General features: G+C 73.2%; 8 protein-coding genes (1 of these 8 running past the window's edge). All 8 read right to left on the reverse strand.

What is annotated here, in order from left to right:
- Positions 1-601, reverse strand: the 5' portion of a protein-coding gene (gene fabD / locus ACWC5O_RS23030; protein ID WP_450587774.1) for an ACP S-malonyltransferase. It extends 2,549 nt beyond the left edge of the window; 601 of the gene's 3,150 nt are visible here — the first part of the coding sequence; its start codon is at positions 599-601; its stop codon lies off the left edge, out of view.
- A gap of 50 nt (positions 602-651) precedes the next feature.
- Positions 652-18,462 carry an amino acid adenylation domain-containing protein gene (locus tag ACWC5O_RS23035; RefSeq protein ID WP_450587772.1) on the reverse strand — a complete coding sequence of 5,937 codons (17,811 nt, stop codon included), beginning with the start codon at positions 18,460-18,462 and terminating at the stop codon, positions 652-654.
- A gap of 89 nt (positions 18,463-18,551) precedes the next feature.
- Positions 18,552-21,176, reverse strand: coding sequence for a type I polyketide synthase (locus ACWC5O_RS23040; protein WP_450587770.1), 2,625 nt, complete (start codon positions 21,174-21,176; stop codon positions 18,552-18,554).
- A 20-nt stretch (positions 21,177-21,196) separates the two neighbouring features.
- A complete protein-coding gene (locus ACWC5O_RS23045) occupies positions 21,197-22,330 on the reverse strand; it encodes an OzmP (RefSeq protein ID WP_450587768.1) in 1,134 nt (377 codons plus the stop codon).
- 56 nt (positions 22,331-22,386) lie between these two features.
- The gene (locus ACWC5O_RS23050; RefSeq protein ID WP_450587766.1) at positions 22,387-25,851 is read right to left on the reverse strand and encodes an amino acid adenylation domain-containing protein; all 3,465 of its coding nucleotides are present in this window, start codon (positions 25,849-25,851) and stop codon (positions 22,387-22,389) included.
- The gene (locus ACWC5O_RS23055; RefSeq protein ID WP_450587963.1) at positions 25,848-40,481 is read right to left on the reverse strand and encodes an SDR family NAD(P)-dependent oxidoreductase; all 14,634 of its coding nucleotides are present in this window, start codon (positions 40,479-40,481) and stop codon (positions 25,848-25,850) included. Before ACWC5O_RS23055 ends, ACWC5O_RS23050 begins: the two co-directional genes overlap by 4 nt.
- Before the next feature lie 365 nt (positions 40,482-40,846).
- Positions 40,847-51,478, reverse strand: a complete 10,632-nt coding sequence (locus ACWC5O_RS23060) for an amino acid adenylation domain-containing protein (protein ID WP_450587764.1) — start codon at positions 51,476-51,478, stop codon at positions 40,847-40,849.
- Between the two features lie 15 nt (positions 51,479-51,493).
- On the reverse strand, positions 51,494-55,474 hold the full coding sequence (locus ACWC5O_RS23065; RefSeq protein ID WP_450781048.1) for an SDR family NAD(P)-dependent oxidoreductase: 3,981 nt from the start codon (positions 55,472-55,474) through the stop codon (positions 51,494-51,496).
- Positions 55,475-55,540 lie beyond the last annotated feature (66 nt).

Consider the following 55,540-nt stretch of genomic DNA (forward strand, 5'->3'; position numbering starts at 1 on the left):
CGAGCACCTCGTCCATCATGCTGGAGTGGTAGCCGTACTCGACCGGCACGCGCTGGTGCATCACGTCGGCGGCGCTCAGCGCGGACTCGGCCCGGGCCAGCGCCTCAGTCGTGCCGGCGACGACGAAGTGGCCCGGATAGTTGCGGGCGGCCACCTCGCAGGCGCGCAGTGCGGGCACTCGGTCCAGTACCTCGGACCCACTCAGCACGGCGAGCATCCCGCCGCGCGGCCCCGCCCGCAGCGCGTCGGCCTGGCGGACCAGCAGCCGCAGGCAGTCCCGCGAGGAGATGCTGCCCGAGACGACGGCCGCCGCGTACTCGCCCAGACTGCAGCCGAGCAGGTAGTCGGGCTCGATGCCCGCCGTCCGCAGGGTCTCCGCCAGGGCCAGCTCGATCATGACGATCGCCGGGTGGGTGATCCGGGTGTCGGTGAACAGGTCGTTCTTCCGCTTGGCCGGGTCGAACATGTGGGCCAGGACCGACTCACCCAGCGCCTCGGCGGCCTCGGCGTCCAGTCGGCGCAGCACCGTACGGAACACGGGGTTGTCGTCGAACAGCTCCTTGCCCATCTGGTAGTACTGCGAGCCCTGTCCGGAGAACATGAACACGACGGGGAGGGAACCGGTGGGAGCCTGCCCGGCCCTTGACGCCCTCATCGGTACGTGTCCCAGAACAGACCCCCCGCGGGGGCGGCGGAAGCCTGTGGGGCCGACGGCTCCGCGACGCCTCGGACGACCACCCGCCGGTTCAGCGCGGGCTGCGGCAGCGGGGACCGGCCGGGGTGGTACCCGACCGGGGCGGGAGCGAGCAGCAGGTGGACGTTGGTGCCGCCGTCGGCGAAGCAGTTGAGCGCGGCGAGCTGCGCCGAGTGGGGCCACGGACGGGCCTCGCGCGGGAGGTACAGCGGCGAGGCGGCCATGTCGAAGTGGTCCAGCGGCACCTGTCCGGAGCCGAACGGCACCTGCTCCTGGTGGTGCAGCATCATGACCACCTTGATGAACGCGGCGATGCCCTCGGCGGCCAGCGGGTGGCCGATGTTCGGCTTGATCGAGCCGACGGCGACCGGCTGCCGCGATCCGTTGCGGTAGACCGACTCCACGGCCTTGAGTTCGAGCAGGTCGGTGACGGTCGACCCGGACCCGTTGGCCTCGACCCAGCCGACGTCCTGCGGGCCGTGGCCGCTGCGTGCCAACGCCTCGGCCATGACGTCCTTCTGCGCCTGGAGGTTGGGCGTGGCCGGGCCCGCGGTCCGGCCGTCGTTGTTGATGGCGATGCCGCGCAGGACGGCGAGCACCTGGTCCCCGTCGGCCCGGGCCCGGTCCAGCGGCTTGAGGACGACGACGCCGATCCCCTCGCCCAGCACCAGGCCGGCCGCCCGGCCGTCGAACACGTGGAATTCGGCGCCCGGGTTGAGCAGTCCGCGCTGCCCGAAGACCTGGTGCGCCCGGTCGTCGGCGAGCAGGCTCACTCCGGCGACCACGGCGGCCTCCAGGTCGCCTGCCCGCAGGGCCTGCACGGCCATGTCCATCGCCACCAGTGCCGAGGAGCAGGCGGTGTCGACCACGACGCTGGGGCCGCGGAGGTCGAAGAACTGCGAGATGTTGGCGGAGAGGTAGTTCTGACCGGTGACCACCACCGGGTTCCTGGCCTGCTCCAGCGTCACGGTGTCCGGTGTGTGGGTGGCCCGGCCGCCGACGTAGACGCCGACCCGGCGGCCCTTCAGGTCGGCCGGACGGTAGCCGGCGTGGTGGACCGCGCGGTGGGTCTCCTCCAGCAGCAGCAGCGCCTGCGGATCCATGGCCGCGACGTCGGACTCGGAGAGCAGGAAGGCTTCCGGATCGAAGGACAGCACGCCGGGGAGCAGTCCGGCGTGGTAGCCGACCGGATGGCCGAAGCGGCCCTCCGGGATGGGGCGGAGCGCCGAGCGGCCCTGGCGCAGCAGCTCCCAGTACGCGTCGGCCGAATCGGCGTCCGGGAACCGGCAGGACAGGCCGACCACGGCGATGTCGCCACCGGCCGCGGGCGTGCCGGACGCGGCGGGCTCCACGGCCGGTGCGACGCGCTGCGCGGGGAGGCCGGCCGGCCCGGCGGTCGCGGCCGGAACGGGCACGGCGGAGGGTACCGGAGCCGTGGCGGGGGCCGCGGACGCAGCCGGTACGGCGTCGCCGAACGCGGTCAGCAATGCCTCCTGGTGCGCTTCCGCGAGGTACTGCGCGAAGCCGTCCGTCGTGGGGTGCTCCAGCAGGGCGGAGGGGTCGACCGTGACGTCGAGACGCTTGGCCACGGTCTGGACGAGCTGGGAGACCATGATCGAGTCGATGCCGAAGTCCTGCACCGGCACGTCACCGCTCAGCTTGCCGCGCTCGAAGCGCAGCTCTTCCGCGAGGCGATCGAGCAGCCAGGAGGAGGCCGCCGCGGCTGCTTGGCGTACCGCCGCCGACGCGTCGGCCGCGGCGGGTGCCGGCCCCGGCTCCGTGGCCGGTGCGGCAGGAGCCGTGGCCCCCTGCGGGACCGCGGTCCCCAGCCTCCGGTCCATCAGCCGCTCGGGACGCCACGCGGCGTCGGGCCGCGCGATCGCCGGCAGCACCACCCGGGCGCCGCTCGCCAGCGCCCGCTCCAGCAGGTCGAGGCCCTGCCGGTCGGTGAGCGTGGCCAGCCCCGAGGCCTGGTAGGCGGCGCTGCGCGCCTCCCCCATGCCGGTGTCCTTCCAGCTCGGCCACTGCACGCTGACCAGCGGCAATCCGTACGGACGGGCCTCGGCCACGGCGTCCAGGTAGGCGTTGGCCAGTGCATAGTCGCTCTGGCCGACGGCGAGCGCGGGGACGGTGGCGGCGACCGACGAGTACAGCACGAACAGACGCAGCGGCTCGTCGCGGAAGACCTCCACCAGCGTGTCGACACCGAACACCTTGGGGCCCATCACCCGGTCCATGCCGGTCTGCGGCTTGCGTACGAACGCGGGGTTCTCGAAGTCGGTGAAGCCGGCGCTGTGGACGACCCCGCCGACGGGGCCGAGCCGCAGCTTGACGTCCGCCAGCGTCTTGGCCAGCGCCTCCCGCTCGTCCAGCGGAACGGCGATCACCTCCAGCTCCACGCCCTGGTCGACGAGTTCTGCCAGCGGGCGGAGTTTGCGCCCGAGCGGGCCGCCCGCCGCGATGTGCGCGGCCCACTCGCCGCGCGGCGGCAGTTCCTCGCGGCCGGTGAGGACAAGCTTGCGCACTCCGTGCTCCGCGACGAAGTGCCTGGCCGTCAGCAGGCCGATGCCCCGCGTGCCGCCGGTGATCCACAGGACGTGCCCGGCCGGGAACCGCGGCGCGCGCGCCGGGCCCGCGGGCAGCTCCCGCAGCTCGGCCCGGTGCCGCACACCCCTGTACCAGGCGGTCTCGGCGGGCTCGTCGGCGCTCCTCAGCTCCTCGGTCACCGCGTGGACCACCTGCTCGTCCGAGGTGCTCCGCTCCAGCTCGACATGGCGGGAGCGCAGGTGGCGGTACTCGCTCTGGAGCATCCGGTACAGGCCGACGCGGGCCGCGCCGCCGAGACCGGCGGGGCCGCCGTCGGGGTCGGGCCGCGCGCCCCTGGAGACCAGCAGGACCGTCAGCTCGCGGCTGCCCCGGTCGACCAGGTGCTGGAGCCAGCGCAGCCAGGTGGGCAGAACGGAGTGCATGGGCGGCAGCGCCGGGTCGGCGCAGCCGGCCAGGTCGACCACCGCGTCGAACCGCTCCCAGCGGGCGCCGGGGTCGGCGAGTTCGCCGGTGAGGAGATCAGGGGTGAGCACCTCGGCGGCCGGCAGGGCCGCGGCGAGCCGGGCGGCCAGCGCCTCGGTGCCGGGCAGGGCCAGGACGGCGGTCCGGGCGGGCGGCGGGGTGCTGGTGGTGGACTCGGCGGGAGTCCACTGCCGGGTCAGCAGCAGGCCCTGCCGGGCGCGGTCGGTGTCCAGCGCGGCCAGCTCGGCGTCGGCGGCGGCCAGCCAGATCCGCTCGCCGTCGAAGGGGTAACCGGGCAGCGCGACCGGGCCGGGCCGGGTCCCGTGGTGCAGGACCGTCCAGTCCACCCGGTGGCCGGCGATCCAGGCGGCGGCGTACGCGGCGGGGTCGGCCGACAGCGTGTTCCCGGCGCCCGGGCGGCGCGGGTCGACGGTGCCGGTCCAGCTGTCGGCGGGCCTGCCGCCGGCCGCGAACTCCTCCAGCCGGTCGACCAGTTCGTCCAGGTCGTGGAAGAGCACCGCGAACCGGTGGGCCATCGCCTCGCGGCCCGTCTGGAGGGTCCAGGCGACCTGCTGAGGGGCCGGGCCGGTGCCGTCTGCGGCGGCGGTGCGCAGGTGGGCGACGAGCCGGCGGGCCTGGCGGGCCAGCCGGTCGGCGTCCCGGGCGGAGAGCACCGCCAGCTGCGGGCCGGCCGGGACCGCGGCGGCCGGGGTCTGCGGCTCGCCGACGTACTCCTGAAGGATGATGTGCGCATTGGTGCCGCCGGCCCCGAAGGAGCTGACGCCGGCGGTGCGGGGCCGTGGGGTGCCGTCCGGGTCGATCCGGCGCGGCCAGGGCGCCCTTTCACGCTGCACCTCGAAAGGCGTCGCGCCGAAGTCGATGTTCGGGTTGAGCCGGTCCGCGTGGAGCGAGGGGACCAACTCGCCATGGCGCAGCTGGAGCAGCACCTTGGTGATCGCCGCGATACCGGCCGCCGACTCGGCGTGCCCGATGTTGGACTTCACCGAGCCGATCGGCAGCCGCTCGGGCAGGTCCCCCTCGAAGGCCCGCAGCATGCCGTTGACCTCCACCGGGTCGCCGAGCGCGGTGCCGGTGCCGTGCGCCTCCAGGTAGTCCAGGTCGGCGGGGCGCAGCCCGGCGCGCTCCAGCGCGGTCCGCACCAGGTCGCCCTGTGCCTGCGGGTTGGGCACGCTGTATCCGGCGCCCGCGCCACCGTGGTTGACGGTGGAGGCCTTGACGACGGCCAGGATGCGGTCGCCGTCGGCCAGCGCCGCGTCCAGGCGCTTGAGCAGCACGGCACCGGAGCCCTCCGCGGGGACGTAGCCCGTGCCGCCCTCGCCGAAGCTGCGGCAACGACCGTCCTCGGCCAGGAACCCGCGCTGGGCGAGCTGGAGGAACTTCACCGGGTGGCTGGAGATGTTGACGCCGCCGGCGACGGCGACCTCGCAGTCCCCGTTACGGATGGCCAGGCAGGCCTGGTGGATGGTGACCAGCGAGGAGGAGCACATGGTGTCCAGGGCGACGCTGGGCCCGGAGAAGTCGAAGAAGTAGGAGACCCGGTTGGCCACGGAGGCGTAGGAGGAGGAGGTGGCGAAGCCCTCGCCGCGCAGTGCCTCCTGCACGCCGTACAGCTGGTAGTGGCCGTACATCATGCCGACGAAGACACCGGTGCGGGTGCCGCGCAGCTGCTCGCGGGTGTAGCCGGCGTCCTCCAGCAGGTGCCAGACGGTCTCCAGGAACACCCGCTCCTGCGGGTCGGTGTGCTCGGCCTCGATCTGCGACATGCGGAAGAACAGCGGGTCGAAGCGGTCGGCTCCGGGGACGAAGCCGCCCCACTTGCCGTAGGTCTTGCCGAAGACGGACTTGTCCGGGTCGTAGAAGACCCCGTGGTCCCAGCGGTCGCCCGGTATCTCCTCGACGTTGTCCCGGCCGGCGCGCAGGTTGCGCCAGAACTCGTCCACGTCGTCAGCCTGCGGGTAGCGGCCCGCGACACCGATGATCGCGATGTCGTCGGTGGCGGGCCGGACGGGTGCGCCGGCCGGGCCCTCGGGGGCGGGCTGTGCGGCGGGTTCCGGGACACGCGGGGCGAGTGACTCCGGCGCAGGGGCCGCGGGGATCTCGACGGCGGGCGCGGTGAATGCCTCCGGGTGCGCGGCGGCCAGATGGCCGGCCAGTTCACGGACCGTCACATACTCGAACAGCAGGGTCTTCGACAGCGGGCCGCAGTGCTCCTCCAGCCGTCGGATAAGGCTCATGGTGATCAGCGAGTCCACGCCGTAGCGGTCGAACGACTCCGTGACGACGATCTCCGTCTCCGGGAGCTTCAGCTCCTCCGCGAGCAGCCGGAGCAGCAGCCGCTCGGCCTGGCCCTGCGCGGCGGCGGGGGCCTTCGGTGCGGCGGCGGCTTCCGCCTTCGGGCGCAGGGCCTCGCCGTCCAGCGCGGCGAGCACTCGGGACGGCTCGCCCGGGGCCAGCAGCAGCCGCGGCGCAGCGGTCGCCAGGGCGCGCTCCAGTGCCTCCGTCCCCGCTGCGGTGAGCACCGGACGCATGCCGAGCACCCGCGTCATGTACGTCTCGGCGGCGGCGTCGATCCGCATGCCGCCGTCCGACCAGACCGGCCAGGCGGCGGCGAGGGTGCGGCCGCGCCGAGCGCCCTGGCGGCGCTGCTGTTCGCGCCGCTCGGCGAAGTGGTCGAGGAAGGCGTTGGCGAAGGCGTAGTCGGTCTGGCCGGCGTTTCCGAACACGGCCGCCGCGGAGGAGAAGGCCACGAAGTAGTCCAGAGGTTCGTCTCGCGTCGCTTCGTCCAGCAGCACCGTCCCGTGCACCTTCGCGGCCAGCACCGCCTCGGCGTCCGCCCGGTCCTTGCGCAGCAGCAGGCCGTCCCTGAGCACCCCGGCGGCGTGCAGGACGCCGCTCACCGAACCGTGCGCCCGGCGGGCCTCGGTGATCAGTGTGCGCACGCCGACGGCGTCGGCGACGTCGGTCTGCACGACGTGGGCCGCGATGGCCTCGATCCGGGCACGCACCTCGGGCCGGGGAGCGGTCCTGGCCGCGAGCACGATCCCCCCGCCGGACAGCCCGGCGGCGCGCCGGACGGCAGCGATGTGCTCGGCGAGCAGCAGGCCCAGGGCACCGGTGCCGCCGGTGATCACATGGGCTCCCGGGCCCGTGAACGCCGACCCGTCGGCGGCGGGCAGGCTCACCTGGCGCCAGGAGCGCTGGGTCCGGCCCGCCTCGTCGATCCGCAGCTCGGGCTCACCCTCGGCACCGAGTTCGGCCACCACCGCATCGACGAGCGAGTTGGCCGCGACGGCCAGTACACCGAAGTCGACCGCGGGGTGCTCCAGCCTCACCGAGCGGGCGAACGCGGCCATCGCCGGGTCGGCGGGCGACGCGGCCGGCTCCCGGTACGCCCAGAGGTAGCGCAGCGGGCCGCGCCGCTCCCGCTGCCAGGCTTGCAGGAAGGCCGTGGCCGTGTGGAAGCCGTGCTCCACCGCGCGGCCCGGCTCGGTGTGCTCGCCGGCCAGATGCACCACGTGCGCCTGCCCGGGCGGCAGGGCGCGCACCGTCGCCTCGGCGTCGAAGCCCGCATCCGGCTCGATCCGCCGGACGGTCACGCCCGCCGCGGTCAGGGCGTCACTCAGCGCGGTGCCCTGCGAGCCGGCGTCCAGCAGCACGACGGTCCGGGGGGGATCACGTCGGACCCGCGGGGCGGGCCGCCAGTACGGTTCGTAAGCGGAGACCGTGTCCGCCGCGGGCACCGCTCGGAGCGTGAAGGCGTCGATCGCGGCGATCACCTCGCCGGTCCGGTCCAGCAGCGCGACGTCGAAGCAGAGCGTGCCGGCCGGGGCCGGACGCGCCGACGGCGTGGCGTGGGCGTACACCTGCTCCGGCAGCTCGGCGTACAGCCGGACCGAGCCCAGCGAGAACGGCAGGTACGGCACGGGGTTCGCCGGGTCGCCGGCGCCGGGGGCAAGCCGGCCGGCCGTCTGGAGGGCCGCGTCCAGCAGCGAGGGGTGGAACACGTACTCGTCCGCGTCCGCGTGCCGCTGCGCCGGGAGCCGCAGCGTCGCCAGGACCTCGCGCTCGCCTTCGGCAAGTTCCTCGATCACCTGCAGGCTCGGACCGTAGTCGAAGCCCAGCCGGGAGAAGCCCTCGTAGCAGCTCGCACCGCTGTGGCGGCGTGTGCAGCGCGCGCGTGCGGCCGCAAGGTCGACGGGGGCGGGACGGTTCCCGGGCTCTCCGAACACCAGGGTTCCGCGGGCGTGTACCTGGGCACCGTCCCCGGCGCTGTGCACCTCGAAGGACGCCGCCGCGCGGTCACCGGTGACGCGCACGTCCAGCCGCTGCTCACCGGCGGCGGAGAGCCGCACCGGAGCGGCCCACACCAGGCCGTCGACCCCGCGCACCGGAGCGCCGCCGGCGGCCAGTTCACCGGCGAGCCGGGCCATCTCCAGGTGCGCCACTCCGGGCAGCACCGGCTCGCCGCCGACGACGTGGTCCCGCAGGAAGAACTCGTCGCCGGTGAGCGTCTTGGCGAAGGCCTGCTCGCCGAAGGTGGAGACATTGGCGTCCAGCAGGGTCGCGTGCAGTCGGGCCGGGGCCCGTTCGGCCTCCGGTGCCGGGGTGGCTCCCGGGGCGACCCAGTGCCTGGTCCTGGCGAACGGGTAGGCGGGCAGGTGCACCCGGCGGCGGGCCGCGCCGCGGTGCAGGGCCGGCCAGTCGACCTCGGCGCCCTCCACCCACTCGGCCGCGAGCGCGTTCAGGTCCCCGGTCCGGGTGGCCGGGCGCGCGGTGAGTCTCGGCGCGGCCTGCCCGGTGCGCACCGCCGAGGGACGGCCGGCCAGGTATGCGGCCAGCTCGGCCCGCAGGGCGGCTGTGTCCTCGGCGACCACGGCGAGCCGGTGCGCCATCGGCTCACGGCCCACCTGGAGGGTGTACGCGAGATCTCCGAGCGGGACGTCATGCTCCGTCAGGTGGTCTTCGAGCCGCTGGGCGGTGTGCCGCAGCGCCTCCGGGGTGCGGGCGGAGAGCACGAACAGCTGCTGAGCCGCACACTCCTCGCGGGTGTCCTGCACGTTCGGTTCCTCCAGCACGATGTGCGCGTTGGCCCCGCCGAAGCCGAAAGAGCTGACCCCGCCGCGCCTGGGCAGTTCGCCGCCGGCGGCAGCGCGGGGTCGCGGCCAGGGCCGGGGGGTGGCGGCGACCTCGAACGGGCCGCCGTCGAGTTCCAGATAGGGGTTCCGCTCCTGGAAGTGCAGGCTGGCGGGAACGGTGCCGTGCTGCAGCGCGAGCACGACCTTGAAGAGCCCGGCGATGCCCGCTGCGGCCTCCAAGTGGCCGATGTTGGTCTTGACCGACCCGATGGCGCAGCCGGGCGCGGCCTGGCTCCCGCGCTCGGCGCGCAGCCGGCGGAAGGCCGTACTCAATCCGGTGGTCTCGATCGGGTCGCCCAGCGCGGTGCCGGTGCCATGCGCCTCGATGTAGCCGACGGTCTCCGGCGGCACGTCGGCGGCGTGGTAGGCCTCGACCAGGAGGTCGGCCTGGGCGTCCGGGTTGGGGGCGGTGAGCGAGGTGGTCCGCCCGCCGTGGTTGACCGCGACCGCCTTGATCACCGCGTGTACGGCGTCGCCGTCGCGCTGTGCCGGGCCGTTCGGCTTGAGCAGCACCACTCCGGCACCCTCGCCCCGTACGTAGCCGTCGGCCCGGCTGTCGAAGGTCTTGCACCGGCCGTCGGGGCTGAGCATCTCGCCCGCGCTCAGCGCCTCGTACACGGTCGGCGAGAGGATCAGGCTGACCCCGCCCGCGATCGCCACGTCGCAGGTGCCGTCGCGGAGCGCGGCGCAGGCCTGGTGGACGGCGGTGAGCGAGCCGGAGCAGGCGGTGTCCACGGCGATGCTGGGGCCGCGCAGGTCCAGCAGGTAGGAGATCCTGTTCGGGATGACCGACAGTGCCGCGCCGGTGATGGTGTGGCCCTCGGTGCCGCGTCCGGCGGCCCGTTGGACCTCCAGGTAGTCGGAGTTGGTGGCCGCGACGAACACGCCGACGCGCTTTCCGGCCAGCTCGGACGGACGGTAGCCGGCGTCCTCGATGGCCGACCAGACCACTTCCAGCATCAGGCGCTGCTGGGGGTCCATCAGCTCCGCCTCGCGCGGGGAGATCCCGAAGAAGGCGGCGTCGAACCGGTCCACGTCGGGGGCGAAGCCGCCCCAGCGCGAGCGGGAGCGCGGCTGCTGCCGCCAGTCCCAGCGGTCGGCCGGGATCTCCACCACCAGGTCGTCGCCGTCGGCGAGATGGTCCCAGAACTCCTTGAGATCCCTCGAGCCGGGCAGCCGCCCGGCCATGCCGATGACCGCGATGTCGCCGTCGTGCCGCCGCCCGGCCGGTGCGTCGGCGGCGGGCGGCTCGGCGGCGGGCTTCCGGGCGGTGGTGCCGAACCGGACGGCCAGCTCTGCGGGGTGCTGTTCCCACAGGTGGTCGGCGAGCGCGGCAAGCGTGCCCCGGCGGTAGAACAGCGTGGGGTAGACCTCGATGCCGTACGCCTTCCGCAGCTCGGTGCTGAGCGCGGTGAGGCTCACCGAGTTCATGCCCAGCTCACCGAACGGGGTGTGCGGACCGGTCTCCTCGGGCCGCAGCCCCGCCAGCCGGGCGACCGTCCCGGCCAGCTCGGCCACCAGCGCCTCGACGCGGCCCGCCGGTTCGGCCGGGCTCTCGGGCGGTTCGTGGCCCGCGGCCCCGAAGCGAGCCCGCAGCTCGGCCAGGGGCAGCGCGGCGAGCGCGGTGCGGTCCACCTTCTCGTTGAGGGTGCGCGGGAAGCCGGTCACCCGGATCAGCGCGTCCGGGACCATGTGGTCCGGCAGCCAGGCCGCCAGCTCTGCCCTGGACGGGTCGGCGGCACCGTCGGCGCCTACGTAGCAGGCCAGCAGGGAGTGGCTGCCGCCCTGGTCGCGTGCCACCACGACGGCCTCGCGCACGCCGTCCAGGCGGCGCAGGGTCGCCTCGATCTCCTCCAGCTCCACCCGGAAGCCGCGTACCTTGACCTGGGAGTCGATCCGGCCCAGGTATTCGATCCGCCCGTCGGCGAGTCGGCGGACCAGATCCCCGGTGCGGTACATCCGCGCGGTGGCTTCGCCGGCGAACGGGTCGTGCAGAAAACGCTCGGCGGTCAGCTCGGGGCGGCCCAGGTAGCCCTCGGCGACGCCGTGGCCGCCGATGTACAGCTCACCGCCGACCCCGGTCGGAACAGGCCTGCGCGCGCTGTCGAGCACATGGAGCCGGGTGTTGGCGATCGGAGCGCCGATGGTGACCCGGTCGCCCGGGCGGAGCCGGCTCGCCGCCGACCAGATGGTGGTCTCGGTGGGGCCGTAGAGGTTCCACACCTCGCGGTTGCCGGCCACCAGTGCCTCGGCGACGTCGCCGGGCAGCGCCTCGCCGCCGCAGAGCACGGTGAGCCCGGGGTTTCCCTGCCACCCGGCGGCGAGCAGCATGCTCCAGGTCGCCGGGGTCGCCTGCATCACCGTGGCCGTGCTGCGCTCGACAGCCTCCCGCAGCCGGAGTCCGTCGCGAGCGGTCTCGGTCGGCAGCACCTCCACCGTGCCGCCGGTGATCAGCGGCAGGTAGAGCTCCAGGCCGGAGATGTCGAAGCAGACCGTGGTCAGGGCCAGCAGCGTGTCCGCCGGTCCGAATCCGGGCACCCGCGCCATCGACCACAGGAAGTTGGTGAGCGCGCGGTGCGGGACCTTGACGCCCTTGGGCCGGCCGGTCGAGCCGGAGGTGTAGATGACGTATGCGGTGTCCGACGGCCCGGCGGGCCCGGGCGAGGGCGCGGCGGGCGGCTGCTCCTGCCCGTCGACGAGCAGCCGGGGCACCTCGCCGTACTCGCTCCGGATGCCGGAGTGGGTGAGCATCAGGTGCAGTCCGGCGTCCTCGGCCATGTAGGTGAGGCGCTGTGCCGGGTACGAGGGGTCGAGCGGGACGTACGCGCCGCCGGCGGCCTGTACGGCGAGCAGTGCCACGGGCAGGTCGGCGTCGCGCGGAAGCAGGACACCGACGGTGCGGCCTCGGCCGACGCCGGCCGACGTGAGGCGGGCCGCGAGGACCTCCACCCGCTCCGCCAGCCGACGGTACGTCAGCTCGGTGTCCTGGTGGCGGACCGCCACTGCCTCCGGCCGTGCCTCGGCCTGGCGCCGGACCAGCTCCCAGACCAGAGTGTCGGCCGGGTAGTCCGCGGCGGCGGGCGGGGTGAGCTGTGCCCGCTCGTCCTCGGTCAGCAACGCCAGTTCGCCGACCGCGGTGCCGGGTGCGCTCACGGCGTCGGCGAGCAGCGTGACGAAGTGCTCCCCGAAGCGCTCCACCGTGGCGGCGTCGAAGAGGTCCGCGTCGTACTTGAGCGAGTAGCGGCAGCCCTCGGCTTCCTCGACCACTTCCAGGGTCAGGTCGAACTCGCCCTCCTGGTGGACGCCCTGGACCGGGCCGCGCACCACGCCCTCGTGCCGTGCGCCGCGCGTCCAGTTCTGGAAGTAGAAGGCCACGTTGAACGGCGCTCCGGAGGCGCCCGGGTCCGCCTTTCTCAGCTCCTCGGCGAGGGAGATCAGCGGGTAGGCACTGTGCTCCAGCGCGCCCAGCACCGTCCGGTGGACGCGGCGCAACAGGGCCCGGAAGTCCTCACGGCCGTCGATCCGCTCGGCCAGGACCACCATGTTCATGAAGTAGCCGAGCACGTCGTCGTAGCCGCCGGCCGGGCGGCCCGCGGTCGGCGTGCCGACGGCGATGTCGCTCTGGTCGCTGTAGCGGTGCAACAGCGCGAGGAAGCCCGCCAGTACGACGCCGAACAGCGAGGTCTGCTCCGCTGTGGCCACTGCCCGGGCCCGCTCGGCCACCGCCGACGGGATGTGCCCGTCGACGCTCGCGCCCCGGAAGCCGGGCACCGGCGGGCGCGGCCGGTCCAGCGGCAGGGGCACGGTGGTCTGCCGGCCGCGCAGCCGCTCCACCCAGTACGCGCGCAGGCGCCGGCCCTCCTCACCGGCGAGCAGTTCGCGTTGCCAGGCCGTGAAGTCGGCGTACGTACGGGCGGGGCGGTCGCCGGACGGCAGGCGGCCGTCGCGGACCGTGCGGTAGCCGCTTTCCAGCTCGGCCAGCAGCAGGGCGATGGACACCCCGTCGAAGACCATGTGGTGGAAGGTCAGCAGCAGCGCGTGGCGTCCGTCGCCGAGGGTGTACAGCGTGGCACGCAGCAGCGGGCCGTCGCCGAGGTCGAAGGGGCGCCGCAGGTCGGCGCGCATCCGCTCGCGCAGCTCGGCCTCGGTAACGGAGGTCAGGAAGACCTGCTGGAACGGCAGTTCCGGTTCGGCCGCGATCCGGGCGAACGGCCCGTCCTCGCCGGTACGGACGGTGGCTCGTAGCTCCTCGTGCCGGTCGAGCAGATCCTGGAGGACCACCCGCAGGGCGAGCACATCGAGGTCGCGGTCGAGCCACAGGGCGAGCGGCAGATTGTAGGCGTAGTTGCCGGGGGCGATCTGCTCGATCACCCACAGCGCCCGCTGGCCTGCGGAGAGTTGATGGGTACTCAGCTCCAGGCCGGTGCGGGGGCGCAGGACCGCCTCCGCCGCCGCGGCGGCCGCGGGCACGGCGGACGGTGCGGACGTCGCCGGTGCGGCGGACGTCGCCGGTGCGGCGGACGTCGGGGGTGCGGCGGGCGTCCGGGCGGCGTCTGCGAGCCAGCCCGATCCGAGGTGGCCGGCCAGCTCGCGCAGGGTCGGGTGCTCGAAGAAGGCGCCCAGCGGCACGCTGACACCGAAGGCCTCGTCCACCGCCGAGACGATCTTCATCCCGCTGAGCGAGTCGAAGCCGTAGTCGGCCAGAGGGCGGTCGGGGTCGATCCGTTCCTCCAGCTTGAGGATCCGCTCCACCAGCTCGCGCAGGCGCTCGCCGACCGCGTCGGCGCCGTCCGCCGGTACGGCCGCCGCCGTGTCCCCGGGAGCGGACGGGGTGGCCGGCGCCGCGCTCAGCACCACGCCGTCGCTCTCCGCCACCAGCACGGTCTGGCCCAGCTCGGCGCCGTCCGCGCCGAGCGCCCTGACCTCGGTGTAGCCCTCCTCGCGGAGCAGCCTGGTCCAGCCTTCGGGCGAGGCCAGCGGCGAGTCGGTCATGCGCAGCTCGCCGTCGTCGAACAGCCACCAGCCCTCCAGCACACCGCCGCCGATGGTGAGCAGCGGCCGGACGGAGGTCAGCTCGTTGAGTACCAGCCAGCCGCCGGGCCTGAGCAGCGCCTTGGCCTTGCGCAGGGTGGCCCGCAGGTTCCGGGTGGCGTGCACCACGTTGGTGGCCAGCACCAGGTCGGCCGAGCCGGGGGTGAAGCCTTGTTCGGCCAGCCCGCGCTCCAGGTTGAGCACCTCGAAACGGGCGAACGGGTAGCGTGCGGCGAATCGCTCGCGACCGTACTCCAGGAAACGCGACGAGATGTCGGTGAAGGTGTAGCCGACCCGGCCGGGGTGGTCGGCCAGTACGGGCAGCACCCGCTCACTGGTGGCACCGGTACCGGCGCCCAGCTCCACCACCTGGAGCGCCTCGCCGTCCGGCAGTTGCGGCAGCCGTAGTTCCAGGAAACAGCGGACGGTCTCCCGCACCAGCAGGTTGAAGGAGTCGGTGAGCGGGTTGCCCTTGTAGAAGTTCTGCACCAGCTTCATGGAGGAGCCGGGGAACATGATCTCGGTGGCGCCGACCTCACCGCGCAGGATCTGCGGGTAGGCCTGGAGGAACAGGCGGTTGAGCGTGACCGTCGGCTCGATGTCCGGGTACTCGGTCGCGAGCCGGTCGAACTCGGCCTCCCAGCCGTCCGCCGCCTCGGCCTGCACCACCTCGTCGACGGCGACGGTGGTGGTGACCCGGTCGTTGTCGCGGGTCAGGAACCCCGCGTCGGCCAGAATGTTGAGCAGCGCCTCGTGCAGGCGCTGGAACCTGTCCAGGATGCGAAGCGTGCCGCGCAGTTCCTCGACGGTGTGCCGCTCGCCCGAGCGCCGGAAGACGCCCATCCGCTGGTAGACACCGAGGAGCATGGGTGCGGACACCTTCTCCAGCTCCTCGTACCCGGCGAGCACCCGGAGGGCGGTGGGATCGGTGCGCGCTGCGGCGTCCAGACGGCCGGCCGCATCGGCCAGGGCGGCCGGGTGACCGCCGGGCAGTGCTTCGCCGTCGAGCGCCGGGTCGTGCCCCATGGCCTCCAGCGCACGGCGGCTGGCGCGGATCGGCATCGCCTGCGGCAGGGTGCTGCCCAGGATGCGCCGCACGGCGGCGAGGCCTTCAGAGGCGCTGAAGCCGCTGATGCCCAGGCCGGCGAAGATCTCCGCGAGACCGGGCTGGGCACCGGAGCCGACCTGACCCCAGTAGCCCTGGTTGATCACGGTGACCGGGAAGTCCAGCCGCTCGCGCAGGAACAGCGCGTAGGCGTCCTCGGTCGCCGAGGCACAGATGTAGGCGCCGTTCCCGGCGAAGCTGCCGAAGGAGCCGGCCGAGGAGAAGAAGGCCAGGAAGTCCAGCCGCTCCTCGGCGACGGCGGCGGCCAGTGCGGTCGCGCCCTGGATCTTCACCCGGGTCGCCGCGGTGAAGGCGGTCTCGTCGAGTTCGGCGAGCGGATGATTGTCGAAGACCATGGCCGCGTGCACGACACCGTGCAGCGCACCGAACCGGCCGTGTGCCTCGGCGACAGCCGCCGCCAGGTCCTCGGTTGAGCACGCGTCCCCGCGGACGTGGGCGACCTCCCCGCCGTACGCGCGGATCTCCGCGGCAGCGGCCTGCTGCTCGGGGCCCGGCTCGCTCCGGCTGAACCAGACCAGCCGGGCCCGGTGCCGCCGGGCCAGATCCAGGCTCAGCTCACGGGCGATCCCGCCCGTGCCGCCGATCAGCAGATAGACGCCGCCGTCCCGGAACACCTGACCGGCCTCCGGCAGTTCGACTCTGCCGAGCCTGCGCGTGTAGCGGACGCCACCGCGCAGGGCCACCATCCGGCCCGTGCCGTCGAGCGGCTCGGCCAGGATTGCGTCCACGAGACCGCGCAGGCCGGTCTCCCCCACGGCCTCGGCCGACGCGAAGTCGACGGCCACGGTGCGAAGTCCGGGGCGTTCCTTGGGCGCGACCTGGAGCAGCCCGTGCATGCCGGCGGAGAACGGGTTGCCGGCCGTGCTGCCGGCGACCGCGTGCACATCGCTGGTGACCACGACCACCCGGTCGGCGTCTTCGCTGCGCAGCAGCCGGAACAGGGACATCGAGCCGTACCGCACGTGGTCCGTGACCTCGCGGGCGCCGACGCCGTCGGCCACCTGTGCCCCGACCCCGCCGAGGTGGACCACCAGGTCGGCGCCGCCGATGCGGTCGAGCCAGACATCGTCGGGCTGCTCGTCCAGCCGGACCAGTTCCACCCGGGTGCCCGGGCGGCGGGCCGCGATGGCCTCGCCGAGCGGGAGCGATGCCTCGGTCACCAGGACGACGATCCGGTCCGCGTGCGGTGCGGTCCCGGCAGCCGGCGCCTGCGCCCGGACCCAGAGCGGACGGTAGAAGTCCGGCACGTCCGCCTCGGGGAGCGCCGGTGCGACGGCCTCGGGCATGCGTACCGCGGGGGCCGGCTCGGGAATCCAGCAGCGCAGGCGCGCGAACGGGTAGCCCGGCAGTTCGATCCGGCGGGCAGCCGAGGGGGTGATCCGCGACCAGTCGACCACGGCCCCGGCCAGCCAGCGCTCGGCCACCGCCGGCAGGTCACGGCGGGTCAGCGCCTGGTCCAGGGCCGCGGCCTCGTCGCCGGTGAGCCGCACCCTGGCGCGCGTGGCCCGGCCGGTGCCGACCCGGCCGTCGGTGCTCCCTCCCGCGTACGCCTCCAGCAGCCCGGCGGCCTCGGCCACCGAACCGGCGGCCAGGGCCAGGCGGAACTCGTATCCGGTACGGCCCGCCTGAAGGGTGTGGGCGACATCGGCGAGCCGCGGGCCACGGCCGTCGGCAGCCGCCTCGCGGGGCCGGGCGGCGGCCAGCTCCACGGCCACCGCCCCGATGGTGTCCGCCGCGGCGGCGGCGGACAGCTCGATGCCCGTCTCGGCGGCCAGCAGGGCCTGGTAGCGGGCACGCTCGGTCACGCCGAACCCGCAGTCGGCCAGTTCGGTGCCGAGGTCGAGGAACTCCGGCGCCACACCGACCGTTTCGGCGGCCAGCCGCAGGCACAGTCGCTGGGCGTCCGCGAGGCCGTCCGTACCCCCGTCGGCCTGCGGCTCGGTGCTCCGGCGCAGGAAGGCCGCCAGGTCCGCGGCGTAGGCCCGCAACCGGTCCTCGCTCTTGGCCGAGAGCACCAGGAGCTGCTCCTGCGCGGCCTCCACCGGATCCGGCGAACCGGTCGGCAGGTACTCCTCCATGACCAGGCAGGCGTTGGCGCCGCCGCCGCCGAAGGAGCTGATGACGGCGCGCAGGGGCAGCTGCCCGGTCGTGCCGTCCGCACCGGGCAGCTCCGGGCGCGTCCATGGCTGGAGGGTCTGCTGCACCTCGAAGGGCGTACCGGCGAAATCGATCTCCGGGTTGAGGCGCGCCGAGTGCAGCGAAGGGACCAGTTTCCCGTGCCGGAACTGGAGCAGCACCTTGGTCAGACCCGCGATGCCGGCCGCCGACTCCAGGTGGCCGATGTTGGACTTGACCGAGCCGACCGCGACCGTCGGCCGCTCCGCGCGGCGTGCCGGGTCCATCCGTCCGCCGAAGGCCTCGGTCAGTCCCGCGATCTCGATCGGATCGCCGAGCGGGGTACCCGTCCCGTGCGCCTCGACGTAGCCGATGGTCTCCGCCGCTGTCCCGGCGCGCTTGAGTGCGGCGCGGATCACCTCGGTCTGCGCGGCCGCGCTCGGCACGGTGTAACCGCCGGTCTTGCCGCCCGCGTTGATGCTCGAACCGCGGATCACCCCGAGGATCCGGTCGCCGTCGGCGATCGCGGCGGCCAGCGGCTTGAGCAGCACGGCGCCGACGCCCTCGCCGTCGACGAAGCCGTCCGCGTCGGCGCCGAAGGCCTTCAGCCGGTCGTCGTGCGAGATCATCCCGCGCTGCGCCAGGGTGCGCAGATGCATGGGGTGCAGGATGAGGTTGACTCCGCCCGCGATCGCGGTGGCGCACTCGCCGCTCCGCAGGCTCTCGCAGGCCAGGTGGATCGCGGTCAGCGAAGCCGAGCAGGCGGTGTCCACGGCGAGGCTGGGGCCGGTGAAGTCGAAGGTGTAGGAGACCCGGTTGGCGATCGACCAGTGGTTGGAGTGGGCGTCGGTCTGCACGCCCAGCGCGCTCGCCTCGCCCCCCATCCACTCGTAGTTGCTGTTCATCACACCGACGAACACCCCGACCGGGCCCTGGGCCGCCAGCCGGGCGGCCGGGTAGCCGGCGTCGTCCAGGACCGCGGCCGCCGTCTGGAGGAACAGCCGCTCCTGCGGGTCCATCCCCTCCGCGTCGGCGGGTGAGATCTGGAAGAACAGCGGGTCGAACTTGTCGACGTCGTCGATGAATCCGGCCCACTTGCTGTAGCCGCCGTGCGTGCCGGTCGGGTCGTAGTGCGCGTCCGCGTCCCAGCGGTCGGCGGGCACCTCCCGGATGCAGTGCCGGCCCGCGACCAGGTTGTCCCACAGCTCGCCGACGGTCCCGGCCATCGGGTAGCGGCCGGCGACGCCGACGATCGCCACGCCCTCGCTCGCCGGGGCCGGGGTGGAGGCCCGGGTCAGCAGGCTCAGCAGCAGCCTTCGCTTGTCGTCCACAGTTGCTCTCTTCTCGCAGTTCATCGGGGTCGGCCGCCGCGGGCCGGGTGTGTCACCGCCGGTGGGACGCCGGGTCAGGTCATGCCGCCCTACCTGGCCGCGGCACGCTGCGCCCGCCGGGAGGTGCGGCCGCCCAGGGGGTGGGCGTCCGCGTCCGTTCCCGGGGCGAAGCCCATCAGTTCGGCGAGGTTGTCCACGAAGGTCCGGATGGTCGGGAACTCGACGAAGGAGGTGGCCGGAACGGCGAAGTCGAGCTCCTCACCGAGCTTGGCGACCACTTCGATCAGCACCAGCGAGTCCAGGCCCAGGTCGAAAAGGTTGGTGTCGAGGACCGCGAGATGACGGCCGCCCAGCACCCTGCCGATCTCGTCGACCAGGTAGTCCGTGACCAGCTCGATGTTCTGCCGCGGGTCCTCGGGATCGAACCTGGCGATCAGCCGGTCGGCGGTCTGCGGAGCCCGGGCCCGGACGTGGCTGCCGGGCTCGACCCAGTGGCGGCGCCGCTCGAAGGGGCGAGTGGGCAGCGGGGCCCTCCGGGGCTCGCCACCCTCGTGCAGGGCCGCGAAGTCGAGCTTCGCGCCGAGCACCCACTGCTGTGCGGCGAGCGTGAGCAGATGGGCGAGGCCGGACGGTTCGCCGTCCCCGGGGACCAGCCGGACGGTGCTCCCGCCGGTGCCGGCGAGCAGCGCGTCCAGGTCCGGCAGGTCGCCGTCGCCGTCGCCGGTCCAGGCGGCGGCCAGCCGGCTCTCGTCCTCGGTCATCCACCGGCCGGTGTGCGGGGAGCGGACCGGCAGCCGCGGTACCGCCGCCCGTGCCGGTGCGGTGCCTTCGGCGAGGGCGAGCGCGTCCGTGAGCGGCAGGGCCTCGGACAGGGCCGCCGCCACGGCCAGACCGGTGCCGGCCGCCGCGAGTCCGGCAGGCTCCACACCCCAGGCGAGCAGCGTGGTGGCGAGCGCGTACTCGTGGACGAAGGCGGAGCGCCTGCTCCCCTCGGCGAGCAGTGCCTCCGTCTCACCGGCCTGGCCCAGGGCGGCGGCACAGGCGTCGACCGCGGCCCTGTACGCGGGCACCGCCCGGTACAGTTCGGCGCTGTCCGCCTCGTCGGCCCCGGCGCCGGTCAGGACCAGGACGGGGGCGTGCGGATCCCGGCCGGCCACCCCCTGTCGCAGCCGCTCCTCGTCGCCGAGGGCCAGCGCCATGGCGGCGTCCCGGGTGCTGCGGGCCACCAGCGCGAGCCGGTGGGAGTACGCGCGACGGCCGAGGCCGAGAGTCTGCGCCACCGTGCCGAGGTCGAGGTCGGGGTGCTGTTTGAGGTGGCGGGCCAGTGCGGTGGTGGCCCGCCGCAGGCCGCCCTCGGACCGGGCGGACAGGACCAGCAGCTCGCGGTCGCGCCCGTGCGGCGCGGCGGCCCTGGCCGGGGGCTCCTGGAGGACGACGTGGGCGTTGGTGCCGCCGATGCCGAAGGAGCTGACACCGGCCCGGCGGGGTCCGTCGCCGGCCGGCCACTCGGTGGTCTGCGTGTTGACGAAGAAGGGGCTCGCGGCGAAGTCGATGTCCGGGTTGGGCGAGGTGAAGTGCAGGCTCGGCACCAGGGTGCCGTGCTCCAGCATCAGCGCGGTCTTGATCAGACCTGCCATGCCCGCGGCGGTGTCCAGGTGGCCGATGTTGGTCTTCACCGAGCCGAGCGCGCAGTAACCGGTCCGGTCCGTGCCCTGGCGGAAGGCCTCGGTGAGCGCGGCAACCTCGATCGGGTCACCGAGCGCGGTGCCGGTGCCGTGCGCCTCGACGTAGCCGATGCCGTCCGGATCCACTCCGGCGACCTCCTGGGCGTCGGCGATGACCTCCGCCTGCCCGGTGATGCTCGGCGCGGTGTACCCGGTCTTGTGGGAGCCGTCGTTGTTGACCGCCGAACCCTTGATGACCGCGTGGATGAAGTCCCCGTCGGCGATCGCCTCCTTGAGGCGCTTGAGGACGACCACGCCGGCGCCGCTGCCGATCACGGTGCCCTGGGCCTCGGCGTCGAAGGCGCGGCAGTGTCCGTCCGGCGAGAAGATCATGCCTTCCTGGTACTGGTAGCCGTGCCCCGGCAGGCCCAGGTGCACCGCGCCGACCAGGGCCACGTCGCACTCTCCGCTGAGCAGGCCGAGGCACGCGGTGTGCACGGCGACCAGGGAGGTGGAACAGGCGGTGTTGATGTTGATGCTGGGTCCGCGCAGGTTGAGCTTGTAGGAGACGCGGGTGGCCAGGAAGTCCTTGTCGTTGGCCAGCATCAGCCGGTAGTGGTCGACGGAGGACGCGGCCCGGTAGCGCTCGCCCAGGTTGTGCAACAGGTAGGTGTTCATGCCTGCGCCCGCGTACACGCCGATGTGTCCCTCGGTGCGGTCCGGGTCGTAGCCGGCCCGTTCCAGGGCCTCCAGGGCGCACTCCAGGAAGATCCGGTGCTGCGGGTCGAGGATCTCGGCCTCGTCATGGGTGAACTGGAACAGCTCGGAGTCGAACAGGTCGACGTCCGGAATGGTCTGACCGGCCTTCACATAGCGCGGGTCGGCCAGGCGCTCGGCGGACACCCCGGCGGCGAGCAGCTGCTCGTCGTCGTACCGGGTGAGGGTCTCGCGGCCCTCGCGGAGCACGTCCCAGAACCGGTCGACCGAGTCTGCGCCCGGGAAGCGGCAGACCATGGCGATGATCGCGACGTCGGAGTCGGAAACAGTCATGGTGTTCTCCTGTGCGGGTATCAGCTCAGCCGGATGCCGAGGTCGGCGGCGACCGAGCGCATGTCGAGGAAGCTCCGGGCCACGAAACGGGCGGCGTCCTCGGTGGCGTCCATCCGCTGGAACAGGTCGACCAGCGTCCGCTCGTGCTCCTCCCGGCTGCCCTCACCGGCGGCGAGTGCCAGCACCACCTGCCCGAGCCGCTCCTCCACGTCCGCGAGGTCGAGCGAGCGCGGGAACTTGATGCTGAAGGTGTTCCGGTCGTAGTCGGCGTTGCGCTTGACCGACCGCACATGGCTGGCCGCGTTGAGTTTGTAGAACATGCAGCCCCAGTTGCTGTACGAGTAGTAGTTCAGCAGCGGGAACAGGGTGCAGTGGGTCTCCAGCGGCGAGGACTGGTACAGCCCCTTCGCCCGGAGTTCCTCGACGATCCGGTCCGGGTCGTACTCGTGCCGCATGGCGATGAACGGGAAGACGATCTTCGGCAGGTTCTCGTCCTCGTCGAAGAGCAGTTCCTCCAGCTCCCCGCCGAAGAGCGTGTCGGTCAGCCGCTCGCCGAAGGTCTTGTAGAAGCCGCGCACGACCTCGCGGACGTTGGACTCCATCGTGAGGATCTGCTGCGGATCGGCGCACAGGGCGATGTAGGGGATCTTCTGCCGGTAGGCCATCAGGATGGCCCGCAGCACGAAGAAGGTCCGGCAGGAGACGCAGGGCAGCTTCTCGTCCAGGTACCTGCCCGGCTTCTTGGGTGCCGGGCGGTTGAACACCTCACGCATCATCAGCTTGATGTTGTCGTCGTCAGCGTCCAGCACGAAGGTGGCCGGGATCTTCTCCCGGGCGAGCGCGATGTTCTGCGCCGCGTGCACGCTCTCGAAGGGCACGTCGAAGGTGAAGGCCAGCACCCGCTTGCCGTACTCATTGACGAACTTGTCCAGCATGTACGTGCTGTCCTTGCCGCCGCTGTACATGAACAGGCAGTCGTACCCACCGGTGGCGGGCGGCGCCTGCTGGAACTCGGTGAACACCTCATTGGTGTAGCGGTAGTTGGTCAGCAGGTCCTCGGCGAAGTCCAGGTTGCAGAGATTGCAGACCTGCTGGTCGTCGAGCACCACTCCCGGATGGTCGGCCTTGAGCGAGCAGACCTTGCAACTGGACACGGAACCCCCTGTGGTACCCGTCTGAGATCGATTTCCGGTGTGCGTGGTGGGATCGGTCATTCCCGTCCCCGCCTTCGGCTGCGTCGCTGCGTCAGCGCCGCGACGTCCCGGCCGCGCCGCTGCTGCTGCGGTGCGGCCGGCTGTGCCGAGCTGGACAGGTGCGCCGCCATGGCCCGGACGGTCGGATGGCCGAACATGTCCAGGCGGGTGACCGGCCGGCCGAGCCGCTCGCGCAGCATCGCCACCACCGAGGTGAGCCTGAGCGAATCCCCGCCCAGGTCGAAGAAGTTGTCCTCGGCGCCGACCTCGTCCAGCCTCAGGACCTCGCACCAGGCCTCGGCGATGCGGCGCTCCAGGTCGCCGCGGACGGTTGCGCCGCCGCCGGCGATCCTGGCCGCTCCCGGCCGAGGCAGCGCCCTGCGGTCGATCTTGCCGTTCGGCGTGAGCGGGAACCTGGGCAGCATCACCACGGCGGCCGGGACCATGTACGCGGGCAGGCCGTCCCGCAGTGCTGCGCGCAGCTGCGCCGGGTCCGGCAAGGCGCCCGATCCGGTCGCGTAGGCCACCAGCCGGCGCTCGCCCGGCTGGTCCTCGCGGACAAGCGCCACCGCCGCCGTCACCCCGGGCAGCCGGCGCAGTGCGGACTCCACCTCGCCCAGCTCGATCCGGTAGCCGTTCAGCTTGATCTGGCCGTCGATCCGCTCCAGGTACTCCAGGCGGCCGTCCGGCAGGTGCCTCACCAGGTCGCCGGTGCGGTAGGCCCGGCCGGACCCGCCCGGCGCGGTCACGAAGCGCTCGGCGGTCAGTTCGGGCCGGCCGAGATAGCCGTCCGCGACGCCGTCACCCGCCAGGTACAGCTCGCCCGGGAGTCCGGGTGGCACATGGATCCCGCGCTCGTCCAGGACGTGGCATCGCGTGTTGCCGATCGGACGGCCGATGGTGACCGGCTCACCGGGCCGCACCCGGTCCACCGTGGACCAGATGGTGGTCTCGGTCGGGCCGTACATGTTGTACAACTCGCCCACTTTACCTAGGAGTTGGCTCGCCAGCTCGGCCGGCATCGGCTCACCGCCGCAGAGCGCCCGCAGCTGCGGGTCGCCCGCCCAGCCGGCCGCGATCAGCATCTGCCAGCTGGTCGGGGTCGCCTGGAGCACGGACGGCGCGGAGCGTTCGATCCGCTCGCGCAGGGCGAAGCCGTCGGCGCAGACCGGCTCGGGAAGGATCTCCACGGTCCCGCCCCGCACCAGGGGCAGGTACAACTCCAGGCCGGCGATGTCGAAGCAGACCGTGGTCAGCGCGAGCAGCGAGTCCCGGGAGCCGAATCCGGGCCGACGGGCCATCGTCCACAGGAAGTTGACCAGCGCCCGGTGCCCCACCTGAACGCCCTTGGGCAGGCCGGTGGAGCCCGAGGTGTAGATGACGTACGCGGCCGCGTCAGGGTCCGAGCGGTCCACGGGTGCGGCCGGGGTCATGTCCGGCTCGTCGGTCCCGGCCACCAGGACGGGCGTCACCGGGAAGTCCGCCAGTGCGGAGCCGAGGGCCTCGTCGGTGACCACCAGCCGGGCGCCGGAGTCCTTGAGCATGTGCCCGATGCGGGCCCGCGGGTAGATCGGATCCATCGGCACGTAGGCCGCGCCGGACTTCAGCACCGCGAGCAGACTCACCACCAGATCCGGGGAGCGCTCCAGGTACACCCCGACCAGCGAGCCCGGCCCGGCTCCCAGCTCGATGAGCCGCAGGGCCAGCCGGTCGGCGGCCTGGTCCAGTTCACCGTAGGAGAGCTCGCGGCCCTCGAACCGGACCGCGGGCGCGGCCGGTGCGGCGCAGGCGAGATCGGAGATCAGCCGGCTGACCGTGGCCTCGCGCGGATAGTCCTCCTCGGTGTCGTTCCACCGGCCCAGCACCCGCTCCCGGTCCTCGGCGCCGAGCAGCTCCAGCCTGCCCAGGGCCGCCTCCGGCTCGGCCGCCGCGGCCCGCAGGAACAGCTCGAAGTGCTCCGACAGCCACGCTTCCTGATGTCCGGCCGGCTCGGCCGCGACGCGGAAGGAGACCGTGCCGCGGGTGTCGATCCGGATCGTCAGCGCGCGGTACGCCGCCGCGTCGACGCCGCCGGGCAGCAGGATCGCGACCGGCAGTCCGGTCCGGGCGGCCCCGGTCAGTGCCGGATGGCGCAGCAGGAGGTCGCGGCGGTGGGGCGAGCGCGCCCGGAGCGCGGCGACCTCGGCGCCCAGCAGCTCGGTGAGCTCGGGCAGCGTACGGTCGAGCAGTCGTGCCGGGGCGCGCAGCGGCACCTCGGCCGCCCGTAGTCCGCCGGTGGTGCCGGCCTCGGCGGGAAGCGCGACGTCCCGCTCTCCGCCGCGGGCGAGGCGGGCCAGGAAGGCGAGCACTGCGGCGAGGGCGAGCCGCTCCGGCTCCCCCGCCCCGGTGCTCAGGATCTCGGGCAGCGCCACCGGGCCCGCCCGGCGGGCGGCCTCGCGCAGGGCACCCAGGCGCGGCGGCAGGACGGGTTCAAGCCTGTGCAGGACCCGCAGCCAGTGCCCTTCCTGGCGGTGCGCCGCACGGCCGGCGGTCACCAGCTCGGCCAGCTCGGCGTCGGTCGGCTCGGGGAACCGGCCCGCGTGCTCCCGGGCCACCGTGTCCGCGACGGCCACCAGGTCGAGCGGGGCGCCGGTCAGGTCGGCCAGGCCGGTCAGCCGGACGTCCCGGTCGACGGTCGCCACGGTGATCGCCTCCGGCCCCCGGCCGACCACCGTGCCGGGAGCCTCACTGGAGGGATCCGTCGAGATCTCGACCGCGCGGACGGCCACGAAGTCGCCGTCGAGGGCGAGCAGCGCGGTGCCGAAGTCGTTGCGCCGACGGCCGAAGGCGGTGGCCCGGACCAGCGCGCCCAGCTCCTCGGCGGGGCGCCGCCAGTCGACCACGCCCCCGCGCGGCGGACCGTCGTACCTGCCGTGGTAGGTGCGCAGCCCGAGGTCCTGCGGCGTACGGGTGGCCGTGCCCGCCGCCAGCTCGTCCACCAGTTCGGCGAAGGACTCGATGCCCGCGTCGAAGCAGGCGACGTCGAGGTCGTGCACCGTGGCCGCCGGGTCGACCGGGACTGTGCGCTGCTTGAGCACATCCCCGGTGTCGGCCTCACTGGTCATCACGTGCCAGGTGACGCCGTGCTGTTTGTCACCGTCCAGGATGGCCCAGCTGGTGGCGAACAGACCGGCGTGCCGGGGCAGCGGACCGTCGTGGAAGTTGACCGGCAGGCGCGTCGGCAGTGCCAGCACCGCGTCCGGCAGCATCCTCAGGTTGGCGATGCTGAACAGGTAGTCGAAGCTCAACGGCGACAACCGCTCGGCCAGGTCGGGTCCGAACGGCACGGCCGCCAGCCCCTGCGACTCGGCCCAGGCGGTCAGCTCCGCCGATGGCGACACCACGGCGGCCACCGTGTGGCCTCGTGCCAGCAGCACCCGGGTGCACTCGACCAGGAGGGCCTCCTCGCCCACCACCACGCAGCTGAACGGCTCAGCAGTCATCGTGCGTCTCCTTCGAACTCCGCACCCTTCGGGAGCAGTTCGGCCAGCAGCTCCTCGACGGCCGCGTCGGACAGGCCCGCGACCAGGCTCTCGGCGTCGCCGGGCGGGTCGGCCTCGGCTCTCCGCTCCGGTTCCGGCTCGGGAGCCGGAACCGGAGGCGGAACCGGCGCGTCCTTCGCCCGGAAGTGCTCGGCGAGCTGCCGGATGGTGATCCGCTCGAAGAGCAGGGTGGCCGGCAGCGGGCCGTACACCGCCTCCAGAGCCCGGGTCAGCTCCAGCACCACCAGCGAGTCCACGCCGTAGTTCTCGAAGGTGAGGTCGGGGTCCAGCTGCTCGGACGCCATCTCCAGCACCCGGGCGAAGACGGCCGTCACCTGCTCCAGCGCGTCGTCCTGCTCGGCCGGCGGCACGGCCGGGGCCTGCGGCGCCGGGACGGCGGTGGGCGTCCCGGCCGGACGGAGGGCGGGCACCAGGCCGTCGCTGACCGCCGCGATCACGCTCTGGAACGCCGACCCGGCCTCTGTGGTGGGCGCTCCCACACTGATGTGGTGGAAGCCGCAGGCGGCCAGCACGTCACGCCACTGCCGCTCACTGGCCAGCGGGGAGCCGGGCATCCGCTGCTCCGGGTCGGCGAACAGCCACCAGCCGCTCGTCAGGCCGAAGATCAGCGCCAGCTGGTGCTGGGGCCGGGTGCCCTCGGTCATCAGCAGCACACCGCCACCGCGCAGTAGCCGCTTGGCCTGCGCCAGGGTGTCGGCGAGCCGGCGGGTGGCGTGGAAGACGTTGGTGCCGAACACCACGTCGTACTCGCCGAGGGCCGGCTGCCGGGCGGAGAGATCCGCCTCGATGTCCAGGGTTTCGAACCGTGCGAACGGGTGGTCCGCGCCGAACCGGGTCCGTGCCTTGCGGACGAAGGCCGGGGACACGTCGGTGAAGACGTAGTCGACGGATTCGGCGTACGGCGCCAGCGCGGCGAGCACCGCCGCGCTGGTGCCGCCCGTCCCGGCGCCCACCTCCAGCACCCTCACCCGGGTGCCGGGTGCGGCGGTCAGCCGGGCCACCACCTGTTCGACGACGAGCCGGGCCACCTCGGCGTTGCAGCGGTCGGTGACCGGGTCGCCCCGGTACACGGCCGCCACCCGCTCGGAGGAGCCCTCGGGGAAGAGCACTTCCATCGCACCGGTCCGCCCGGTGAGTACCTCGGGCAGCGCGGTCAGGCAGTCCCGCAGCAGTGCGGCCACCGGCGCGATGCCCGGATGCCGGGCGATCAGCCCGTCCACGGCCCGGACCACCTCGGACTCGGGGTCGACCGGACGCGCGGCGGGCTGGACCCAGTCGCCCTCGGCCCGCAGGTACCCCGCGGCGGCCAGCATGTCGAGCTGCGCCTGGAACAGTCCGGCGTGCTCGGGCACCACGCCCAGCCGGGCGGCCAGCTCCTGCCGGCCGTGCCGCCGCTCCGGCTGCTCGAACACCCCGGCCCGGTGCAGCACAGCGGCCAGCAGCCGCTGGGAGAGTTCCTCGGCCTCGGCCACCGCGAGCTGATGAGCCGTCAGCTCGGCGTCCGCCGAGGCGGTGCGGCCGCAGCGGACCTCGGGCAGCGCGCTCGGCGCCGCGCCGGGCGACAGGGCCAGCGTACGGTCCGGCGCGACGCCCAGGTTGCCCAGGATGTGCTGGTCGGCGTCGAGGGCGAGGAGTTGCGGCAGACCGGCGTCGAGCGTGCGCTCGACCACCGCCATGCCCTGCTGTGCCGTCAGGGGGCGGATGCCGGCCGCCCGGAAGCGGCGCAGCACCCGCTCGCGGTCCTCGTCGCCACCCGCGTGCCAGTAGCCCAGGTTGAGCACCCGCACCGGGAAGGGCAGCGTGCGGGCGGCGTGCAGGGCGTAGGCGTCCGCGAAGGAGCAGCCCGCCGCATAGCCGGCCTGGCCGTGGTTGCCCTCGAAGGCGACACCGGAGGAGTAGAACAGCACGAAGTCCAGGGATTCGTCGCGGACGGCGTGCAGCACACTCCACGTGGATTCGGTCTTGCAGTCCAGCGCCGAGCGCAGCTGCGCCTCGGGCAGCTCCCGCACAACTTGGTTGACCAGCACCATCGCGGCGTTGACCACGCCGTGCAGGGCTCCGAACTCCCGCTTGGCGAGCCGGACCGCCTCACCCAGCGCGGCCGGGTCCGTGGCGTCCAGGGCCAGGTAGCGGACCTCTGCCCCGGTGGCCTCCAGTTCGGCGAGCGTCTCCCGCTTGTGCTCGTCGAGAGGGGAGCGTCCGACCACGACCAGCTTGGCCCGGTAGGTCTGTGCCAGGTGGCGGCAGGTGTCCCGGCCGACCGTGCCCAGGCCGCCGATGATCAAGTACACCCCGCCCTGGCGGAGCCGGGCCGCGCCCGACGACAGTTCGACTCGCTCCAGCGAACGCACCCGCCGGACACCGGCCCGCAGGGACACCGGCACGGTGCGGGCCGCGAACGGCTCTGCCACCGCCAGGGCGGCCGACGCCGCGGCCTCGGTCGAGCGCAGGTCGACCAGCGCGACCCTCAGGTTCGGGAACTCCTTGCCGAGCACCATCGCCAGTCCGGCGAGTGAGGCGGCCCAGGGCCGGGAGTCGTCACCCGCTTCGAGCGGATGGACGTCGGTGGTGACGACCTTCAGCCTCAACTCCCGGTCGAGAAGGCCGTGTCGGTCGAGGGCGCGCACGAGGCGGTAGAGCGAGACCACGCTCAGGTCCATCGCCGCGCGCACGTCCGCGCGGTCGACGGGCTCGCGCTCCGGCTCGGTTCCGAGGAAGTAGACCAGATCGCATGCGCCCGCCTCGGCCAGCACCCGGTCCAGATCGGTGTCGGTCAGTCCGCCGGGACCGATCGGCAGCCGCCGCAGCTCCGCGTCCCGGTGCAGCCGGGCGATGCCGGCGGCCGGTTCCGCGTCCAGCCGCGCGCCGACCAGCAGGACCCGGCCGGCGGGTTCGGCGCTGCCCTCGGCGGTCCGGGGAACCCAGGTGGGCCGGTAGGCGACCACCGTGGCGGGCTTCGTCTCGCGGTAGGTGAGGCCGGCGAAGCGCACCCGCACCGCACCCGTGTCGTCGAGCAGCAGGACGTCGCAGCGGTCGGTTCCGGTCTCCCGGACGTACGACCAGCCGGTGACCGGCACCGGGCCGAACACGTCGACGCGGTCGACCGCGAAGGGCAGCATCGGCCGGGCCTGCGCCCCCCGGCGCCGTGCCAGCAGCGCCGCGAAGACGTGCAGGGCGGCGTCGAGGACTCCGGGGTGCAGTGGGTGGTCGGCGCCCTCGGTGGCCGCGCCGATCCGGCCGAGCACCTCGTCCCGGCCGGTCCACACCTGCTGGACCCGGCGGAAGAACGGCCCGTACGGCAGGCCCTGCCCCTCCAGCATCCGGTAGAAGGCGTCCTGGCCGAGGCCGCTGTCCAGGCCGGCTCGCAGCGCCGGGACGTCCAGCGCCGGGGGCGCCGGCGGCGCGTCCACCAGGCGGCCGCGCGAGCGGACGGTGTCGTCGGCACCGAGGACTTCGTAGCCCTCGCCCTCGAATCTGACCGACACCTGCTCCTGCGCGCCCGCCAGGGCCAGGGGGGCGGTCCAGCGCACGTCTGCGAAGCCCCGCCCGGTCAGCCCGCCGCAGGCCGCGGCGACCAGGTCGAGATGCCCGACACCCGGCAGGATCGGGCGGCCCGCCACCACGTGGTCCCGCAGGACCGGCGCGCTCGCCGCGAGCGTGTGCCGCCAGGTCCGCGCGGACGGTGCGGCGGGCTCGGGCGCAGCCGCGGCCCGGAGGTCGAGCCAGTGCCGCGCCCGCTCGAACGGATACGTGGGCAGCGGCACCCGGCGCCGCACGCCCGGCCGCAGCCGGTGCACCAGCTCCCAGTCCACGAAGACGCCGCCGACCCAGAGCCGGCCGAGCAGGTCGTCGGCACCGGCCAGGATCTGCGCGGTCAGGAAGTCCTGGCCACCGGGGCCTTCGGTGAACAGGCCCTCCAGCGGCGGGTGCTGCCCGACCCGGCCGCGATGCAGCCACTGCCCGTCCTCGCCGCGCCCGACGGCGGTGAGCTTCGCCGCCGCGTCGGCCAGGTCGGCGGCGACGAACGCCAGCCGCTCGGCCATCGCCTCCCGGCCCGCCCGCAGGGTGTGGGCGACGTCGGCGAGCCTGAGCGGGGCGGGCTCCGCCGGGGCCGCGAGCGCGCGGCCCACCTCGGCCGCGTACTCCCGCAGCCGCTTGTCGTCACGGGCGGAGAGCACGATCAGCTCGGGCTCCTCGGCAGCAGCCGGTGCCGGTGCGGGCGCGAGGTACTCCTCCAGGATGACGTGCGCGTTGGTCCCGCCGGCACCGAAGGAGCTGACGGCCGCACGGCGCGGCAGCGGGCTGCCGTCCGCGTCGCGCGGCTGCGGCCAGGGCGCGGTCTCCCGCTGGACGGTGAACGGCGAGCGCGAGAAGTCGATGGCGGGGTTGGGGTCATCGGCGTGCAGCGTGGGCAGCAGCGTGCCGTTGCGCAACTGGAGCACCGCCTTGGTCAGTCCGGCGATCCCGGCCGCGCCCTCGAGGTGCCCGATGACGGACTTCACCGACCCCAGTGCACAGAATCCTGTGTCGGCCGTGTGCTTGGCGTACGCCTGCGCCAATGCGGTGTGCTCGATCGGGTCACCGAGCGAAGTGCCGGTGCCGTGCGCCTCGACGCAGCCGATGGTGCGGGCATCGACACCCGCGGTGGCCAGCGCCTGCTCGACCAGCGCCTGCTGGGCGTGCGGGTTGGGGACGGTGAAACCGCTGGTACGGCCGCCGTGGTTGACGGCGGTGGCCCGGATCACGGCATGCACGGTGTCACCGTCGCGAACGGCCTCGGACAGCCGCTTGAGCACCACCGCGCCGACGCCCTCGCCCGGCACGTAGCCGCTGCCGCCGGCGCCGAAGGCGCGGCAACGGCCGTCGGCGGAGAGCATGGTCTTGCGGCTGAGGTGCACGTACTTGTCCGGGTGGACGGCGATGTTGACCCCGCCGGCGATGGCGTAGGAGCACTCGCCCCGGCGGATGCTCTCGCAGGCCTGGTGCAGGGCCACCAGCGACGCCGAGCAGGCGGTGTCGACCACCACGCTGGGGCCGCGGAAGTCACCGAAGTACGAGACCTGGTTCGCGATCGAGGACCGGTTGGCGAGCACCACTTGGTGGTTGCCGCGCGCGGACTCGGTCGCGGCCAGCACCGCGTAGTCGTCCCACATGACACCGACGAACACGCCGACGTCGTGCCCCTGACCGCCGTATCCGGGGGCGGGTATGCGCGACGGCGGGTAGCCCGCGTTCTCCAGGGCCGCCCAGGCCGTCTCCAGGAAGAGGCGCTCCTGCGGGTCCATCGAGCGCGCCTGCATCGGGGAGATCTGGAAGAACAGCGAGTCGAAGGCGTCCACGTCGGACAGGAAGCCGCCCCAGCGGCTGTAGCTGCGGCCCGGCGTGACGGGGTCGGGATCGAACAGGGCCTCCGCGTCCCAGCGGTCGGCGGGGACCTCGGTCACGCAGTCGCGTCCGGCCGAGAGATTGCGCCAGAACTCGTCCAGGTCACGGGCCTGCGGGTAACGGCCGCTCATGCCGATGACGGCGATCGGCTCGTCCTCCTGCGGCCCGCGCGCGGCCGGACCGGCCGGGACCGTCGCGACGGCGGGAGCGGGCGCGGCCACCGGGGCGGGCTCGGAGACGGCGACAGCAGGGGCGGCCACCGGGGTGGGCCCCGCGGGTGCGGCCCGTTCGCCGCTCGGCTCGGGGAACCTGCGGGCCACCGCGTCCGCGTGCTCCGTGAGCAGGTGGCCGGCCAGCTCCTCCACGGTCCGGTACTCGAAGAACAGCGTCCCGCGGAGTCCGGGGAAGTCCTTGCCCAGCAGTGCGTTGGCCTCCATGACCAGCACCGAGTCCAGACCGTAGTCATCGAGCGCCACACGGCTGTCGAGTCGCCCGGAGGGCAGCTTGAGGACTCCGGACAGCGCCCCGCGCAGGTACTCCACCACCCGGGCGCGCCGACCGTCGGCGGTGCTTCGGGACGCCGGAACGACCGGTGCCGCGGAGGAGGCCGCCGCGACGGGAGCCGGCCGAGCCGGCTCCCCCGGGTCCGCCAGGGCCGCGTCGATCGCCGCGGGATCACCCCAGGCGGGTACCAGCCAGGGGGCGTCGACGGCGAACGAGCGCTCGAAGGCCGCCAGTCCCTGTTCGGCGGTGAGCGGCCGCATTCCGCTGCGCCGCCGGTACGCGGCCAGTTCCTGCTCGCGCACCAGACCGTCGACACCGCCGACGGACCAGAGCGGCCAGCCCAGGGACAGACTGCGACCGGTCCGGCTGCCCCGGCGCACCCAGGACGCGCGGAGCGCGGTGTACAGGTCCGCGAAACGGTTGGCCGTGGCGTAGCTCGCCGCGCCGAAGTCGCCGACCAGCGAGGAGACGGAGGAGAACACCACGAAGAGGTCGAGGGCGTCGTTCCGGGTCAGCTGGTCCAGGTGGACCAGCCCGCGGGTCTTGGCCGCGAGGACCGCGGCGAACCGCTCGCGGTCACCGTCCGTGGCACGGCCGTCGTCGGCGACACCGGCCAGGTGGAACACACCGTTCAGTTCCCCGAAGCGCTCCCGGGCCGTCGTCAGCGCCGCGGCGAGTTCCTCGGCGCCTGACACGTCGGCGCGCACCGCCAGCACCTCCGCGCCGAGCCCGGCCAGCCCGCGCTGCCACTCCAGTGCTTCCGTATCCGGCTCCGAGCGGCCGATCAGGACCAGCCTGGCCCGGTACGTCCGGGCGAGGTACTCGGAGAGCACCCGGCCGATCGCCCCGCTGCCGCCGGTGACGGCGTAGACGCCGCGGTCACGCAGCGGCAGCTCGGCCGAACTCCCGCCCGCGGCGCGGTCGTCCGTGACCGGGCGGAGCCCGCGCACCTCACGGCCCGCCGCCGTCCGGCGCACCTCGGCCCCGGCCGCCCGCGGTGCGGCCGCCAGCTCGACGGCCACCGCCGACGCCAGTTCGGGTACGGCCACATCCCCGTCGATCCCCAGGGTCAGCAGCTCGAAGCGGGGTGCGATCGCGGCCGTGGACCGGGCGAAGCCGGCCAGGGCGGCGTGCTCGGGCCGGTCCTCCCCGCCGTCCTGGGGGTGGACCAGCAGGCACCTGAGCCGTCCGGGGAGCGTCCCGGACTCGACCGCGCGGAGCAGGTCGAGCATCGCGAAGCAGGAGTGGTCGAGACTGCCCTCCAGTGCCTCGGCGCCGGTGGCCGCCGGGTCGAAGGCGGCCGGTTCGGTGAATCCACGGACGAAGGCGAGGTCCAGGCCGTCCGGGTCCACCACGCCCGCGAGCAGGTCCGCGAGCCCGTCGTGGTGCTCGGGGATGTCGACGATCCTCCGCCACATGCCGGTCGCGGCCAGCGCGTCCCTCAGGCCGGGAAGCCCTCCGGCCAGTGCCAGGGTGCCGACCGCCGTCCCTGGCTCCGGTTCGGCAGCGGCCCGCCAGTAGGGCTCGTAGAGACGCGGCTGCCCGGCATCCACGGCCGGCGCACTCGGCGTCCGTCCGGCGAAGTCCTTCAGCGTGGCCAGCACGTGGCCGTGTTCGTCACAGATCGTCAGGTCGAAGCGGCGGACTCCGGCCGTCTCGCCGACGAGCCGAGCGTGCGCGTAGCAGACGGCGGGCAGCGGGCCGAGCACCTGGAGGGCGCCGAGGCTGAAGGGGACGGCCAGTTCGCCGGGCCGGGGGGCGGCCGTCCGACCGGTCCAGTGGCAGGCGCGCAGGGCGCCGTCGAGCAGGGCGGGCGGCAGCTCGGCGGCGGCTTGGGAGCCATCGCCGGACAGGCGCAGCAGTGCCTCTCGGGGACCGCTGCGGATCTCGTCGACCACCTGGAAGGACGGGCCGTAGCCGAAGCCCGCGGCCCGGTAGTCGGCATAGGCGGCGGCCCGGTCCCGCACCGGGGTCAGCCGGTCGCGCAGCCCGTCGAGGTCCACCGGGGCGAGGTCCGGTCCGGCGGCCGCGACCACGCTGCCGCGGACATGGGTGACCCGGCCGTCCCCGGCCTCGCTGTACACCTCGAAGGCCAGCCCGTCGGCCCCCGGTCGGAAGGCGGTGTAGAGCGCCAGTTCGCCCTCCGGCAGCTCGATGGCGCGTCCCCACACCACCTCGGTGAGTCCGTGCCGGACGCCGGGCTCGGCCAGCCCGGCGGCGGCCCGCACCATCTCCAGCGTGGCGGCACCGGCGAGCATCGCCCGGCCCTCGATCACGTGGTCGCGCAGCAGTGGGTCACCGGCCCGCAGCGTCTTGCGGAACCGCAGCTCCCGCACCGTGGACTCGTTGGCGTCCACCAGCGGGTGCGGCGCGGCGGTGAGATCGGGGTCCAGCGGGATCCAGTAGCGCTCGTCGGCGAAGGGGTAGCGCGGCGCGCCGACCCGGCGCAGTGCGCGGCCCGGGCGGCCGGCGTGCCAGGCCGACCAGTCCACCTCGGCCCCGAGGAGCCAGCTCCGGGCCTGCTCGCCGAGTTCGCCGCCGTCGGCGATTTCCGGCACGGGGCCGCCGTCGGCGAAGCGGCGCAGCGCGGTCACGATCCCGGCGCCGTCGGTGGAGAGCACCGCGAGCCGGGCGTCCATGGCCTCGCGGCCCACCTGGGTGGTGAAGCAGAGGTCGGCCAGGTCCACGTGGTGCGTCCGGAGGAACCGGACGGCCTGGCCCGCGTAGACGCGCAACCGCTCGTCGTCGCGTGCCGAGAGCAGGAACAGTACGGGCTCGGCCGCGCGCTGTTCACCGGCGGGGACCGCTTGCAGCGGTTCGCGGTGGGGTGACTCCTCCAGTACCACGTGCGCGTTGGCGCCGCCGGCGCCGAAGGAGCTGAGGCCGGCCCGGCGTGGCCGGTCCCCGGCCGGCCAATCGGCGAGTTCCCGCTGCACCCGGAACGGGGAGCGGTCGAAGTCGATGTTCGGGTTGAGTTCGGCGGAATGCAATGAGGGCACCAGAGTCCGGTGGGCGAACTGGAGCAGCACCTTGGTCAGTCCGGCCATCCCGGCGGCGGACTCCAGGTGTCCGACGTTGGACTTGACGGAGCCGATCGGCCAGTGGCCCGGCTCGGTGGCGGCCGTCCGGTAGGCGTTGGTGAGACCGGTCAGCTCGATCGGGTCGCCCAGCGCGGTACCGGTGCCGTGGGCCTCGACGTAGCCGATGTCCGCCGGGTCCACCCCGGCCTGCGCCATGGCGGCGGTGACGGCCCGAGCCTGCGCCTTCGGGCTGGGGACGGTGTAGCCGTTGGTCCGCGCGCCGTGGTTGACGGCACTGCCGAGGATCACGCCGTGGATGCGGTCCCCGTCCGCCAGGGCCTGGCGGTAGGGCTTCAGCAACACCGCGCCGACGCCCTCGCCCGGCACATAGCCGTCACCGCCCGCGCCGAAGGCGCGGCAGCGGCCGTCCGAGGACAGGAACCGGCCCTGGCTCAGGAAGGCGTACTTGTAGGGGTGGACCGAGACGTTGACGCCGCCGGCGATCGCCAGTTCGGTCTCGCCCCGGCGCAGGCTCTCGCAGGCCAGGTGGAGGGCGGTGAGCGAGGAGGAGCACATGGTGTCCAGCGCCAGGCTGGGGCCGGACAGGTCGAGCGCATGGCTGACCCGGTTGGCGATGGTGGCGAAGGAGGAGCCGGTGAGTGGGCGGCCGCCGCGCAGCGCGTCCAGGGCACCGTGGAACTGGTACTCGCCGTACATCACGCCGACGTACACGCCCACCGGCCGGCCGGCCAGGTCGGCGCGCCGGTAACCGGCGTCCTCCAGTACGTGCCAGGCGTTCTGCAGGAACAGTCGCTCCTGCGGGTCCATCAGCTCGGCCTGGCGCGGGGAGATGCCGAAGAACAGCGGGTCGAAGCGGTCCACGTCACGCAGGAAGCCGCCCCAACGGGTGTGCGCCCGGCCGGGCGTGGCGGGGTCGGGGTCGTACCAGCGGTCGCGGTCCCAGCGGTCCTCGGGGATCTCGGTGACGCAGTCGCGGCCCTCCACCAGGTTGGTCCAGAACTCGTCCAGGTCGTCCGCCATGGGATATCGGCCGGCCAGACCGATCACCGCGATCGCCTGGTCCTCGGGTTCGGCGGCGGGCCGCGTGCGGGCGGTCCTGACGCGGCGCGGTGCGGCGGCCGGGAGCGGGGCGCCGGTCCCGGCCGGCTCGATGGACTCCGCGCCCGGGTGGTCGGGGTGGAGTTCGGCCGGGTGGTGCTCGGTGAAGTAGTCGGCCAGTTCGCCCAGGGTCGCGTACTCGAAGAACAGGGTCTTGGACAGGCCCTGGAAGCGACGGTCCAGCTCGCGGTTGAGTTTGGTGATCATCAGCGAGTCGATGCCGTAACGATCGAACGGCGCATCCTCGGCGAGTTCCGCCGGGTCCAGCCCCGTCTCGGCGGCGATCAGCTCGCGCAGCAGCCGCAGGGCGTCCGCGCGGAGGTCCGTACCGTCCTGCGCGGCGGCGGGCCGCGCGTGGGCGGCGGCCCGGGCGACGGGCACCGGGGAGGTGAGCGCGGCGCCGATCCGCCCGGTGTCACCGTACGCGGCCACCCGTGGGCCACGGGCGCCGAGGGCCTGTTCGAACAGGTCGAGTCCCGTGGCGGTGGGCAGCACGCCGAAGCCGGTACGGGCGGCTGTCTCCGCCGTCGCCTCGGCGCTCTGGCGCATGCCGCCCTCGGCCCACAGCGGCCAGGCGATCGCGGTCAGGCCGTCGCGGCGCTCGGCGTACGCCTCCAGGAAGGCGTTGGCGTAGGCGTAGTCGGTCTGCCCGGCACTGCCGATGTGGGCGGCGATCGAGGAGAAGGCGACGAAGAAGTCCAGCGGATCGTCCGCCGTGGCGGCGTCCAGCGCGCGCAGACCTGCCACCTTGGGCGCCAGCACGGCGGCGAAGTCCGCCTCGGACTTGGTGAGGGCGAAGCCGTCGCGCAACACGCCCGCGGCGTGCACCACGCCGGTGATGGGCCCGAACTCGGCCCGGACAGCGGCGAGTCTGTCGGCGAGGCCCTCGGGGTCGGACACGTCGGCGCGGCGGTAGACCACCCGCTCGTCCGGTTCGCCGGAGGGCCCCTCGCTGCGGCCCAGCAGGACCACCCTGGCGTCGGCCCGGCTCAGCAGCCGGTCGGCGACGGCCCGGCCCAGGCCGCCCGCCCCGCCGGTGACCAGGTAGACACCGCCGTCGCGCACGGCCACCGGCTCGGCCGCCGGGGCCGGGATGTACTGGGGGACCTGGCGTCCCGAGGTGGTGTACCGGACCTCGGGGTCCTGACCGGGGCCGGCCAGCTCTGCGGAGAGCGCCGCCGCCTCGTCCACGCCCTCGGCAAGGCCGACGGCCTGCAGTGCGAGCAGCGGGTTCTCCGCCCGGACGGTTCGGGCGAACGCCGCCAGCGCGGCGCGTTCGGGCCGTGCGCCGTCCGTCTCGTGGCGGTGCAGCAGCAGGACCCGGACCTGCCCGGTGGGACGGCCCCGCAGCAGCCCCTGTACCAGGCGCAGGGTCTGCTCGGGCTCGGGCTCGTCCACCAGGACGGTCACCGGGACGCCGACCGTCCCGGCCTCGTCACCGGAGGCGAGCGCGGTGACCTGCTCGGCTCCCAGCGAGGTCAGCAGATCGGCCAGTTCGGTGCGGCGGGCCGCGCTCCCGGCGACGACCAGGCCGGCGCCGAGCCGGCCCTCGACTGCCTCGGCCGGGGCGTCGGCCCAGCGTCGGGCCAGCAGCGCCGACCCGTCGGCGCGGCCGAGCACGCGCACGGCGAGTTCGCGCAGTTGGGCCAGCACCTTCCCCTGGGAGTCCACGACGGTCAGGTCGGCGTGCGCGGTGCGGTCCCCGAGTCGGCCGACCGTGACATGCGCCCGGCACGGCGCGGTGACCGGAGCGTGGACGGTCAGCTCGCCGAGCGCCAGGGGCAGGAAGCCGTCGGCCCTGCCGCCGTAGGCGCGGGCGAGCAGCACCACCAGGGCGTGCAGGGCGCCGTCCAGCAGCGCCGGGTTCAGCACCGCGCCGTCCAGCGCGGCACCGTCCGGGAGCCGGAGCGTGGCAAGGGCCTCCCGCTCACCGAGCGCGACCTCGGCGAGGGCGCGCATCCTGGGGCCGTAGTCGAGGCCGCGCTCGCGCAGCCCGGTGTAGCAGGCCCGGTGGTCGATCACTTCCGGGCAGCGTCCGGCCACCGCCGCAAGGTCCACGGGCGCGGGCGGCGCGGCCTCGCTCGTACGGATTGCGCCGGCCGCGAAGACGGTGCCGTCCTCGGTGATCTCGAAACCGGTCCGGTCGCCGTCGTGCCAGAGGGACACGAGCGTGTCGCGCGGCCCCGAGGCGTACGAGAGCAGTTCGTCGAAGGAGACGTCGTACAGTCGCACCGGGCAGCCGGTGGACAGCTCCCCGGCGGCGCGGGCCAGCTCCAGGTGACCGACCGCCGGCATGACGGGTTCGGCGCCCACCCTGTGGTCCGCGAGGTAGAACTCCTGCCCCGAACGCGAACTGCGGTAGGCCATGGTCTCCAAGGTGGAGACGTTCTCGTCCAGCAGGGGGTGCGGTCCTCGCCCGGTGGCCGCCGCGAGCGGGGCCGAGGGGCCGGTCATCCAGCAGCGGCGACCTTCGAAGGGGTACGTCGGCAGCGGCACCCGGCCGCGTTCCTCGTTCGCGAACCAGGCCTGCCAGTCGACCTCCGCCCCGGCCTCCCAGGCCCGGGCCACGGCGCCCCACGGGCCGTCGGACACGCCCAGGGCGCGGCCCCGGACCTCCTCCTGCGCGCCACGCACCGCGATCCGGGCATGCTTGCGCCGTGCGCCGGGCGGGCCGGGGACGGTCTCCACGGCGGCCTGGTCCAGCCGGGCGACGCCATCGGCCAGGCTCGACTCTCCGGTGAGACAGGCGGCGACCCGCGCGGCGAGGCCGTCGCCGTGGATCGCGGCCGGCCGCAGGCCCCAGTCGAGCCAGAGCCGGCCCAGTGCGTACTGCAGGGCGAAGGCCTGGCCCCGCTCGCCCTGTTCGGCGGCGCCCGCCGCCAGGGCCGCCCGGTAGTGCTCGGAGAACGCGGGTTCGGTGGCGCTCCACTGCTCGGCCAGGGCATCGGCGTCGACGACATGCTCACCCAGGACGAAGGACACCTCCCCCGTGGCGGGCTGTGCCGGGACCGCGGCCGTGCGCAAGGCGTGTGCCAGTTCGGCGCGGTCGGTGCCGGAGACGGCCAGGCGGTATTCGTGGGCGCGCCGTCCCACCGCCAGGGTGTACGAGACGTCGGCGAGGGCGGCGGCTTCCTCGCCCTCCAGGTAGGCGGCCAGGTCCCCGGCCGCGGTGCGCAGCGCGCTCGCAGTACGGGCGGAGAGGACCAGCACCTGGCCGGTGCGCGATTCTCCGGTGGCTCTCGTCCGCGGAGCCTCCTCCAGGACGGCGTGGGCGTTCGTGCCGCCGATGCCGAAAGAGCTGACTCCGGCCCGCAGCGGGCCCGTACCGGTCCATGGCTCGGTGGTGGTGCCGACCCGGAAGGGGCTGGCGGCGAAGTCGATGGCCGGGTTGGGCGTGCGGTGGTTCAGCGTCGGCACCAGGGTGCGGTGCTTCATCATGAGCACGGACTTGATCACACCGGCGACGCCCGCGGCCGCGTCGAGATGGCCGACGTTGGACTTGACCGAACCGATCGCGCAGAAGCCCGTGTCGGGCGTGGCGGTCCGGAACGCCTTGGTCAGGGCCGAGATCTCGACCGGGTCACCGAGCCGGGTGGCGGTGCCGTGCGCCTCCACGTACCCGATCGAGCGGGGGTCGACGCCGGAGACCGCGTGCGCCTCGCGGATGACGGCGGTCTGTCCGGCCACGCCGGGTGCGGCGAAACTGACCTTCGCGGAACCGTCGTTGTTCGTCGCCGTGCCCTTGATCACCGCGTGGACGGTGTCCCGGTCCGCGATGGCGTCGCGCAGCAGTTTGAGCACGAGGACGCCCACGCCGTTGCCGAGTACGGTGCCGCTGGCGTCCGCGTCGAACGTGCGCACGTACCCGTCCTTGGACAGGATCGCGCCCTCTTCGTACAGATAGCCCTTGGCCTGCGGGAGCTTGACGGTGACGCCGCCGGCCAGTGCCATGTCGCACTCGCCGTTGATCAGCCCCTGGCACGCCATGTGAACGGCCACCAACGAGGTCGAGCAGGCGGTCTGGACGGCGTAGCTCGGCCCCTTCAGATCGAGCTTGTACGACAGCCGGGTGGCCAGGTAGTCCTTGTCGTTGCCGACCATCACGGCGAAGTGTTCGGAGGTGGTGGTCTGGTCGACATGGGGCAGGACCTGCTGCTGCAGATAGGTGTTGATGGCAGCACCGGCGTAGACGCTGATCAGCCCGTCGAAGCGGCCGGGGTCGTAGCCCGCGTGCTCCAGTGCGGCGTGACCGGCCGTCAGCATGATCCGGTGCTGCGGATCGATGAACGCCGCTTCCGCCGGGGTGAGTTCGAAGTATCCCGTGTCGAAGAGGTCGACATCGGGGATCACTCCGTGCGCCGGAACGTAGTCCGGGTCGTCCAGCAGTCGGGCGGGGACGCCGGCCGCCGCCAGCTCCTCCCGGCCGAACCGGGTGATGCCGTCCCGGCCTTCGCTCAGCAGGCGCCAGAAGGAGTCCAGGTCGTCGGCACCGGGGAAACGCCCGGCCATGCCGATGATCGCCACGTCCGTCTCCGCGACCATCGGATCATCAGGACTGCTCACTGACCCAGACTCCTTCTTCCAACGCCTGACCAATTCAGGCGGAATAGCTCCGTACCAAGGCGGGCGCCAGCCCGCCAGTGCTGTTGCGGGTACCAGGGAATGCGGAGATTCCTCGATCTGCCGTACGAGGCTTTCTCACTGACCAGAAATGCCGGCACGTCGGCCATCGCAGCTGGTCACGGAGGTGCGATGGTGCGCAGAAAAACCGAAGGTGATCATCACTCTAGCCCCACCGACGCTCTTCCGGCAATGCTTTTCGATCACGCCAATTCCCCGTTCTTCCCTATCGTCGAAGCAATTGTCCGGCCCGACAATCGCTCGGCATTTCCTGCGGTTTTCGCGGTTCAGTCGCGAGGAGTCAACTTGCAGCGGACCTGGCCTGTGGGGCGCAGAGTGATTCCCGTGTCGAGCGGGATGTCCAGGTCCACGGGAGTGAAGGAGTAGCGCTGAAGGAGCACCGCCAGGGTGAGGACGGCCTCCAGCGTCGCCAGGTGCTGGCCGATGCAGGCCCGCGGACCACCGCCGAAGGGGAACCAGGCGTACCGCGGCCGCTCCGCCTCTCGCTCCGGCAGGAACCGGTCGGGATCGAACCGATCCGGGTCTTCCCAGATGTCGGGGTGCCGGTGGACCACGCCGGAACTGATCACCACGTTGGCGCCCTTGGGGATGGTGTAGTCCCCGACCTGGGCGTTCTCGGTGGCGACCCGGCCTTGGGCGGGAGCCGCCGGGTAGAGCCTGAGGGTCTCCTTGATCACCCTGACCAGATAGGCCAGGTCGTCCATGTCCGCCGCGGCGGGCTCGCGGCCGGCGAGCACCGTGTCGACCTCGCGGTGGGCCCGTGCCAGTGCCTCGGGGTGGGTGGCCAGCAGGTGCAGGGCCATGCCCAGGGTGGTGGCGGTGCTCTCGTGGCCGGTGATGAGGAAGATCAGGACCTGGTCCCGGGTCTCCTTCGCGCCGATCGGTGCTCCGTCCTCCCCCTGTGCGCGAGCCAGCAGGCTGAGCATGTCGTGCCGGTCCGTGGGCGTCCTGGACTCCTCGGCCTGACGCGCCGCGACGATCGCGTCGCACACGTCGTACAGCTCCTGGTGCGCCTTGGCCGCGCGGAGGTTGCCCGGGGTGGGCACCTTCCGGGGCAGGTGGAACGGGCCGAAGGCCCGCTTGACCGCGTAGGCGTTGATGAGCGGGAAGTTGCGCTGCACCGTGCGGACCATCGTGTCGACGTCGCTCTTCGTCCCGAAGAGGATCCGGGTGATGGTGCGCAGCGTGTGCGCGGTCATCTCCTCGGCGACGTCGACGGTGGCGTCGGGCACCGTGCTCCACCGCTCGGCCAGCAGCTGCGCCTCCTGTGTGATCTCGCTGCCGTAGTTGTCCACCTGACGCGGAGTGAAGAGGGTCTGCAGGAGCCGGCGCTGGCGCAGGTACTCGTCACCCATGCTGGTGAGCAGGCCGTTGCCGAAGGACTGCCGGAGTTCGCCGAGGAACCGGTTCTCCTTGGTGAAGGTCTGCGCCGCGGATGCCAGCACCTGCTGCGCTCCGGACGCCGAGAACACGGCGTAGAACTCACCCCGCGCACCGGGCAGCCCCGCCGTGAACCGCACCACGTCACCATGGTCGCGCTGCGCCTTGAGATAGGTGCCCAGGGCGTCCCGCTGAAGGTCCATCAGGGATCCGAAGACAGGGTGCCCGGGCATGGTGGGGGGCGTCGGGGCCATGCGGGTGTATCTCCTCTTGCCGGTGGGTCGTGGGGGTTCGCCCTGTGCCGCGGTCGTGTCGTCGGCGATCGGTGTCCCGGCGGGTTGCTCCTCTGCCGGGCGCGGACTCGTCGGGGGACCGGAGGTCACGGGGCAGGCCGGAGCGTCGTCGGGTGCGGTCCGGCCGGTGGGGTGCCGACCCGGGCCGTCCGGGCGATCGCCGGTGTGCGCCTCGGCGGTCCGCAGTCGGGTCACTTCGGACTCCGGGGCCGCCGCGATCCGGTGCAGCAGCTGCTCGTAGGACCGCGCCATGTCCTCGGCCGTGCTCCTGGCGAACAGGTCGGTGCTGTACTCCAGGTTTCCCTCGAGCCCGGAGTCCGTCTCCCGCACCACCAGGTTCAGGTCGTACCTGGCCGTCCCGGCCTCTGTGGGCAGGGGGCTGATCTCCAGATCCGTGGCCCCGCCGCCGTCGCCGGCCTCGGTGGTCGGCGCCGGGAGCAGGTTGAACATCACCTGGAACAGCGGGGAGTGGGCCGGATCAGGCTCGGGGACGAGGGATCCGGCCAGTTCGGCGAAGGGCAGGTCCTGGTGCTGGTGTGCCTCGGTGGTGACGCGCCTGGCCTGCGCCAGGACGTCGGAGAAGGCACGGTCCGGGGCCGCGTCCAGCCGCAGGACCAGCAAGTTGACGAAGTAGCCGACGAGTTGCTCCAGGTCGGCGCCGGGCCGGTTCGTCACCGCTGTTCCGATGGCGAGGTCGTCGTCCTCGGCATGACCGCCCACCAGGACGGCGTACGCGGACAGCAGCAGCATGAAGAGGGTGACGTTCTGCTCCTGGCACACGCGCCTGAGCCGGCCGAGCAGTTCGAAGGGCACCTGGAGCTGCACCGAGGAGCCCTGGTGGCTCTTGACCGGGCCGCGCCGGTAGTCGGTGCGCAGCGACAGGCAGGCCGGCAGGCCGTCCAGCTGCCGCCGCCAGTACTCCTCCTGGCGGGAGAGTTCGGCGGTGTCGACGATGCGGTGCTGCCGGCGCGCGAAGTCCGCGTACTGAAGCGACAGCGTGGGCAGGTCCGGCTCGTCGCCCTGGCTCAACGCACGGTAGGTCTCCACCAGTTCCGCCAGCACGATGTTCACCGACCAGCCGTCGAACACGCCCCACGGCCGGGTGAGCACGGCGAGGTGCCTGGTGTCCGACAGGGCCAGCAGATGCGCCCGGATCATGTACGTGTCGTCCGCGGCGAAGGGCCGGGCCCGTTCGGCGCGCAGCCACTCCGTCGCGGCCTCCTCCGAGGCCGCCTCCAGCACGCTCACCTCGTAGCCGCCGCTGTCGTTGACGCGCTGCGTCACGGTGCCCTCGTGCCGGACGTAGCTGGTGCGCAGTACGGCATGGCGTTCCACCAGGGAGCGGACGGCGCGTGCGTAGGCGTCGCGGTCCAGCGCTCCCTCGACCCGGAAGGCCAGTTGCACGTTGTAGTGCGCGGTGCCCAGGTGCTCGGGCCGGTTGAGGAACCACAGGTCCCGCTGCTGCAGGGACAGGGGTGCCGCACCCGGCTCCCGGACGTCTGCGGCGGTGTCCGGCTCCTCGCTCCGCCGGCCTGCCGGCTCCTGCTCCAGGGCGTCGGCCAGTTCCCGGACGGTGGCGCCGCTGAAGATCAGCTGGAGCGGCAGCTCCGCGCCCGTCTCCTTCTTGACCTGGAGGATGAGCCGGGTGGCGAGCAGCGAGTGCCCGCCGAGGTCGAAGAAGTTGTCCTGAAGCCCGACGCGGGTCAGCCCCAGGACCTCGGCGATGATCCGGCACAGGGTCTGCTGCGCCCCGGTGGCCGGCGCGACGTAGGCCTCCTTGGCCACGTCGCCCTCGTCCGGGACGGGCAGCGCCCGCTTGTCGATCTTGCCGTTCGGCGTGACGGGCAGCTCCTCCATGAGCACGAACGCGCTGGGGATCATGTAGTGCGGAAGGCTCGCCGACAGATGTTCCTTGAGCATCCGGGCCGTCGACGGGCCCAGCCGGCCGATCTGGGGCATGTTCGTCAGGCGGGCGGCGCCGTAGCGGGCACGCGCCCGCACGCGGGGTGACTCGTGCCTGCTGAAGACCAGGTCCAGGCCGTCCAGCCGGTCCTGCGACCAGGTGGCCGACACCTGGTAGCCCAGGTGCCCGGCATGCCGCAGCACGGCTTCGAGGTCGCGGACGCTCTCCGCGGCCCACGGGGACGGCCGGGTGCCGTCCGGCAGCGGTTGCACCGTACGGGAGGGCGATCCTCGCCGCAGGTCCTCCCAGGCCCGTACCTCGTCCGTGACGCGCGGGTTGCTCAGGCCGCCGACGCCGAACCGGTCGGGGGTCCCCCCGTCCAGGAGCGAGCGCAGCGCGGCCGGGGTGGCGGCATCCAGCCACGGCAGGGCCTCGGCCGTCGCCGTCACCCCCTTCGTCAGGACCACGTCGTAGCGGTCGGCGGCGAGGATTCCGTCGCCCCCCGCTGCGTGCCGGAGCAGGAGGTCGACGGCGCCCAGCTCGGGGAACCGCTCGGTCAGTCCGGCGAAGTAGGTGGGGCTGACGAGCAGTTCGCTCTCCTGGCTGCGGGCACGCTCCACCTGCGCGGCCAGTTCCCCGGCCGTGACGGGGCCGTGCGTGCGGCTCCGTTCCGCCGCGCACGACAGGGCCGGGAACAGGTCCAGGTTCCGCACGTCGGCGAAGACGATGCTGCCGCCTTCCTCCAGGAGCGGAAGCAGCCTGCCGATGGCCTCGTCCAGGTAGTGCCGGTTCGGAAAGTACTGCACCACCGAGTCGAGCACGATCGTGTCGAACGTCTGCCCGGCCAGGTCGGACACGGCCAGGGCGTCGCCCTGGCTCAGCGTGACGTGCGACCAGCCGCGGCGTGCCACGCCCCGGCGGACGGCGTCGAGCGCCGCGGCCGAGAGGTCGAGGGCGTGCACCGAAGCGCACAGGTGCGCGTAGCGGAAGAGCAGGGTGCCGACGCCGCAGCCGATCTCCAGCAGGCGCTCGGGCCGCAGCTCCTCGATGCGGCGGACGGTGGCGTCGGCGTGTCCGCGCGCCCCGCTCCCCGCGATCGGTTCGCCGCCGCCTTCGCTGCGCCGGCCGGCCGGGTCCGGGGCGCCGGCGGCGTACTCGTCCTCGAAGTGCCGCTGCCACCGGTCGAGATCCTCGGTGTACTCCTTGCCGACGGTCTCCAGCCACTGCTGGTCCGGACTCACATAGGCGACCAGTGCGCGGGTGTCGCCGCCCGCCCGCGGGACGACGACGGCGCCGTGCACCGCGGGATGGGTGAGCAGCACATTCGCGATCTCTCCCGGCTCGACGCGGAAGCCCCGCACCTTCACCTGGTCATCGATGCGGCCGAGGTACTCGAGGACGCCGTCGGGCCGCCGCATGGCCAGGTCACCGGTGCGGTACATGCGCGCTCCGGGAGTGAACGGGTTGGCCACGAAGCGTTCGGCGGTCAGCTCGGGCCGGTTCAGATAGCCGTGGGCCAGGCCGTCGCCGGCGATGTACAACTCTCCGGCCACGCCCGGCGGCACGGGCCGCAGCGCCGGGTTCAGGACGTACACCTGGACGTTCGGCACGACGGTGCCGATCGGCACGCCCGTCGCGCCCGGTTCGGTGCGGTACTGCCAGGCGGTGACCGCTCCGGCCTCGGTGGGCCCGTACCCGTTGTACAGCTCGACGCCAGGCAGCGCACGCGTGAGGCGTTCCGCCAGCTCCACCGGCAGCGTCTCGCCCACGGCCTCCACGCGGCGCAGGCCGGTGCACCGGGCCGCGGCCGGCTCGGCGAGGAAGGCGGCCAGCATGGACGGCGCGAAGTAGACGTCCGTGACGTTCTGCTCGCTGATCAGCCGGGCGAGGTACGCGGGGTCCCGATGCCCGTCGGGCCGGGCGATCACCAGGCTCGCGCCGACCTGCAACGCCCAGAACAGCTCCGGCACCGACACGTCGAACCCCACGGACGTCTTCAGCAGGAGCCGGTGGCTGTCGCGCAGGCCGTACCGGCGCTGGTTCCACGAGAGCCAGTTCAGTCCGGCGCGGTGGGAGATCACCACGCCCTTGGGCCTGCCGGTGGACCCGGACGTGTAGAACACGTAGGCGGGGTGCTCGCGCGACACCGTGACACCCGGGTTGGACTCCGGGTGGCTGGAGGTGTCCGGCAGTTCCTCGAGGACCAGCAGGGGCTCGCTGTCCGCAAGCATCTGCTCGACGCGTTCGGCCGGCAGGTCCGGCTCGACGGGCAGGTACGCCGCTCCGGACTTCAGCACGCCGTACACCGCGGTGACCAGGTCGAACGAGCGCTCCATACGAACCGCGACCAGGCGCTCGGGACCCGCGCCCTGCTCGGTCAGCCAGTGCGCGAGCCGGTTGGCCCGGGCGTTCAGTTCCGCATAGGACAGCGTCTCGCCCTCGAAGACCAGCGCGGTCCGGTCGGGGCTGCGCTCCACCTGCGCCTCGAACGGCGCGAGGAGGGTCGTGGCGGTCACGTCGACCGCCGAGCCGTTCCACTCGGTCAGCAGGCGCCGCCGCTCGGCCGCGGGCAGGACCTCGACGTCCAGTGCCGCGGTGCCCTCACCTCCGTCCGTGGCCAGGGCGTCGACGATCCCCGACAACGCGGTCTCGACATAGTCCGCGACCGCCTCGCAGGCCACCGACTCGTCGACCTGGACGTCCAGTGAGAACTCGCTGCCGAAGTCGTCGAGCGACACCGTCACCGGGTAGTTGATCGCGTCCCCGGCCGTCAGGAAGCGGACTCCTCGGTCGTTGATGCCCGCCACCGAGACGTCACCGTGCCCCGGTTCGAAGTGCCGGACGTTGACCACCGCACTGAACAGCGGCGCGTCACCGTCGAGGTCGCTGCACCGCTGCGCCAGGCTCAGCGGGCTCTGCTCGTGGGCGATCAGATCCTTCAGCGCGGTGTCGACGTCGGTGATCAGCTCCCGGACGGTCCGGCCGGCCAGTCGTGTCCGCATGGGAAGCGTGTTGATGAAGTTGCCGAGCATCCGCTCGACCCCGGGCACGCCCTGCAGCCGACCGGACATCACGGCGCCGAACACGACGTCGTCGCGTCCGCTGCACGCGGCCACCACCAAGGCCCAGGCCGCATGGAAGAGACAGGCCGGGCTCAGGTGCAGACGCTGCGCCTGAGCGCGCAGGTCACGGGAGAGGCCGGGGGCCAGGGAGCGGCGGTGCTGCAGTACCCGGCGGCCGTCGCCGCGCACATCGGTGAGCCCGAACGGCGTCGTCGGCTCGGTGACATCGCCGAGGACGCCACGGAAATAGGCCTCCGCCTCGTCCGGGTCCCGCTGGTCCAGGACGTGGGCGACGAAGTCGCGGTAGGGCGCCGGGGGCGGCAGCAGTTCCGCGCGGCCCGCCATGTGGGCCCCCAGCTCCTCGAGCGTCAGCCGCAACGAGGTGGCGTCCTCGATGAGGTGATGGGCGTTCAGCAGGAGGTAGCGCCGCTCGGAGTTCGGGTCCTCGGCGATGACCAGCCGCAGCAGCGGAGCCCGGTCGAGTGCCATCCGCCCGAATCGCTCCAGCAGGGCCCGCGCCTGCTGCTCGGGGTCCCCGTCGGGGTCGAGGCGGGTCCGCTCCACTGCCGGGGCGGCGGTGCGGTACACGACCTGCACCGGCTCGGACAGACCGTCGGTGACCACGGCGGTGCGCATGGCGTCGTGCCGGTCGACCACCGCCTGGAGGGCTTCGGTGAACCTGGTGCTGGCCGCCTCGTCGTCGGCGACGTAGAGGGTCGAGACGAGGTACGGGTCGTTGTCCGGGTCCATCAGGTGATGGAAGAGGATGCCCTCCTGGGTCGAGGCCAGGGGGTAGATGTCCTGGACATTCGGCGCGCCTCGGGGAACGGTGGCCACGATCGAGTCGATCTGCTCCTGGCTCAGGTCGACCAGGGGGAGCATGTCCGGGGTGATCCGCTCACAGCCGGGCGGGATCAGGTTGGGCGGGACGGTGAAGTCCGTGCCGTCCTCGGTCCGGTCGATCACGGCCGCGAGCCCGGACAGGGTCGAGGCGCTGAACACGTCGCGTACGGTGGCCCGCAGGCCGTGGGCCTTCAGCCTGGCCACCAGCACGGTGATGAGCAGGGAGTGGCCACCGAGCGCGAAGAAGTTGTCGTCGGTGCTGATCCGCTCCTCGTCGAAGCCCAGCAGCTCGGCCCACAGGGCCGCCAGGAACCGCTCGGTCCCGGTGCTCGGGGCCGTGTAGGCGCGCTGGGCGAAGTCCTCCATGCCGGGCGCCGGCAGGGCCTTGCGGTCGAGTTTGCCGTGGGCCGTGACGGGCAGTGCGTCCACCACCACGAAGGCGCTGGGCACCATGTACTCCGGCAGGCTTCGTTCGAGGTGCCCGGCCAGTACGGCACGGTGGTCGGCGAGTTCCGGCTCGCCGTCCAGGACCGTGTAGGCGACGAGCCGGGGGTTGCCCGGCTGGTCCTCACGGACGACGACCGCGCACGCGCGCACCGAGGAATGCCCGGCCAGCCGGTGCTCGATCTCGCCCAGTTCGATCCGGAATCCGCGCACCTTGACCTGGTCGTCGGCGCGTCCGAGGTATTCCAGGGTCCCGTCCGCCAGCCAGCGCGCCAGGTCACCGGTGCGGTACATGCGTGCGCCCGGGGCATCGTCGAAGGGGTTCGGCACGAACCGCTCACGCGTCAGTTCCGGCTGGTGCAGATAGCCTCGGGCCAGGCCGGCGCCGGCGATGTACAGCTCGCCGACGCACCCGATGCCCTGCGGCTCCAGGGCGTCGTTCAGCACGTAGAGCCGGATGTTCTGGATCGGCCTGCCGATCGGGACGGTGCGTGGCAGCGGGTCGGCGGGACAGGTCCAGTGGCTGACGTCCACGGCCGCCTCGGTGGGGCCGTAGAGGTTGTGCAGGGGTGCCAAGTGGCGCGCGTAGTGACGTTCGCACAGCTCCGGGGGCAGGGCCTCGCCGCTGCAGAACACCTGGCGTACGGTCGTGCACTGCGACCAGCCGGGCTCCGCCACCATCGAGCGGAGCATGGAGGGCACGAAGTGCAGGGTGGTCACCCCGAACTGCTGGATGGCCTCGACCAGGTAGCCCGGGTCCTTGTGGCCCCCCGGTTCGGCGACGGCCAGCCGGGCGCCGAAGAGGAGCGGCCAGAAGAACTCCCACACCGAGACGTCGAAACTGAAGGGGGTCTTCTGGAGGACCACGTCGTCCGCGGTGAGGCCGTACTCGTTCTGCATCCACTCGATGCGGTTGACCGCCGCCCGGTGCTCGATCATGACGCCCTTGGGGCGGCCGGTGGAGCCGGAGGTGTGGATGACGTAGGCCAGGTGCTCCGGGCCGAGCCCCAGCTCGGCCACCGGGATGTCGGTCTCCGCGTACGCGGGTGCCTGTCCGTCCCGGTCCAGGATCCGGCCGTCGCGGTGCAGAGTCAGCACCTCGACGGTGCCGCCGAGCGGCTCGGCGTCCAGGTGCGGCTGGGTGAGCACCACGCGGGTGCCGGAGTTCTCGACCAGCTCCGCGATCCGGGCCGCCGGGTAGGACGGGTCGATGGGCATGTAGGAGCCCCCGGCCTTGAGGATGCCGAAGATGCCGGCCACCATCTCCGCGGAGCGCTCCAGGCACAGACCGACCTGGGTGTCCGGTCCCACCCCGCGGCGACGCAGGGCGTGGCCGATGCGGTTGGCCCAGGCGTTCAGCTGCGTGTAGGTCCAGGAGCGGTCGCCTTCCAGCAGGGCGGTGCGGTCCGGGTGACGCTGCACCGCCTCCTCGAACAGCTGGTGCAGGCACCGGTCGTCCGAGAAGGGTCGGCCGGTGTCGTTCCATTCCTTCAGGACCTGGTGCCGTTCGGCCGCGCCGAGCATGCCGAGCCGGGACGTGCGCGCCGTGGGGTCGGCCGCGATGGCGGCCAGCAGTTCGGTGTAGTGGCCGACGAAGCGCCGAATGGTCTCCCGGTCGTACAGGTCGGTGTTGTATTCGACGGTTCCGACCAGGCCGTCCGGCGTCTCGCGGAGGTCCAGGGTGAGATCGAACTTGGTGAAGTCGACGTCGACCTCGATCGCGGACACCTCGAGCCCGCCCGGCCGGTACTCCTGCCCGGTCTCGGCTTCCTGAAGCACGAACATGGTCTGGAAGACCGGCGAGTGGCTGAGGCTGCGCTCCAACTGGAGGGCGTCCACCACGGCCTCGAAGGGCACGTCCTGGTGGTCGTAGGCCTCCAGCGCGGTCTTCTTCATCTGGGCCAGCAGCTCGGTGAAGGCCGGATCGCCCGACAGGTCGGCACACATCACCAGGGTGTTGGCGAAGAAGCCGATGAGCCCCTCCACCTCGATGCGGTTGCGGTTCGCCACCACCGTGCCGACGGCGATGTCGCTCTGGTGGGTGTGGCGGTGCAGCACCACGGAGTAGGCCGCCAGCAGCGTCATGTACAGGGTGGCGTCATGCCGCGCGGCGACCTCCCGCAGCCTGTCCAGCAGGTCGGCCGGGCAGCGGAACCGCTCGCGCGCCCCCTGGTACGTCTTGACCGCCGGGCGCTCCCGGTCGACGGGCAGCGTGAGTCTCGGATCGATCCCCGCGAGCCGCTTCTTCCAGTACTCCACCTGGCGCGTCTGCACCTCGTCGACCAGCCACTGACGCTGCCAGTGCGCGTAGTCCGCGTACTGGACCGGCAGCGGTTCCAGCGGCGAGGGCAGACCTGCGCGGAACGCCTCGTAGAGGGCGGCCAGGTCACGGATGAAGACGCCGACCGACCAGCCGTCGGAGACCCCGTGGTGCATCGTCACCAGCAGCACGTGTTCATCCTCGGCCTGCCGCAACAGGCGGACCCGGATCATCGGGTCGCGTTCCAGGTCGAAGGGGGCGGCCGCCTCTTCGGCGCAGATCAGCGCCACGTCCGCCGGGTTCGCCGGCTCCTCTTCGCGGACGGTGAAGTCCCGCCCGTCGCCGATGTGCAGGTACGGAACGCCGTCACGGTCCACGAAGCGGGTACGCAGCGACTCGTGCCGCTGCACCAGCGCGTCCAGCGCGCGCAGCAGCGCGGGGCGGTCCAAGGGGCCGCGCAGGCGCATCGCCACCGGGATGTTGTAGGCCGGGCTGCTGCCGTCCAGCTGGGCCAGGAACCACAACCGCTGCTGGGTGAAGGAGAGTTGTACCGGCTCGTCGGCGGACCTGTTCAGGATCGGGATGGTGTCGAGTGCGGAGAGGTCGACGCCCTGCTGTTGGAGCAGCGCGATCAGGGCGCGCTGCCGCTTGGCGGGAAGGGAGCGGATCTTCCGGATCAGCTCAAGACCGCGGTCCTGACTGGTGGCGCTCATCGTCGTCCCCTCTGCCTAGTTCTCGATGTCCAGGGCGGCCAGCTCCTCGTCACTCATGCGCTCGATGAGGTCGATGCTCTCCAAGATCCTGTCCACTTCCAGCGCGCTCGCCTGCAGGGCCCCCGGTACGCGGCGCTCCAGCTCGGCCGCCATGTCGGCGAGTCGGGGAGCGTCGAAGACGGCCTGGACGGGCAGCTCCACGCCGACCCGCTGCTTGACCAGGTTGATCAGGCGGTTGGCCATCAGTGAGTTGCCGCCGAGCGAGAAGAAGTTGGTCGTCACCTCGATCTGGGCGGCCTCGATCTGGAGCAGTTCCGACCAGAGGGAGATCATGGTCAGCTCCGTGTCGGTGAGCTTGCCGTCCCCGGGCCGGTCGGCGGCCGCGTGCCGGGCGGCGCCGACGGCCGCGTCGGCCGGCGGCTCCGCCTCGACCGGGCCGGCGGGCTTGCGGCCGACCCAGTAGCTGCCCGCCTCGAAGGCGGTCGCCGGGAGCGGCAGCAGGCGGCGCCGCCCGTGGTGCAGGTTGCTCCACGGCACCCTGGTTCCGTGCACCCACAGCTCGGCGAGGCTCGCCAGGTCGCCGTCCGCGACGAGGCCGGCGAGGAATGCCTCGCCCCGGGCACCGACGAGCACCGTGCCCAGCGGGCCGGCGTCCTCCTCGGCGTTGCCGCGATGGACCGGTGTGGCCGGGGCCGGGGGTTGGCCGGTCCCGGAGCCGTCCGCCAGGTGGTGCGCGAGGGCGTGCTTCAGCTCCTGCGTGGAACCGGCCACCACGGCGAGCCGTTCGGGCAACGCCTCACGGCCCAGCTGCGAGGTGTACGCGAGGTCCGCCAGGTCGGCCGAGCCGTCGCGGTCCAGGAAGTCGTGCAGCCGCCTCGCAGCCGTCCGCAGCCGCTCGGAGTTCCTGGCGGAGAGCACCACCAGCTGCGGCCCGGTCCCCCGCTCGGGCTCGGGGGCGGCGGCCTCGGGCTGCGGCGGCGCCTCGATCACGAGGCTGACATGGCTGCCGCCGGCCGCCACCGAGTTGATCAGCGCCCGGCGCGGCACCGGCCGGCCGTCCTCGTCCGCGGTGCCCCGGGGCTCCCAGGCGGTGAGCCGGTCACAGAGCGTCAGCGCGGTGCCGTCCAGGTCCAGGTTGGGGTTGGGAGAGCCGGTCCCGACCAGCGGCACCAGTTCCCCGTGCCGCAGCTGCAGCACCACCTTGGTGAGCTGGGCGATGCCGGAGGCGGCCTCGGGGTGACCGAGGTTCGACTTCACGGTGCCGAGCGCCACCGGCTCGGCCACGCCGCGGAACACCTCGCGCAGTGCCCGGACCTCGACCTCGTCGGAGAAGGCCGTTCCATTGGCCGCGGCCTCGACGTACCCGATGGACCCCGTCCCGGCGCCCGCTCGCTCCAGCGCCCGGCGCATGACGCTGACCTGGGTCCGGTGGCTCGGCGTCATGAAGCCGTTGGAGCGGCCGCCGTGCATCGAGGCCGTGCTCTTGATGACGGCGTGGATCGTGTCGCCGTCGCGGAGCGCCGCGTCCAGCGGCTTGAGCAGCACGGCGCCGACGGCTTCCGCGGGCAGGTAGCCGTCGCCGTCGCGGAAGCTGCGGCTGCCCGGGTGGCTGCCGAGCAGCTGCATCTCGGAGAGCGCCAGGTACTTGTCCGGATGGACCGTCAGGTTCACGCCTCCGGCGATGGCCAGCTCGCTCTCGCCACGCAGCAGGTCGGCGCAGGCGAGGTGGATGGCCATGGTCGAGGAAGTGCACATGCTGTCCACGGCCAGGCTGGGTCCCTCGAGGCCGAAGAAGTGCGAGACCCGGTTGGCGATCAGGTTGTACGAGGCCGCCGAAGTGAGTGCCGCGAGCGTGGGGTCGGACTCGTCCGCCCGGTACATCTGGTACGCCGTTCCGACGTACACGCCCACGCGCCGCCCGTAGCGCCGCTCGATGACCTCCTGGGTCACGCCGCTCTGCTCCAGCAGGTGCCACACGGTCTCCAGGAACAGCCGCTGCTGCGGGTCCATCGCCGCGGCCTCGCGGGGCGAGATGCCGAAGTGCAGCGGGTCGAACCGGTCGACTCCGTCGAGGAACGCGCCCCATCGGCCGCGGCCGGAGCGCTCGGCGTCCCAGCGGTCGGCCGGGACCTCGGTGACGGCGTCCTTGCCGGCCCGGAGGTTGGCCCAGAACGTGTCCAGGTCCTCGGCCTGCGGGTAGCGGCCGCCGATGCCGATGATCGCGATCTCCCGGCCGTGCCCGGGCGTGTCCGGACCGGCGCCGCGGTCGCGGACGGCCGCGGGCTCGCGCGGCCCGGCCTGGTCCCCGGAGTCAGCACGGTGCCGTGCGGGCGCGGGCTCCTGGGTTCGGGGGGTTGCCGGGACGGGGGTCGCGGGCGGGCGGGGCCGCGCCGGCTGCGGTACGACGGGTTCACCGAGCAGCGCGCGCAGGGCCTGCGGGTGCTCGGCCGCGAAGTACCGCGCCAGCCCGCGGACCGTCTGCACCTCGAAGAGCAGCGTCCGTGACAGCGAGCCGAAGTCCTGTTCGAGCCGGCCGATGAGGTTCACCGCCAGGACGGAGTCCATGCCGTACCGCTCCAGCGGCGTGTCGGGGTCCAGGCGCTCGGGGCCGAGCTTGAGGGCCGCCGCCAGCCGGGGCCGCAGATGTGCCACCGCCCGGTCCTCCAGGGCGCGGGCCGAGCCGTCCGTCGCTTCCGCCGGCTCGGCGGGGGTCGCGTCGTGGACCGGCCGGGGGGCGGGCTCCGTCCGGCCGTCCGCCGGCTCCTCGGCGCGGCCGGTCAGACGGGGCAGCAGGGCGCTGCGCCGGCCCATGACGACGAGCAGCCTCCCGTCGTCCGGGCCGCTCTCCTGCGGGGCCAGGGCACACCGTAGTGCCGTCAGCCCACGGGCGGTGTCCAAAGGTGCCAGGCCCGCGCTGCGCAGATGCTCCCGCACGGTGTGGTCCGCTGCTCCCATGCCGCCCTCGTCCCAGAGCGGCCATCCGACGGACACGGTCCGGCCGCTGCCCAGCCCGGCGTCGACCAGGCGGTTGCGGTAGGCCGCGTAGGCGTCCATGAACGCGTTGGCGGCGGCGTAGTCCGCCTGCCCCGGGTTGCCGAAGGCCCCGCTGAGCGAGGAGAAGCACAGGAACACCTCCAGCGGCAGTTCCCGGCTCGCCTCGTCGAGATGGACCAGCCCGGCGACCTTGGGTGCGAGGACGCGCTCCAGCTCCTCGGTGCTCTTACGCAGGACGAAGTTGTCCTCGATCACTCCGGCCGCGTGCAGGATTCCCGTCAACTGCCCATGGTTGTCGGCCACATGGGACAGCACGCGCGCCACCGCGGCCCGATCGGCGACATCGGCGCGCTGGTAGTCCACGGTCAGCCCTGCGGAGCGCAGGGCGTTCAGCGCGCCGCGCCGCTCCTCGCTCAGCGGCGAGCGGCCGGTGAGCACCACGGTGGCTCGGTGGACCGACGCGGCGATCTCCCGCGCCACGATCAGTCCGAGACCGCCGGCGCCTCCGGTGATGAGGTAGACCCCACCCTCCTTCCAGGGCGCGGCCGCGGCCCGGGCGGAGGTGGCCTCCGCCGGCCGGCCGACATACCGGTGGCCACCGCGGTGGCGCACCTCGGGCTCGGGTTCGGGCACCGCCTCGGACACCAGGCGGGCGGCGAGGGTGGCCGCTGACACCCCGTCGAGGCACTCCACGAACTGGGTGTGCAGGAACGGGTTCTCCAGGTGGGCCGTCTTCAGCAGGGCGGCCAGTCCGCCGAAACAGGCGAGACGCTCGCGCCCGTCGGGCGCGTCGGCGGTGCCGGCCAGCGCGACCTGGAGGAGCACCGGCTGTCGTACACCGCGCTCGAGGATCCCACGCACCACGGCGAACAGCTGCCGGACCGCCTCGGTGTACTGGCGGTCCAGTGAACCGTCCACGGGTTCCAGGAACCGGCAGGTGGCGTCGGCGGGCAGCGCGGTCCGCAGGGCGTCGCGCTCACCGGCCGGGAGCTCGCCGAGCACCACGACGTGGTGCCCGCCCGGACACGACGACGGTCTCCTCGTCGGCCTCGTCGACGGTGACGCCGG

The sequence above is a fragment of the Streptomyces sp. NPDC001450 genome (genome assembly GCF_053597295.1).

What these genes read in the sequence shown, in the direction of transcription:
- ACWC5O_RS23060 (WP_450587764.1), bottom strand. Translation starts at nt 51,478, where the DNA reads ATGAGCGCCACCAGTCAGGACCGCGGTCTTGAGCTGATCCGGAAGATC.
- ACWC5O_RS23040 (WP_450587770.1), bottom strand. Translation starts at nt 21,176, where the DNA reads ATGACTGTTTCCGACTCCGACGTCGCGATCATCGCCATGGTCTGCCGC.
- ACWC5O_RS23050 (WP_450587766.1), bottom strand. Translation starts at nt 25,851, where the DNA reads ATGACTGCTGAGCCGTTCAGCTGCGTGGTGGTGGGCGAGGAGGCCCTC.
- ACWC5O_RS23055 (WP_450587963.1), bottom strand. Translation starts at nt 40,481, where the DNA reads ATGGTCGCGGAGACGGACGTGGCGATCATCGGCATGGCCGGGCGTTTC.